At 64.1% G+C, this 57,671-nt stretch carries 52 protein-coding genes and 2 tRNA genes (1 of these 54 running past the window's edge); 40 read left to right on the top strand and 14 right to left on the bottom strand.

What is annotated here, in order from left to right; all coding sequences use genetic code 11:
• The 23 genes from SB786_RS06800 to SB786_RS06690 all read left to right on the top strand — a co-directional run.
• Positions 1-325, top strand: the end of a protein-coding gene (locus tag SB786_RS06800; RefSeq protein WP_410726856.1) for a phage portal protein. 872 nt of this gene lie to the left of the window's left edge; 325 of the gene's 1,197 nt are visible here — the last part of the coding sequence; its start codon lies beyond the left edge, outside the window; its stop codon occupies positions 323-325.
• A complete protein-coding gene (locus SB786_RS06795; RefSeq protein ID WP_410726855.1) occupies positions 322-1,179 on the top strand; it encodes a head maturation protease, ClpP-related in 858 nt (285 codons plus the stop codon). Before SB786_RS06800 ends, SB786_RS06795 begins: the two co-directional genes overlap by 4 nt.
• 7 nt (positions 1,180-1,186) lie before the next feature.
• On the top strand, positions 1,187-2,455 hold the full coding sequence (locus tag SB786_RS06790) for a phage major capsid protein (protein ID WP_410726854.1): 1,269 nt from the start codon (positions 1,187-1,189) through the stop codon (positions 2,453-2,455).
• A gap of 70 nt (positions 2,456-2,525) precedes the next feature.
• Positions 2,526-2,699, top strand: a complete 174-nt coding sequence (locus SB786_RS06785; protein ID WP_410726853.1) for a hypothetical protein — start codon at positions 2,526-2,528, stop codon at positions 2,697-2,699.
• Positions 2,696-3,040 carry a head-tail connector protein gene (locus tag SB786_RS06780; protein ID WP_410726852.1) on the top strand — a complete coding sequence of 115 codons (345 nt, stop codon included), beginning with the start codon at positions 2,696-2,698 and terminating at the stop codon, positions 3,038-3,040. Before SB786_RS06785 ends, SB786_RS06780 begins: the two co-directional genes overlap by 4 nt.
• A 43-nt stretch (positions 3,041-3,083) precedes the next feature.
• On the top strand, positions 3,084-3,407 hold the full coding sequence (locus tag SB786_RS06775; protein ID WP_410726851.1) for a phage head closure protein: 324 nt from the start codon (positions 3,084-3,086) through the stop codon (positions 3,405-3,407).
• Entirely contained in the window at positions 3,394-3,744 is a 351-nt protein-coding gene (locus SB786_RS06770; RefSeq protein ID WP_410726850.1) for a DUF3168 domain-containing protein, read from the top strand. Before SB786_RS06775 ends, SB786_RS06770 begins: the two co-directional genes overlap by 14 nt.
• Positions 3,716-4,228, top strand: coding sequence for a phage tail tube protein (locus tag SB786_RS06765; RefSeq protein ID WP_410726849.1), 513 nt, complete (start codon positions 3,716-3,718; stop codon positions 4,226-4,228). The genes SB786_RS06770 and SB786_RS06765 overlap by 29 nt, the downstream gene beginning before the upstream one ends.
• Before the next feature lie 90 nt (positions 4,229-4,318).
• Positions 4,319-4,678, top strand: coding sequence for a hypothetical protein (locus SB786_RS06760; protein WP_410726848.1), 360 nt, complete (start codon positions 4,319-4,321; stop codon positions 4,676-4,678).
• A 29-nt stretch (positions 4,679-4,707) separates the two neighbouring features.
• Positions 4,708-5,043 (top strand): hypothetical protein, encoded by a 336-nt coding sequence (locus tag SB786_RS06755; RefSeq protein WP_059856697.1) that lies wholly within the window; start codon positions 4,708-4,710, stop codon positions 5,041-5,043.
• On the top strand, positions 5,015-5,440 hold the full coding sequence (locus SB786_RS06750) for an HK97-gp10 family putative phage morphogenesis protein (protein ID WP_410726847.1): 426 nt from the start codon (positions 5,015-5,017) through the stop codon (positions 5,438-5,440). The genes SB786_RS06755 and SB786_RS06750 overlap by 29 nt, the downstream gene beginning before the upstream one ends.
• Entirely contained in the window at positions 5,430-8,753 is a 3,324-nt protein-coding gene (locus tag SB786_RS06745; RefSeq protein WP_410726846.1) for a phage tail tape measure protein, read from the top strand. The genes SB786_RS06750 and SB786_RS06745 overlap by 11 nt, the downstream gene beginning before the upstream one ends.
• 3 nt (positions 8,754-8,756) lie before the next feature.
• Entirely contained in the window at positions 8,757-9,101 is a 345-nt protein-coding gene (locus tag SB786_RS06740; RefSeq protein WP_410726845.1) for a phage tail protein, read from the top strand.
• Between the two features lie 5 nt (positions 9,102-9,106).
• Positions 9,107-12,334, top strand: coding sequence for a hypothetical protein (locus tag SB786_RS06735; protein WP_410726844.1), 3,228 nt, complete (start codon positions 9,107-9,109; stop codon positions 12,332-12,334).
• Positions 12,335-12,388: 54 nt separating this feature from the next.
• Complete coding sequence (locus SB786_RS06730; protein WP_410726843.1) at positions 12,389-12,862, top strand: phage tail assembly chaperone; 474 nt, start codon at positions 12,389-12,391, stop codon at positions 12,860-12,862.
• Positions 12,859-13,542: a phage minor tail protein L gene (locus SB786_RS06725; protein WP_410726842.1), complete on the top strand. Its 684-nt coding sequence runs from the start codon at positions 12,859-12,861 to the stop codon at positions 13,540-13,542. Before SB786_RS06730 ends, SB786_RS06725 begins: the two co-directional genes overlap by 4 nt.
• A complete protein-coding gene (locus SB786_RS06720; RefSeq protein ID WP_410726841.1) occupies positions 13,539-14,309 on the top strand; it encodes a C40 family peptidase in 771 nt (256 codons plus the stop codon). The genes SB786_RS06725 and SB786_RS06720 overlap by 4 nt, the downstream gene beginning before the upstream one ends.
• On the top strand, positions 14,309-14,881 hold the full coding sequence (locus tag SB786_RS06715) for a tail assembly protein (protein ID WP_410726840.1): 573 nt from the start codon (positions 14,309-14,311) through the stop codon (positions 14,879-14,881). The genes SB786_RS06720 and SB786_RS06715 overlap by 1 nt, the downstream gene beginning before the upstream one ends.
• A complete protein-coding gene (locus SB786_RS06710; RefSeq protein ID WP_410726839.1) occupies positions 14,878-19,266 on the top strand; it encodes a phage tail protein in 4,389 nt (1,462 codons plus the stop codon). The genes SB786_RS06715 and SB786_RS06710 overlap by 4 nt, the downstream gene beginning before the upstream one ends.
• A gap of 263 nt (positions 19,267-19,529) precedes the next feature.
• Complete coding sequence (locus SB786_RS06705; protein ID WP_410726838.1) at positions 19,530-20,354, top strand: hypothetical protein; 825 nt, start codon at positions 19,530-19,532, stop codon at positions 20,352-20,354.
• Positions 20,355-20,520: 166 nt separating this feature from the next.
• Positions 20,521-20,736, top strand: coding sequence for a hypothetical protein (locus tag SB786_RS06700; protein ID WP_410726837.1), 216 nt, complete (start codon positions 20,521-20,523; stop codon positions 20,734-20,736).
• Between the two features lie 85 nt (positions 20,737-20,821).
• A complete protein-coding gene (locus SB786_RS06695; RefSeq protein ID WP_410726836.1) occupies positions 20,822-21,262 on the top strand; it encodes a glycoside hydrolase family protein in 441 nt (146 codons plus the stop codon).
• Position 21,263: 1 nt separating this feature from the next.
• Entirely contained in the window at positions 21,264-21,731 is a 468-nt protein-coding gene (locus tag SB786_RS06690) for a DUF2514 family protein (RefSeq protein WP_410726835.1), read from the top strand.
• 217 nt (positions 21,732-21,948) lie between these two features.
• Here the strand turns inward: SB786_RS06690 and SB786_RS06685 are convergent, their stop codons facing one another.
• The 4 genes from SB786_RS06685 to SB786_RS06670 form a co-directional block, all read right to left on the bottom strand.
• Positions 21,949-22,305: a hypothetical protein gene (locus tag SB786_RS06685; RefSeq protein ID WP_410726834.1), complete on the bottom strand. Its 357-nt coding sequence runs from the start codon at positions 22,303-22,305 to the stop codon at positions 21,949-21,951.
• A 76-nt stretch (positions 22,306-22,381) separates the two neighbouring features.
• Positions 22,382-23,527: an FRG domain-containing protein gene (locus tag SB786_RS06680; RefSeq protein WP_410726833.1), complete on the bottom strand. Its 1,146-nt coding sequence runs from the start codon at positions 23,525-23,527 to the stop codon at positions 22,382-22,384.
• A 313-nt stretch (positions 23,528-23,840) separates the two neighbouring features.
• Positions 23,841-24,269: a hypothetical protein gene (locus tag SB786_RS06675; RefSeq protein WP_410726832.1), complete on the bottom strand. Its 429-nt coding sequence runs from the start codon at positions 24,267-24,269 to the stop codon at positions 23,841-23,843.
• A gap of 169 nt (positions 24,270-24,438) precedes the next feature.
• Positions 24,439-25,173 (bottom strand): transcription elongation protein SprT, encoded by a 735-nt coding sequence (locus SB786_RS06670; protein WP_410726831.1) that lies wholly within the window; start codon positions 25,171-25,173, stop codon positions 24,439-24,441.
• A gap of 527 nt (positions 25,174-25,700) precedes the next feature.
• Between SB786_RS06670 and SB786_RS06665 the strand changes: the two genes are divergently transcribed.
• From SB786_RS06665 to SB786_RS06645, 5 genes are all read left to right on the top strand, one after another.
• A complete protein-coding gene (locus SB786_RS06665; protein WP_410726830.1) occupies positions 25,701-26,132 on the top strand; it encodes a PAAR domain-containing protein in 432 nt (143 codons plus the stop codon).
• A 6-nt stretch (positions 26,133-26,138) separates the two neighbouring features.
• Positions 26,139-26,636 carry a DUF4123 domain-containing protein gene (locus SB786_RS06660; RefSeq protein ID WP_410726829.1) on the top strand — a complete coding sequence of 166 codons (498 nt, stop codon included), beginning with the start codon at positions 26,139-26,141 and terminating at the stop codon, positions 26,634-26,636.
• 347 nt (positions 26,637-26,983) lie between these two features.
• Positions 26,984-27,595, top strand: coding sequence for a Tox-REase-5 domain-containing protein (locus SB786_RS06655; protein ID WP_410726828.1), 612 nt, complete (start codon positions 26,984-26,986; stop codon positions 27,593-27,595).
• Between the two features lie 9 nt (positions 27,596-27,604).
• Entirely contained in the window at positions 27,605-28,321 is a 717-nt protein-coding gene (locus SB786_RS06650) for an Imm52 family immunity protein (RefSeq protein ID WP_410726827.1), read from the top strand.
• Positions 28,322-28,668: 347 nt separating this feature from the next.
• Positions 28,669-28,962 (top strand): hypothetical protein, encoded by a 294-nt coding sequence (locus SB786_RS06645; RefSeq protein ID WP_410726826.1) that lies wholly within the window; start codon positions 28,669-28,671, stop codon positions 28,960-28,962.
• A 100-nt stretch (positions 28,963-29,062) separates the two neighbouring features.
• Here SB786_RS06645 and SB786_RS06640 read toward each other — a convergent pair whose 3' ends face one another.
• The 4 genes from SB786_RS06640 to SB786_RS06625 all read right to left on the bottom strand — a co-directional run bounded on the left by SB786_RS06640 (position 29,063) and on the right by SB786_RS06625 (position 32,803).
• Complete coding sequence (locus tag SB786_RS06640) at positions 29,063-29,293, bottom strand: hypothetical protein (protein WP_410726825.1); 231 nt, start codon at positions 29,291-29,293, stop codon at positions 29,063-29,065.
• 101 nt (positions 29,294-29,394) lie between these two features.
• Positions 29,395-30,504 (bottom strand): class II histone deacetylase, encoded by a 1,110-nt coding sequence (locus tag SB786_RS06635; protein WP_410726824.1) that lies wholly within the window; start codon positions 30,502-30,504, stop codon positions 29,395-29,397.
• A 39-nt stretch (positions 30,505-30,543) separates the two neighbouring features.
• Positions 30,544-31,734 (bottom strand): MFS transporter, encoded by a 1,191-nt coding sequence (locus tag SB786_RS06630; RefSeq protein ID WP_410726823.1) that lies wholly within the window; start codon positions 31,732-31,734, stop codon positions 30,544-30,546.
• A gap of 22 nt (positions 31,735-31,756) precedes the next feature.
• Positions 31,757-32,803: a porin gene (locus tag SB786_RS06625; RefSeq protein ID WP_410726822.1), complete on the bottom strand. Its 1,047-nt coding sequence runs from the start codon at positions 32,801-32,803 to the stop codon at positions 31,757-31,759.
• A gap of 302 nt (positions 32,804-33,105) precedes the next feature.
• Here SB786_RS06625 and SB786_RS06620 point away from each other — a divergent pair, with 302 nt between their 5' ends.
• A complete protein-coding gene (locus SB786_RS06620; RefSeq protein WP_410726821.1) occupies positions 33,106-34,251 on the top strand; it encodes a response regulator transcription factor in 1,146 nt (381 codons plus the stop codon).
• Between the two features lie 100 nt (positions 34,252-34,351).
• Positions 34,352-35,350, top strand: a complete 999-nt coding sequence (locus tag SB786_RS06615) for a 2-dehydropantoate 2-reductase (protein ID WP_410726820.1) — start codon at positions 34,352-34,354, stop codon at positions 35,348-35,350.
• Positions 35,351-35,619: 269 nt separating this feature from the next.
• On the opposite strand, the gene SB786_RS06610 is transcribed toward SB786_RS06615, so the two are convergent.
• Both SB786_RS06610 and SB786_RS06605 read right to left on the bottom strand, forming a co-directional pair.
• Positions 35,620-36,069 carry a MarR family winged helix-turn-helix transcriptional regulator gene (locus tag SB786_RS06610; RefSeq protein ID WP_006760946.1) on the bottom strand — a complete coding sequence of 150 codons (450 nt, stop codon included), beginning with the start codon at positions 36,067-36,069 and terminating at the stop codon, positions 35,620-35,622.
• A 62-nt stretch (positions 36,070-36,131) separates the two neighbouring features.
• A complete protein-coding gene (locus SB786_RS06605) occupies positions 36,132-37,277 on the bottom strand; it encodes a glycerate kinase (RefSeq protein WP_410726819.1) in 1,146 nt (381 codons plus the stop codon).
• 384 nt (positions 37,278-37,661) lie between these two features.
• Here SB786_RS06605 and tig point away from each other — a divergent pair, with 384 nt between their 5' ends.
• From tig to SB786_RS06570, 7 genes are all read left to right on the top strand, one after another.
• Positions 37,662-39,008, top strand: coding sequence for a trigger factor (tig, locus tag SB786_RS06600; RefSeq protein ID WP_410726818.1), 1,347 nt, complete (start codon positions 37,662-37,664; stop codon positions 39,006-39,008).
• A 140-nt stretch (positions 39,009-39,148) separates the two neighbouring features.
• Positions 39,149-39,802, top strand: a complete 654-nt coding sequence (clpP, locus tag SB786_RS06595) for an ATP-dependent Clp endopeptidase proteolytic subunit ClpP (protein ID WP_006496351.1) — start codon at positions 39,149-39,151, stop codon at positions 39,800-39,802.
• A gap of 165 nt (positions 39,803-39,967) precedes the next feature.
• Complete coding sequence (gene clpX / locus SB786_RS06590; RefSeq protein WP_006754177.1) at positions 39,968-41,239, top strand: ATP-dependent Clp protease ATP-binding subunit ClpX; 1,272 nt, start codon at positions 39,968-39,970, stop codon at positions 41,237-41,239.
• Positions 41,240-41,436: 197 nt separating this feature from the next.
• Positions 41,437-43,860 carry an endopeptidase La gene (gene lon / locus SB786_RS06585; protein ID WP_006760949.1) on the top strand — a complete coding sequence of 808 codons (2,424 nt, stop codon included), beginning with the start codon at positions 41,437-41,439 and terminating at the stop codon, positions 43,858-43,860.
• 216 nt (positions 43,861-44,076) lie between these two features.
• Positions 44,077-44,152, top strand: a tRNA-Val gene (locus SB786_RS06580).
• Between the two features lie 23 nt (positions 44,153-44,175).
• A tRNA-Asp gene (locus tag SB786_RS06575) sits at positions 44,176-44,252 on the top strand.
• A gap of 137 nt (positions 44,253-44,389) precedes the next feature.
• Complete coding sequence (locus SB786_RS06570) at positions 44,390-46,324, top strand: SurA N-terminal domain-containing protein (protein WP_410726817.1); 1,935 nt, start codon at positions 44,390-44,392, stop codon at positions 46,322-46,324.
• A gap of 90 nt (positions 46,325-46,414) precedes the next feature.
• Here SB786_RS06570 and SB786_RS06565 read toward each other — a convergent pair whose 3' ends face one another.
• On the bottom strand, positions 46,415-47,092 hold the full coding sequence (locus tag SB786_RS06565) for an arylesterase (RefSeq protein ID WP_410726816.1): 678 nt from the start codon (positions 47,090-47,092) through the stop codon (positions 46,415-46,417).
• Between SB786_RS06565 and SB786_RS06560 the strand changes: the two genes are divergently transcribed.
• On the top strand, positions 47,091-47,792 hold the full coding sequence (locus SB786_RS06560) for an ABC transporter ATP-binding protein (protein ID WP_410726815.1): 702 nt from the start codon (positions 47,091-47,093) through the stop codon (positions 47,790-47,792). The genes SB786_RS06565 and SB786_RS06560 overlap by 2 nt on opposite strands.
• A gap of 75 nt (positions 47,793-47,867) precedes the next feature.
• Here the strand turns inward: SB786_RS06560 and pgi are convergent, their stop codons facing one another.
• The 3 genes from pgi to SB786_RS06545 form a co-directional block, all read right to left on the bottom strand.
• On the bottom strand, positions 47,868-49,490 hold the full coding sequence (gene pgi / locus SB786_RS06555) for a glucose-6-phosphate isomerase (protein ID WP_410726814.1): 1,623 nt from the start codon (positions 49,488-49,490) through the stop codon (positions 47,868-47,870).
• 111 nt (positions 49,491-49,601) lie between these two features.
• Complete coding sequence (locus SB786_RS06550; RefSeq protein ID WP_410726813.1) at positions 49,602-51,140, bottom strand: NAD(P)H-hydrate dehydratase; 1,539 nt, start codon at positions 51,138-51,140, stop codon at positions 49,602-49,604.
• Between the two features lie 52 nt (positions 51,141-51,192).
• Positions 51,193-52,497, bottom strand: coding sequence for an FAD-dependent oxidoreductase (locus SB786_RS06545; RefSeq protein ID WP_410726812.1), 1,305 nt, complete (start codon positions 52,495-52,497; stop codon positions 51,193-51,195).
• Between the two features lie 329 nt (positions 52,498-52,826).
• Between SB786_RS06545 and purL the strand changes: the two genes are divergently transcribed.
• The gene (purL, locus tag SB786_RS06540; protein WP_410726811.1) at positions 52,827-56,891 is read left to right on the top strand and encodes a phosphoribosylformylglycinamidine synthase; all 4,065 of its coding nucleotides are present in this window, start codon (positions 52,827-52,829) and stop codon (positions 56,889-56,891) included.
• A complete protein-coding gene (locus SB786_RS06535; RefSeq protein ID WP_410726810.1) occupies positions 56,891-57,433 on the top strand; it encodes a GNAT family N-acetyltransferase in 543 nt (180 codons plus the stop codon). Before purL ends, SB786_RS06535 begins: the two co-directional genes overlap by 1 nt.
• Positions 57,434-57,671 lie beyond the last annotated feature (238 nt).

The raw sequence follows: 57,671 nt of genomic DNA, 5'->3' as shown, positions 1-57,671 counted from the left end.
TGTCGAGCAGTTGGCGCTGTTCTTCATTCAATACGGCCTGTCGCATTGGTTCGTACAGTGGGAGCAGGCGCTCGCCCGCTGCTTTCTGACCGACAAAGAGCTTGGCGCATATGCGTTCAAGTTCAACGAGGCGGCGCTACTGCGCGGCACGCTCAACGATCAGGCTGCATTCTTCAGCAAGGCGCTTGGTGCGGGCGGCTCGTCGCCGTGGATGACGCAGAACGAGGTGCGCGACACCCTCGACATGCCGCGCAATAATGACGCAGTGGCCGATCAGCTACGCAATCCGATGACGCAAAAATCGAAGGGGGATGCTAAACAATGAGTCTTTTGAGCCTGCCGGAAATCAAGGCGGCTTCGTGCCTGAAGGGCGGCGAGCAGATCGCGCGCCCGGACGTGCTGGCGCGCTGGCAACCGGAGATCAAGGCGACCGCCGGTGACGATGTTGGCGGCATCACGATCAACGGTGCTATCGGTGAGACGTGGGACGGCACGGGCGTTACGTCTAACCGAATCGCAGCGGCACTGCGCAGCATTGGCGCAGGTGTCCCGGTGGTCGTCAACCTCAACTCGCCGGGCGGCGATTTTTTCGAGGGCGTCGCAATCTACAACCTGCTGCGCCAGCACGACGCGGAAGTGACCGTGAACGTCATGGGGCTGGCGGCGAGCGCGGCGTCTGTCATTGCAATGGCCGGGGACAAAATCCTCATGGGCGACGGCGCGTTCCTGATGATCCATAACGCGTGGTCGGTCGCGGTCGGGAACCGTCATGACTTCATTACGGCGGCTGAAACGCTCGCGCCGTTCGATGACGCAATGGCGAGCCTGTACGCGAAGCGCTCGGGCATGAGCAAGGCCGACGCCGCTGTGTTGATGGACAAAGAAACGTGGATCAGCGCGGATCAAGCCGTGAAGAACGGCATGGCAACCGGCTTGCTGGACGACGCGGCAACGTCGAAAGGCGACACCAAGGCGGCGGAGCAGCGACGCATTCTCGCGACTGTAGATTCGGCGCTTGCAGGCTCTGGAATGAGCCGCGTACAGCGCGCGGAGGTGTTGGCTAGAATGCGCCCGGAAGTGAAGTCACGGACTACGAAAAATTGCGACGTGGCAGAAATGGAAGCTTCGCTGCGGAGCATCATGAGCAACGCCACCTCTATCAACTCCATCAAGGAATAAGGCATATATGGCAAAAGGCAAGCTGGCATCGGTGGTTCTTGCGGCACTGGCGGGTATTAACCCGCGCGGCATCCAGTCGGTGCGCGCCGACGTTGACCTGTCGACCGTGAAGGCACTTATCGAGGGCGTGAATGTTGCATTCGCCTCGTACAAGGCCGAAAACGACCGCGCGCTGGCAGAGCTGAAGGCAAGCGGTCACACGTCGAGCGACACGCTCGCGAAGGTCGACCGCATCGACGGTGATGTGTCGGAAATCCAAGCGGCAATCGACAAGATCGCGATTCAGATGGCGGGCGCACAGATGGGCGCGGGCGCGCAGGTCAAGGACAAGGAGTATTCCAACGCCTTCCATGCTCACTTCCAGAAGGGCGAAATCCGCGCGTCGCTCAACAAGGGCGAGTCGGAGCAGGGTGGCTATCTCGCGCCGGTCGAGTGGGATCGCACGATCACGAGTAAGCTGGTTCTCGTTTCGCCCATGCGCCAAATCTGCCGCGTGCAACCGACCGGCAAGGCGGCCTACTCGAAGCTGTTCAACATGCGCGGCACTGAGTCGGGTTGGGTTGGCGAGGAAGATAATCGCCCGCCGACCAACGGGCCGGCGTTCAAGTCGCTCGCGTACACGACCGGCGAAATCTACGCGAATCCGGCGGCAACGCAACAGATGCTGGACGACGCGGAAATCGACCTCGAAGCGTGGCTCGCGGCAGAGGTTCAACTCGAATTCGCGAAGCAAGAGGGCATCGGCTTCCTGACGGGTACGGGCGACAAGATGCCGACCGGTCTGCTGACGTACATCAAGGGCGGTGCGAACGCGTCGAAGCATCCACTCGGCGCAATCCAGACCGTCAACAGCGGCGACGCGAACGCGATCACGGCCGACGCTATTTTCGACCTCATCTATGACCTGCCGTCCATCTACACGCTCAATGCGCGTTTCACGATGAACCGGACGACGCAAGGCAAGGTGCGCAAGCTCAAGGACAACACGGGCAACTACCTGTGGCAACCGTCGCTTGTCGCGGGTCAGCCTTCGACGCTCGCGGGCTATGCCCTCACGGAACTGCCGGATATGCCGGACGTTGCGGCCGGTGGTACCCCTGTCATGTTCGGGGACTTCGCGCAAGGCTACCTCATCAATGACCGTGTTGGCGTCCGCGTCCTGCGTGACCCGTACACCAACAAGCCGAACGTGCAGTTCTACACGACCAAGCGCGTCGGCGGCGGTCTGCTGACGCCGGAATGCCTGCGCGCAATGAAGGTCGGCGCGACGGCGTAAGCGGCCCGTAGCACGTGGGGGCGGGCGCATGAGGGCGTGCCGCCCCCTTTTTTCGCATGGAGGGTGATAGATGGCAGTGTTTTCGAAGGCATGGCGAGGCGTTCCCGATGGCGAGATTTACCCGGTCACGTATGAGCCGGGCGACGAGTGCCCGCCGGAACTGGAATCCGCGGCCGGCTCTGCTGACGCGCTGGAAGGTGGCAAGCCGAAGGCATCGGCGCGAGGCAAGGCGGCGACCGAATGAGCGTGATTCCGCTTTCATTGGCGCTGTCGTTCGTGCGGCAGGATGAGGGCGTCGAAGATGACGTATGCGCGGTGTTGCTCGACGGTGCAGAGGCGTCGGCGTTCGCGTACCTGAATCGTGACGTGTACCCGGATCAAGATGCGCTCGATGCCGCGAGCAAGGCCGGCACGGCAGGCCCGTTCGCGATGGTGATAAACGGGGCAATTAAGGCGGCAATCCTCAAGATGTTCGCGGAGCAACACACGAACCGGGAGGATTCGGCGGGCGGGCAAGCGGTCGCGGAATTGCCGTTCAACTCGCGCGCACTGCTGCGGCCGTGGCGCGTCATTCCGGGGGTGTGAAGTGTCGGGGACAACAACCAAGGCAGGAAGGTATAACCGCCGCGTGCGAATTGAAGCGCTGGACCCTGACGCGCAGGACGCCTACGGCCAGCCGAAGGAAGCGTGGGTGAAGGTGTGCGAGGTATGGGCCGACATCATGGGTAAATCGGGCTCACAGGTGATTCGCTCGGATCAGCCGGTGGGCGAGGTCAAAACATCGATTCGTGTGCGCTACAGGGAGGGGCTGCACGAGGGCATGGTGGCGGTGTTGCTCGGCGCACGCGGCGCGAAATCGCAACAGTTCAACATCGACGCTGTTTCGCCCGACTTCGCGGGTCGCGAGCACGTCGACCTCATTTGTACGGCGGTGGACAATGGCCGACGCTGATTCGCTGACGGCTGCTGCGCTGCGCTCGGTCGCTGGAATGAAAGTCTATCCTGACCAAGCGCCGACCGGAGCAAAGCCGCCATACGCCGTTTATCAAGCCGTAGGCGGGGTCAGCATAGCCGACCTCGACAACAACCCGGACGACCTGCAAAACGCGCGTATGCAGGTCGCAATCTGGTCGCCGGATAAAGGGGAATCCGTCCGGTGCATGCAAGAAGCACGCCGCGCTATGATGCGCGCCGGTGCTGTTCCCATTGGCGCGCCGACGAGCGCATACGAGACGGATACGAAGCTGTACGGCCGCCGTCTTGATTTTTCAATCTGGTTCAAGGAGTGATATGAGCAGCACGGCAATCAACGCGCAGGGCTCGCGGTTCTACATCAACACGGGCAAGCCGGCGGACGCGAAACCGACGTGGACGAAAGTGAACAACGTAAAATCTTTCAGCGGATTTGATGGCAGTGCGAATGAAATCGACGTGACCGACCTCGACAGCAAGGCGAAGGAAAAGCAACCGGGCCTTATGGACAATGGCGCATTTTCGCTGGAAATCAACCGGAACCTGAAAGGCGCAGGTCAGGCGGCCATGCTCGCGGCGCAGAAATCGCAGGCTACGACGGACTACCAACTCGTCTACCCGGACGGCACGGCCGACCAGTTCCGCGCATTCGTGAAGTCGTTTCCGATCGCTGGCGGCGTGGATGCCGTCATGACCTCGACCGTCAGCCTGACGATCACGGGTGAAGTCGTTCCGGTTGCGCCGGGTGACGTTGCGACGGGCGGCGCGCCGGACGACCCCGCGCCGTCGAGCGGCGCATAATCTCAACGCGGTGGCGCGCACGAGTGTGCCGCCGAGTAGGAAAATTCTCGATAGATTCACCGATAAACGAATTAGGAGTACGAAAAACTAATGGCACTCAATCGCGATCAGATTCTCGGCGCGCTGGACCTCAAGTCCGAACCCGTCGAAGTTCCCGAATGGGGCGGTGAAGTTCTCGTGAGCGTGATGAGTGGTGCAGCGCGCGACGCACTGATGGAAACGCTGGCGACGCCGCAAAGCTCGTCGCGTTTCCAAGCAATCATGATCGCGTCGACCATCGTTGACGAGGCGAGCAAGCCGGTTTTCTCGACGGACGACGTTGAAGCGCTGACCGGCAAGAATCCGGACGTGATGGCGCGCGTCGTCAGCGTCGCTATGCGCCTGAATGGCATCGGCCAGAAGGCGGTCGCAGAAGCTGAAAAAAACTCCGACGCCGCCCCGAGCGCCTAAGCTGGTTTCGGCTGGCCCGCGAGCTAGGAATGTCGGTGCGGCGCTGTCAACAGGAGGTCGACAGCGCCGAGTTTGCCGAATGGCTCGCGTACGGAAACATTGAGCGGTTCGGGCCGGCTATGGACGATTTGCGCATGGGCGGAATCGCGGCGGCAATCTACAACGTAAACCGGGACACGAAGCAACGGCCGGAGCCATTCGGGCCGGCCGATGTGTTTGGATGGATGGAGGCGGGGAAGGCGGCAAATGAGCCGGTGCTACTGGCGGATGCGTCGGAGCAAACGGCGTTGATGAAGGCCAAGCTATTCGGGAACCGGCGACGTAATGGCGCTAAAAATGGAGGTTCAGAACCCGAACGGATTTAGTGAACTGCTGCAAAAGATGGGAGCCGCACTAGGCGAGTCTGCGTTACGCAAGGCTGCTGCTAGTGCGGCTTCTGTCGTTTTGAGGGAGGCAAAGGTACGCGCGCCCGTCGGGCCGCTGCCGCACCATCAAGGCAGCAAGCAATTTCCGGTCGGGTTCGGCCGTGATTCGTTGCTCGTGACCTTCAAACCGGAAATGTCGGTGGAAGGGAAGATGGCGACGTACACGGTCACATGGAGCAAGGACGCCTACTACCTGGCGTTCTACGAGTACGGCACGTCAAAGATGGCTGCGCGCCCGTTCTTTCGACCTGCTATCGACGCGACGAAAGACGAGCAGTTGCAGGCAATTCGCGATTCGCTGTCGCAATCAATGAGGGAGGCGGGTCTTGTCCAGTAACACCCAATACAACCTGACCGTCAACGCAGACGGCGTGCATGCCGCGCTTGAGCGCGCGCAAACGAGCTTTCAGAAGTTCGGCGTAACAGTCGACCTCACGGCGCAGAAAGCGGCGGCATCACAGCAGGCGTTCGAGGAATCCGTCAAGAACACGTCGGACGCCTCGGTGCGCGCACAGCGGCAGGTCAAGCGCTACATGGATTCGCTCGTACAGCAGGCACAAACGGCCGGCCAAACAAGCGAGGACATGCTACGACTGCGGGCCGCACAACTCGGCGTGTCGCAGGCGGCAGAGCAGCACATCGCCAAGATTGAGCAGGTCAAAGCAGCCATGTCGCAACAGGCGCAGATTGCGCGCGACGTGGCGATGGCAGAGCGCGAGGCAGCAGCGGCGGCCCGTGATGAAGTGGCGAACCAGACGGCCGCGCAAAATCTCGCAAACGCAGCGCAGGTCGCCAACAAGAAGCAGGCCGACCAGTTGCGGGCAGCCAGTGCGGACGCGACGGCGCAAGCGCAGATCGCGTCAGAACGGCGCGTAGCGTCCGAGTCGCAGCTTGCTTATCTGAAGGCGCAGGCAGCGGCAAGCAAGGCCAACGCGGCGGCTGTAGCGGACGCCAAGGCAGCGGAGGCAGCCAAGACGGCAGCAGCGAATGCAGGCGCGGCAGATCGGTTCAAGGCGTGGAATACGGCATCGCAAGCCGCCGTGCAGGCTTCCAAGTCGCAGGCGGCGGCTGTGCAGGCTCAAAGCACGATGACCGCGAGCAAGCAGATTGCGGACGCGAATGCAGCGAAGGTCGCGCAGATCGATGCGGCAAAGCAGGCAGCAGCAGCGCAAACGGCGGCGCTTCAGAACGTCGCGGCGAAGTCGGGCGGCGGCGGTCACGGCGGCGGACACGCTGGTATCTCTCGCGAACTGATGGTGTTGAGCCATGAGGCGGCGATGGGGTCGTGGAAAAACTTCGGCGGCTCCATGATGGTGCTGGCCGAACAGATCAATGTCCTGAGGTATGCGCTTACGCCGGTCGGCGGCGCATTCATCGCTGTTGGCGCGGCGGCGGCGCTCGCCTATATCAGCATCCACAACATCACGAAAGAGCAAAAAGAGCTACAGGGAGCGATGGCGCTCACGGCGAATTTTGCAGACCTGACGCAAGGGCGCTTGCTCGTGCTGTCGGATGCCATTCACAGCAGCCTTGGCGCGTCCGTTGGCGATGCGAAAACGGCGCTCAAGGAACTGGCGAAATCCGGTGTCGTGGTGGGCGCTGACCTTCAGGGCGTGGCTGAAGGTGTCGTTGCCTATTCGAAGTTGAGCGGCCAGTCGGCAGACGATACCGCCAAGATGTTCATTCAGTCCTACGGGTCGGCCGGCGAGGCCGCGCAAAAGTGGGCCGAAACGCATCACGACCTGTCGAAAGCGCAGATCGAGTTGATTAAGAAAATGGAGGAATCGGGCGACAAGGCTGGCGCTTGGTCTGCCTTCGTTCAGTCGGCTACGGACGCGGCCCGCGTCAAGGTCAAGGCCGATTTGAAGGAGATGGGCGGCGACATTGAGACGCTTGGTCAGCAGTGGGCGCGATTCTGGCGCGGTATCAGCGGCAGCGGCGACGAACTGACAAAGCGCCTCGACAACGTGCGCCGCCTGCGTGCGCAAAAGAACGATTCCGATTACAACCCGATGGGTGTCAACTCGGCCGAGTTCGATCGACAGATCGCGGCCGAGCAACAGGAAATCGACAAGCTGAACAAAGCGACGCGCGAGCAAGATGAGCACACGAAGGCTGTCGATCGTGCGCGCGCGATGGACGAGCAGCACGCCGAAGCCATGAAAAAGACGTGGACATGGCAGCAGAAACTTGCTGACGCCAACACGAAGTCGCGCGCTGGTATGAACGCGCGCATTGCGGCAGCGAAGGCAGCGAACAGCTACACGACGGAATACGCTGCGCAGCAAGCGAAAGACCTGCAAGCCGAGCTTGCGGCGAACGCCCGTGAATTCCACGGCCAGAAGCAGGCCAAGACCGCGGCCCCTGCTGTACACGATACGTTGCTCGAAGGCATCACGAAGCAAAACGAGGCGCTGTCGCTTCAGCTTTCGACGCGTGAGAAGCTGACTGCGGCAGCCCGTGTTCAGCTTGACGCGCAGTTGCGCATCACGGCTATCGAGAAGATCGCGGCGAACAAGCGCACGGCAGAGGATAAGCGAATCCTCGCTGACAAACAGGCGATTCTCGATGCGGCGGCCAAGGGCGTCGAGATGCAAAAGCAGGTCGACGCGCAAGAGGAATTGAACAAGCTGAAAGAGCGCGGGAAGCAGATCGACGCCGACATTCTGAACTATCAGCAATCGCAATCGGAGCAATACGAGGCCCAGCTACAGGCTATCGGGCTCGGCCGCAAGGAGCAGCAGCGCGTCGCGTCTGAGCGCTCGATTCGTCAAAAGTACCTGCACGAACAAGCCAAGCTCGACCGCGAGACACCGGAGGCATTGCGGGGCAGCGACGACTATCTGGCGGCGCAGCAGCGTATCGCGCAAGGGCGTGAAAAGTCATTGGAGGACAACCGACGCTATTACGCCGACATGGACGCCATGCAGGCGGATTGGATGACAGGCGTAACGCAGGGATGGCACGACTACACGGACGCAGCAGCCAGCAATATGGCGCTCGCGCAAACGGCTTTTGTCGACACGACGAACACACTACAGCAGACGTTCGACACGTTCGTTAGGACCGGAAAGCTCAACTTCGCGGACATGACGCGCAGCATTCTGTCCGACCTTGCCAAGATCGCGGCGCAGAAAGCGATTGTCGGGCTGGTCAACATGGGAGTTTCGGCCGTGTCCGGCTTCATGGGCGGTGGCGCGGACATTCCGGCGGACACGGCAAGCACGACGACCGGGCTCAATCAGTATGGTTTCCACCTCGCGACGGGCGGCGCAGTGTCGGGGCCGGGGTCGAGTACGAGCGACAGCATTCCCGCGTGGCTGTCCGATGGCGAATACGTCGTGAAAGCGGCGGCCGTCGACCGCATTGGTGTGCATACGCTTGACGCGCTGAATGCGGGTCATTCGCTTGGCGCTGTCGCTAGGTTTTCGTCCGGCGGTGCGGTAGGCTCGGTGGCCCGCGCGACACGTCCGGAACGCGGAAATACGACGCTCGTCGACGTGACGGTGAATGCGGACGGGGGCGGTCTGGATGCGTCGGATATTCCGGGGTTGAAGGCCGACATTCAGGCGCTTATCGACGCTCGCATCGCGCAGAAAATGAAGGGGCAGGGCGGGTATGCGTGGCAAATGGCAAACGGGAGTGTTTAAACAGTGCTGACGTTCGGATGGACTCCGACCGTCGCGAACTTCGGCGGTACGGCTACTCCGGTAGTTCGTAGCGCGAAGTTTGGCGACGGATACGAGCAGAGAGCGGCCGACGGGCTCAACAACGTAGCGTCGGCGTTCTCTTTGCAGTTCAACGGGAGCGAGGACAAGATTAAAGCCATTCTGGCATTTCTCCGGGCTGCTGGCGGGGCTGATGCCTTCTGGTGGACTCCACCCCTTTGGGACTCGCCGGGAGCGTTTTACAGCCCGTCATGGACGGAGGCAACAAAGGACGGGAACGTGTACACGATGACCGCGCAGTTTCAGCAGACATTCAGCGTAGAGGGATAGAGCACATGGAAGGATTGCAGAGGCTTGATTTTGGCAAGCAGCCGACCGGCGAGGGTGGGGATACCTACCGAAAGGCTGCGATCAAGATTCAGGCCAACTTTGATGCGATCAGCGCAGCGGTTGATACGAAGGCGAACGCAGGCGATTCCGCCGAATCGCTGGCCGACGAGATTGCGGCGCGCATCAAGGGCGATGCAGACACTACGGCAGCAGCCAACGCCCGAATGGATGCAGGTGACGCTACCGTGACCGACAACGCGAACAAATACGCGGAACAGGTCGGCGCGGCTCGCCTTGCCGATGCCAAGGCATACGCGGACGCGCAGGACGGGAAGGTGACGACCGCCGCAAACAGCCGTATGGATGCCGGCGATGCGAACGTGACCAAAGCCGCCAATACGCGTATGGATAGCGGCGACGCGGCTACGCTCGCATCGGCCAACGCTCGCGCCGATACGGGCGACGCGAACACGCTCGCGAGCGCAAAGAGCTACGCCGATTCGCAGGACGCGAAGGCAGCAACCATCGCTAACACGCGTATGGACATGGGCGACGCGAACGCGCTCGCATCCGCAAAGACGTATGCGGATGGCGTCGGCACGGCACGCTTGACCGATGCCAAGGCGTACACGGACACGGCCAAGGCTGACGCGATCGGTCAATCGAAGGCGTACACGGACACCAAGTCGGCGGCAACGCAGTCGGCGGCCGTGGCAAGCGCAAAGACGTACACGGATGGTCAAATCTCGGCGCTCGTTGGCGGCGCGCCGGAAACCATGAACACGCTAAAGGAACTGGCCGACGCGCTCAACGACGATAAGAACTTTGCGGCGACGACGGCTGCACAGATCGCACTCAAAGCCGATATCACGTCCGTTGATTCGAAGGATGCGGCGACGCTCGCGGCGGCGAAGGCATACACGGATGCCGCTCCGGCGGCAGGCGTGCAGAGGTCTTATGTCGACACGGGCGACGCGAACGCGCTGGCGTCGGCAAAGAGCTACACGGACACGGTTGCAGCGGGTGTGCTGAAGCCTGCTGCTATCGCTTCGCGTGGCGTCATCACGGGCACGAGCACGACGGGCGCGCTCGTGGCGTCGAATGGCGGCGGCACGGCTCAAACGTCGGTCATGCTCACACGCGAAGGCGCGGTTGCCGACCAAAAGCGATGGGAAATCATCCATGATGGTGTCGGAAAGCTGACGTTACGCACGGTCAACGACGGCTATTCGGCAGCAAACGAAGCGTTCAGCATCGCGCGTGCTGCTACGGGTGTTGGTCTGACATACATGGGGCTGATGCAGAACGGTGGGCGCGTGCTCGTAGGTGCGGGAGGGGATGATGGCGGGAACCTGCTGCAAGTGGCGGGAAACATGCGCGCTGCCAATTACTTCATTGCGGATCAGGGCGCGGGTCAGTCTGGATTGATCGGCATGAACACGGGCGCGAACGGGCCGAATATCGCTTTCTACGGTGCGAACACGGCCGGCTCCGGCGCAATCACGTTCTCGGCTGGCGGTAACGAAAGAATGCGCCTGACGGCTGGCGGCTCGCTGCTGGTTGGCACGAGCGCCCCGGCTGCTGGACCTAGCGCGCTCGTTGTGGGCGGTGCGGCTACGGTGTACTCCGCTACCAACGACACCGTTGCGTCGATCAGCGCCGGTGCATACAGCGGCGGCCTATCTATCGAGGCATTCGACGGCGCAAACAAGACGAAGAAGAATATCGTGCTTGCCGGATGGGGCGGTCGCGTGTTGGTCGGCAACAGCGTTGCGGATGATGGCTCGGCAGCGCTTCAGGTGCAGGGAGACAGCCGCGTATCTGGCAACCTGACCGTAAGCAAGTCGGGCGGCGGCGCGCGCGTAGACGATCCTGTCGGCACCAGTCATTCGAACTATTACCTTTACAAGCAAGGCGGTGTCGCATGGGGTATCCGTGGCGCGTGGAACGACAGCGACAAATTCCAGATTAACGCATATGACGTCACGACGGGCCTTGTGGCCCCCGCGTTCTCTGTTGCGCGTGCAACGCAGACTGTATCGGCATTGAAACGCCTTACGGTCGGCACGCAATCCGACGATGGAAGTTCGGCATTGCAGGTCAACGGTACGTCGACATTTAATAGCACGCTTTACGTCACGGCCGCGCAGTCCGGTATTGAATTGGGTTCGCAGTCGGCTGTTGGTAGTGGCTTCATTGATTTCCACACGGCGGGCGCGGTAGCGGACTACGACGCGCGGATTATCGCGTCGGGCGGTGACGCAGGCAAGGTGAATGCACAGCTTCAGCACATCGCAGGCAAGCACTTGTTCCAAGTGACCGGGAAGGGTACGGCGCTGATGGTCAACGAAGCCGGGCGAACGCAGGTCGGCGCAGTGATCGGCGATAACGGATCGCAATTGCAGGTGAAGGGCGACGCGAGTGTGGCCGGCACGCTGCGCGCTGACGCTGCCTACATCACGACGCTTTTCGGTAACGAAGCGGTCGGTATGGTCGGCACCGGCAACGTCGGGATGCTCATGAACAATACCAAAGCGGGCGTCCAGTTCAATGTGTACACCGGCCCGGGCGGAAACTTCAATGTCATCAAGGAAGGGTCCGGCACGGCAGCAATTCAGGTAACGGGAAGCGGGCAGCGAACGTTGATCGGCGGCGCGTCGGATGATGGTGGGTCGGCGTTTCAGGTGCAGGGGCAATCGTCTATGCGCGGCCGGGTGTACCTGACCGATGGCGCCGGAGTTAACGGCCATGCGGGCGAAATCGCTTTCAAGCGCAATGGCGACGACCTCTGCTTTTATCAGCGGGCATGGCCGGACACTGGCAACGCAGGCGTGCAGTGGGTGAACGCTGCGTATAACGCTGTCGTGGCAAGCATCGATAACGGTGGAACGTTGTGGCTCGGTGGCAAGCTCACGTTCCAAAACGGTTCTACGCTTAACGGCGACGGCAACCTTTTCATGACGTGGCGGCAACGTTGGCTGTCTGACGACATGGGGAAGCTAGACGACGCATGGAGCAAGGCGAACGACGCGCAGGTAAATCGCGCCGACCGCGGGGCACAGTGTCATCAGGTCGATAGGATCGAATGGGATTACGTTGGCTCGGTCAACAGCGCTATTCACAGCGTAGTTGACGTAGGCGATCCGTGGGTTGTGACAGGACTGCGGGTCAACGCGAGCACGTCGGGCATCACGGCGATTTGGCAACGTACTTCGTGGCTCCGTAACAACTAAGAACGCGGCGCGGTGCCTTGCTGGTGCCACGCCTCAACAGGAGGGAATGCATTGATGGATTTTTCGAAGTACACGCACGATCACATGGTGATTGCGCTGCAAATGATGTACCCGGAACTGGTGCCCGGCCGCGATTACCGCTGCTGCGTTCCCATCGGTGACGACGGCAATCAAAGCGGCGATCCGCGCATTGGTATCTGGCGCGCCGAAATCGAGCAGCCGTCCGACGATGACGTGCACACGTTCTTTGCTGAGAATGAGGAAGCGATCCGCGAAAAGCACGTTCGCATTTTCCGCAACCTCGACCTCGCCGCAACGGACGGCAAGGCAAATGCTCCGGTCGACGCGCCGGAGAGCGTGCAAGCGCTCCATACGGGTTGGGCCGAGTATCGCCAAGCGCTGCGCGATGTGCCGCAACAGGAAGCGTTTCCGTTTTCCGTCGAATGGCCGGTAAGCCCGCACGCAGCAACAATGACCAGTGGTGACGTTGGTGCCGCAATCGGCGGCGTGGAGGGTCAGGCGGCATGACGATCACGGGCGACATTCAGCAGTTGTCGCCCGGTCGCATTGTGGAACTGTTCGAAGTTGATGCAACCAACATCGGCGGCGACATGATGCGATTCCACGGGCATCTACAGAGCCAGCCAATCTGGTGGCAAGGGCAAGAGTTTCGCCCGTGGCCGATTCAAGCTACGGGGTTCAAGAAAACGACCGATGCGCAGCAGCCGACGCCGATCCTCAACGTTGGTGATTTGGGTGCGACGATCAGCGCGCTGTGTGTTGTTCTCGATGACTTCGTGGGCGCGACAGTGAAGCGACGGCGCACGCTCGTGAAGTATCTGGATGCGCGCAACTTCCCGAGCGGCAACCCGGCGGCCGACCCTACGGCAGAAATGGCGGTGGAAATCTGGCGTGTTGAACAGAAGGCGGCAGAGGAAAGCGGCGTTTCGGTGAGCTTTACACTCGCGTCGCCGCTGGACTTCGGCGGTCAGCAGATCCCGGCGCGCCAGATGGTCAATATGTGTCAGTCGCAGTATCGCGGGCCGGACTGCGGTTATACGGGGATCAGGTTCTTCGACCGCAACGACAAGCCGGTAGACGACCCGGCACTTGACCGATGCAGTATGAGGTTGAGCGGGTGCGAGTGCCGCTTCGGTGAGAATAGCGAATTGCCCTTTGGGGGCTTTCTCACGGACGTTTTGTCATGATCGAAATATCGGATTTGCCTGACGACGTGCGCGCCGCAATCGAGGCACACGCTATCGAGGCTTACCCGAATGAGGCGTGCGGGCTCGTCGCCTTGCCGGGCGGCGGCGGGCCGCTCGCTTACCTGCGTTGCGCCAATACGGCTGATGATCCGCTGAAAAATTTTCGAATCTGCGGTGAGGACTACATATCGGCTGAATCGGTCGGAGCAATTGAGGCTGTTGTGCACTCGCATCCGGGCGGACGCGCAGTGCCATCGAAGGCAGATCGCACGATGGCGGAAGCGGTGGGTGTAAACCTCTGGATCATCGTATCGGTGGGCGTGCAGGTCGACGGCTCGATTGGTGTCGAGGCGTGGGGCTCGTTCTCGCCTGACGGCTACATGGCCCCGCTGATTGGTCGCGAATTCGTGCATGGCGTTCACGACTGTTACTCGATTGTGCGCGATTGGTACAAGGTGGAGCGCGGTGTGACGTTGCCGGACTTCCCGCGTACTGATGGATGGTGGAACGACGGCAAATCCTCGCTGTACCTCGACAACTACCGCGCGGCAGGGTTTGCCAACGTCGGCAAGGATGCGACGCTCATTCCGGGCGACGTGATGTTGATGACGGTTCTAAGCCAAAACGACGAGCCGAACCATGCGGGTGTCTACGTGGGTGACGGCCGGATGATTCATCACATGGCCGGCCGCCTGTCGACCAAAGTGCTATTCGGCGGCATGTGGCAGGCGAGCCACTACACCACACTTCGATACAGGGGGAATTGATGCGGCAAGAGCTTACGACGATCCGTCTCTATGGCGTTGCCGGCGTCCGGTTCGGCCGGGTGCACCGGCTCGCCGTGGGATCGGCGCACGAAGCCGTTAGGGCGCTTTGCGCAGTGGTGCCCGGATTCCGGAAGTTCCTCGCCCGCTCGCGAGACATGGGGCTCACGTTCGCCGTGTTCCTCGACAAAACCAACATCGGCCGGGACGAGCTGGAATTCCCCGCGTCGCGTTCGGAGATTCGCATTGCGCCGATGATCGCGGGTTCGAAGCGCGGCGGCCTGTTCCAAACCATCCTCGGCGCGGCGCTTGTGGTGGTTGGCGCACTCACGTCGTGGTCGGGTGGAACGGCGCTCATGATGATGGGCGCGAGCATGATGCTCGGTGGCGTGGTGCAGATGTTATCGCCTCAGACCGGCGGCCTGTCCGGCGTAACGGACAACGGAACGTCGTACTACTTCAACGGCCCGGTGAATTCGTCCGCGCAAGGCGAGCCGGTGCCGATTGTGTACGGCGAAATCATGACGGGCAGCAAGGTCGCGTCGAGTGGCATCTACACGGAGGATCAGGCTTGAGGTTGGAAATTGTAGGCGCGGGTGGCGGCGGCGGTGGTGGCGGCGGTTCCGGTACGGAGTCGCGCGATTCGCTGCACTCGACTGCAACGGCGAAGATTCTCGACGTTATCAGCGAAGGCCCGATTGTAGGGCTCGTGAACGGGTTGCAGTCTGTCTTTCTCGACGGGACGCCGGTGCAGAACCCGGACGGCTCGAGTAACTTCTCGAACTACAACATCGACACACGACCGGGCACGGTCGATCAGGCATACATGGCGGGGTTCCCGTCAGTCGAGAATGAAATCCCCGTAAGCCGGCCGCTCGACAGCGCAAACCCGGCTTACGTGCGCCAGATCGAAAATACGCAGTTGACGGCGGTTCGCGTTCGCTTCGGTGTGCCGATGCTTCAGTCGACAAACAAAGACACTGGCGATATTGGCGGCCATCGCGTCGACTACGCTATTGACCTCGCGGAGATTGGCGGCGCGTACACGACCGTCGTGCAGGGCGCTTTCGACGGGAAAACGACGACCCTGTATGAGCGCTCGTGTCGCGTCGACCTGCCGAAATCATCGGTTGGTTGGCTGCTGCGTGTGCGTCGCATTACGCCGACTTCCAACACGCAATTCATTCAGGATCAAGTCAACGTCGAAGCGATTACGGAGATTATCGACCGGAAATTGCGATATCCGAATAGCGCGTTGATCGGCATGCAGTTCGACGCCAAGTCGTTCGCGAGCGTACCCACTCGGGGCTACCACGTGCGCGGTCGGATTATTGACGTGCCGAGCAACTACAACCCGACGACGCGCACCTACAGCGGCGTGTGGGACGGAACGTTTAAACAGGCTTACACGAACAACCCGGCATGGGTGTTCAACGACCTCGCGAAGCATCCGCGCTATGGTGGCGGGCGCTACATCGACGCGTCCGCGCTCGATAAATGGACGCTGTACGAAATCGCGCAGTATTGCGACGTGATGGTGCCGGACGGCAAGGGTGGCACGGAGCCCCGCTTTACCTGTAACTGCGTGATTCAGGCCGACGCCGACGCATTCAAGGTGTTGCAGGACATTGCCGGCATCTTTCGCGGTCAAGCGTATTGGGGCGCGGGCGGCGTCATCGCTACGGCGGACATGCCGAGCGATGCGGTGTACGTCTACACGAACGCGAACGTAGTAGGCGCGAAGTTCACCTACACGGGCACGGAACGCAAGAGCCGCTACACGTTCGCGCAAGTTGGCTGGAATGATCCGGCGAACCAGTACAAGGCAGCCGTAGAGCCCGTACAAGACGACGAAGGCGTGGCCCGCTATGGCGTCGTCAAAGCGAGCATTACAGCGTTCGGCACGACCTCGCAGGGGCAGGCGCATCGGCTCGGCTTGTGGACGCTCGTTTCGTCGCGCGTCGAGACGCAGGCGGTGTCTTTCAAGGTCGGTCTAGACGGCACGCTGTCCATGCCGGGCGACGTGATTGCGGTTGCGGACAACAAGAAGGCCGGCCGACGCATGGGCGGCCGTATCCGGTCTATGACGGATACCGTCGTGAATCTCGACAAGCCGGTAAAGGCGAAGCCGGGTGACACGCTCACCGTCATTATGCCGAACGGCGTAGCGCAGAAACGCACGGTCGACAGCGCGGTTGGCGGCGCGGTGACGGTGACGAAGCACTATGACGCGGTGGGCGTGAAGGGTGCCGTTTGGATGCTCGAATCCGATGATCTTGTGGCGCAGTTGTTCCGCGTTACCGGTGTCGAGGAAAACGACGAAAACGGGCAGATCACTTACACGATCAGCGGCGTGCAGCACGAGCCGAGCAAATACGACTACATCGACACTGGCGCGCAGCTTTCGAAGCGCCCGACTACGGTTGTTCCGCCGAAGGTGCAGGCCGCGCCGGCGAGCGTGCGCGTGTCGGTGCATTACGTTGTCGATCAGGGCATTTCCCGGCCTACGATGACGATTGCTTGGGAACAAGCGGCCAACGCTGTCGACTACACGGTTGAATGGAAGAAAGACAGCGGCGAGTGGATTCCAGCCGGTACGGTCGGCGGCCAGTCGACGGACGTTCAGGGCATCTATCGTGGCGTGTATCAGGCCCGCGTGCGCGCCCGCAACTCGATGGGCGTCTACTCCCTTCCGACATTGAGCGAACCTACGGCGCTCGAAGGTAAGACCGGTGCACCGCCGGTCGTGGTATCCCTGAATGCGTCGAAAGAACAAATCGGCCAGATTGAGGTCGATTGGGCCTTTCCGGCCGATCACAGCGCAGACGATACGCAGCGCACGGAGGTCTGGTACAGCAAGAATCCGACACGCGACGGCAGCGAATCCAAGCAGGGCGATTACGCCTATCCGACCTCGCGCGCTACGTTGCTCGGTCTGACGAACGGCGTCTCGATGTTCTTCTGGGTGCGGCTGGTTGACCGCTCGGGCAACGTAGGCGCGTTCTACCCGGACGGCGTAGGTGTCAACGGGCAGTCGAGCGCTAACGCTAACCTGATTCTCGACCTGCTGACGGACAAGCTCACGCGCGAGCAGTTCGGCCAAGACTTGCTGTCGGAGATTGACGCACTGCCGGATATCGCGAAGCAGGCGCAGGACGCGGCGAACAAGGCGCACGACGCGGCGCAGCAGGCGAACGATGCGGCGGCGCAGGTCGGCGGAATGGCCGACCAGATCACGGCCAACGCGGCGGCGATCAGTGCGGAAACCATTGCGCGGGGCAAGGCTATCGACACGCTTGACAGGAAGCTGGTGGACCTGTCGTCGGAGGTCGACGGCAACACGGCGCGTCTGGACGAAGAGGCCACGATCCGCGCTGACGCTGACAAGTCGCTCGCGAAGGGGCTGCGCGTGCTGACTGCGCAGCTTCGCCCGCAAATGATCGGGGACGATAACGACCCGTTTGCCGGCGATGAAATGTATGCGGGCGTGTACAGCGAGCAGGAGGCACGTGTCGACGGCGACGAAGCGCTGGCGACAGACATTCAAGGTGTGGCTGTCGAGGTCGAGAAGAACGACAAGAAGCTGTCCGCGATGGTGCAGGACGAAATGAAGGCCCGTGCGGACGGCGATAGCGCGCTGGCGGATCGGCTCGTGACGCTCGAATCGAACGTGAACGGCAACATTTCCGCGCAGATCAAGCAAGAGCAGCAGACGCGCGCTGATGAGGACGCGGCGCTCGCAAAGTCGATCACTACGATGGGGGCGACCGTTGATGCCAACAAGGCGTCATTTAATTCTCAGGTCGAAGCGCTGGCGGCAGCGGATAAGGCGCAGGTCGATTCTATCGCCGGGTTGAAGGTACAGACGGGCAAGGACATTGCTGCGGCGGTGACGACCGAATCGAAGGCACGGGCTGATGCTGTCGGTGCGTTGTCGACTCGTATCGATTCGGTCAATGCGACGGTCGGTGCGAACAAGGCATCCGTAGACGCGCAGGTGCAGGCGCTCGCGGACGACGACAAGGCGCAGGTCGCGTCTATCGATGCCCTGAAGGTTCAGACCGGCAAGGACATTGCCGCCGCTGTATCGAGCGAGGCATCGGCTCGCACGTCCGCGGTCGACGCGCTGTCGTCGCGCGTCGACTCGCTCACTGTGCAAACCGGAAAGGATATTTCTGCGGCTGTCGCTGGCGAGGCGTCAGCACGGGCAGATGCGGTTAGTGCGGTGTCGAAGCGTGTTGACACGCTGACGGCGACAGCGGGCGACAACAACGCCGCACTGCAAAGCTCGCTCACGGCACTGGCGAACACTGACAAGGCGCAGGCGTCGCAGATCAGCGCGCTACAAGCGTCGGTCGGCACGGGCGGCGACGTGGATACGCGCATCAATGCGGCGATCAAGGCGCAAGCGACCGTGCAGGCGACGACGGACGCGGCGCAGTCGAAGCGCATTGACGACGTGCAGGCGCAAGCGGGCGCGAACGCGGCGGCTATTCAGGTCAACGCGAACGCATATGCTGACCTGAAGGGGCAAGTAAACGCGACGTACTCGGTTCGTGTGCAGGCGCTGTCGAATGGTCGGAAGGTGATGGCCGGATGGACGCTCAATGCTGACGGGTCGGGCGACTCGTCTATGGTTGTCGCGGCGTCCAATTTCATGGTCGTTGATCCGAACGGTAGCGGACTTATGTCGCCGTTTGCGATCAGCGGCGGGCAGGTTGTCATGAGCGACGCAATCGTGAATAACCTACGTGTAGACCTTGCGCTCGTGCATGGACGCCTACAGTCGACGGCCATCGGAAGTAACGGACGGCCGTGCGTTATCATCGACATGCAGTCAGGAGAACTACAGTTCAATGGAATCAATAACGGCTCGGGCTGGACTGAAATCCGGCCGGGTCAGATCGTGGTCTATGACGGCGCGGGTCGCCCACGCTGCGCATTCGGGGTGAATATCTAAATGGCTACAGGGCTTCGCATTTGGGGGCCGGACGGTCGACTCGTGGTCGACGTAACGCACCGGCTCGGGAAGCCCGTCGCAGTCGTCGGAATCCCGGCTCAGTTCAATGGGTCTGGTTCCTACACTGACGGCACGCTACAGAATCTCGTGAATCAGGGGCAGCGGTTGTTCGCCGCGTTCCAGCGCGAACACACGTTCGGATGGAAAACGAATAGCTGGAACGTGTGCCCGCCCCGCATCACGATCAACGGGGCGACTGTATCGTGGCAATTCGGCGGCAAGCAGGATGGACAAGCGGAAGTGACGGGAGGGCTTTTAGTGATTGGGGTTTTCTGATGGATGCGGGTTTCTGGTGCAGGACGGACGACAACGCGACGTATCAAATCGACGGCTATACGCCGACATTCGGGCTCAAGGAACACCTGTGGTTGACGTTCCAAAACCAGTCCATTCCGCTCGCGGGTGGCGCGGTGAGCATGCAATACGTGACGGTTCCGTATGCCGCATTTTCGTTCTCGGCCAATCAGCCCGTCGTGGCTTTCCGGTCGGAGTCGTGCCCCGCGCAGATGCTCGCATGTCGCAATACCGGCGGTAGCGGGTGGTTTGCTGAATTCTGGGGGCTCAACAACGGTGCGTCGTTCGAAATGTTCGTGTTCGACCGGCTGTCGAGTTTCACGGGTGGTTCGTCATTCGGCATGAAGGTATGGAACCCGGCGGGCGAACTGGTTGCGGATGCGGTGACGCCTCAGATGCTTCCGGTCGGGTTCCTCAACAGCAATATGTGCGCGGACGTGGGCGGCGGGATGCCGAGTTACGGGTGGCAGCAAGGCATGCGCAATCCGGGCAACGGGTGGTCGACCGCGTATGACTTCCCGACCGGCTCGGTCGCTTCGGCGGCAGTGCAAGCAGCATCCGCGATCAGCGGCGGCGCATGGATCGACGGTTGGCAACACAACGGGGGCCGAGCGACTCATTCGTGGTGGCGCTTGCCGTGGGATGGCGGCGGCGCGGCGGGCACGCTGATGGAATACGGATGCCGGCTTGACTGGTCGAGCGTCTTTCTGGACGTCGCCGGATTCCGTTTCTAAGAGGCCGAATCAGGCCGTATCGGACGACGTTCTGTTAATCCGGTGATTGGCTATGATCCCTGCGGGCGTCGCGTCAAGACGTCCAAATTAAACATGGGAGCATATGCAGATCAGTCCGACAGAGGCGGCGGCATACGCGGGATCGGGGGTTGGCGTAGGCGCATCGTTGACTCTGACGGACATTGGCGTAATCGCCGGTGTGACGACGGCGATTCTCACGTTCGCGCTCAACGCCTATTTTTCGTGGAAGAAAAGCAAGCTCGATGCGAAGGTGGCAGAGGCGCGCATCCGGGAAGCTGAAGCAGTCTACGAGCGCGCGCAGGCAGGCGGTGTAATGGTGGCCCGTGAGGTTGACGGGGTGGAGGTTAATGAGCATAACTAATCGGTACGGCGGCGCGGGGTTGGTCGGGATCATCGGGGCAACGGCGGCGGCGGCCGTGATCTCGCTTACGGGTGGATCGGAGGGCGTGAGCCTGACACCCTATAACGACAAGCTGGCCGGGACGCTGGCGACGGTCTGTTACGGGGAAACGAACGTTCCCATGCGGCGGTACACATTGGCCGAATGTAAGGGCATGTTGTCGAATTCGCTGGCGGGATACGCGGTCGGTGTACGAAAGACGGTGCCGGGTTTCGACGGACTGACGGACGGGCAAAAGGTCGCGGCAATCGACTATGCGTATAACCGGGGGCTTGGTTCGTGGGCGCGAGCCAGCCGGCCGGGTGAGCCGCCGTCGATCATGGCGGCATACAGGAGGCGTGACTTCCCGGCCGCGTGTGAGCTTTATCCGGAATGGGCGCTACTGCGACGCGATGGCAAGTGGATCGACTGTAGTGTGCGCGCGAATGGCTGCTACGGCATTTATACGCGGCGCATGAAGGAGCGCGCCGCATGCTTGGGGGAATAGCGTGAAGTGGATCAAAGAGGCCGGGGCGATTTTTCTGGTGGGGCTGTTGATCGGTGGCGGGGTGGTGTACGTCGAGAAGGATCGGCAGGTCGCCGCGATGAAGCTGGACAGTGCGAACGCGTTGACGGTTGCCGTAACGGCGGCGCGGAAAGAGGAACAGCGGCGAGTCGATCAACAAACGGAGAATGCCAACAATGCAAAGACTCAACGCGACGCGGCTCTGGCTGCTGAGTTTGCCGCTCGCGCTACTGCTGCAAGCCTGCGCGGTACGGTCGATTCCCTCGTCGCCCGCGCGCGTTCCGCTGCTACCGGCGACGGCGCGGCAGGAACCGACGCTATCGTTTTGCTTGCCGACGTGTTCGGGGAATCTGTCGAGCGAAATGAAGCGTTGGCAAGCGCGCTTGACCGGGCAAGAATCGCCGGAAACGAGTGCGCAGCAGATTACGACGCGCTGACCGCCAGTCAATGAAGCGAAGCCCGCCTAGAGCGGGCTTTTTTGCGGTTCATCGTACATTTCCGGGGAACGCGGGGAAGGCCGTCGGTGTTCGGCCAGGAACGGTCAGTCGACATACGCCCTTGCATCGTTGACAATCGCTATCCGAAGCGAGGGCGGCCGCTGGCTAACTTACGGATTGAAGGCCGTGGTGTGTCTCAAAATCGCCTCCGATTTGCGCCCTATCTACGAGCTAGAAGTAGGCCCTCCAGAAGTCAGTTCGCGGCTTAGCGCGCGTGACCGCATTGATCCAGTCAGCAAGCGCCTGCAGCTCCGCTTCTGCCTGTGCGGTGTCTATCTCACCACCTCGCCAAGCCATCCAAACCCTCTGGAACATTCTCTGCGCGACGGCAGGCGGGTGAATGCTGTCATTCCCCATCATGCCCTCAACGGTCCATCCGCTCCATGTAGGGTCCGCGTTGTCCTGCCAATCAGCGCGGGCGGTGTTCGCTCCCCTAGTGATCTCCATGTGATCCCGGTCGAGTTCGATCTCGTACGTGTCGTCATGGCCCCAACGCGGGCTGAAAATCTGCAACTCAATTGTCGGCATGCTCATCTCTCGTATGGCTGTTGTACTGCCTAATTCGCGTGGCGGTTGTTCGGCTGTTGCCCTGATCGTTTCCAATTTACGTAGGAAACAATCGCTCGCGCAACTCCTCGCAACTACCGTCAAGTCCAGGAAACAACGCACCGGCAGTTATGCCCATCAAGGCCAATTCTCGCATCACGGTCTCTCGTTCCTTTGCCGGGATGTCGATAGCGGTCAGGTATCGCCTAGCGTGAAGCTTCTCGACAAAGTCAATGAACGACTCTACATCATCGACATTGGTGAGCGCGGAGAGCGCTTGCTGAGGAATGAGCCGTTCGTTTTCGATCGCTAGGAACTCCATTAGAGAAAAGTGTGGGAGGGCGGGGGCGGAAATTGAGATCGGAACTACGCTATCGCGCCACTGTGCCTGGTCAAATAAAAATATTCTTACATTGCCAGCCTTGCGCTTCTTCGAGTCACTGATGGTTATTTTTCTAAAGGCGAAGAACGCAGCAACGAATGGGGAGTAGGTCCAGTCAATTAAGGGGGTAGGAAAGCCATGGTGTTGGGCGAGATGCAGGAAAGCACCGTTCTCGTCGCTAATCTGCCTGTTGAAGATGTGGCGCGTGCGTGCGCTTAAATGGCGGTGTAGCGTCGGAAGATCGTCGAAGGTGTAACGCAATAGATCCGATCGACCAGTTCGATGGAAGTGAGACCGCAAACGCCAGGATTTTTGTTGACCACGGAAGACGTACTTTCGTGGGGGCAGCCCAGTAACATGGGTCTTAAAGTCGGCCCAATTCATCGTTCGAGTAGGCAACTCAGACGGTCGAGTTGGATCGTTTCGGGTGAGCGCAGCGTTGCCTTGTCGGTTGATGTCGGAATGCCAATGCACTTCCATCTTCGAGTCTGTCCAAGTCAGTACGGCCTGTGCCTTCTTGGCGATTTCCATGTTAGGAAATACTTGGGGTATCTGCTCCCACATCACCAAGTTTTGAAATTGAGGATTCACTGGATTAAGGGAGATTGCGGCAAATGCCCGATCGGGTGCCGCGTAGATGGACCATATTTTGCCGACCATCACTGGTGTACCGGTCTTGGGAAACATCATGACGCTGCCCACTGTCTGGCCGGACAGTTCCTCAAGATCGATTACTAGCGTTCCTTCAATTTCGGTTGCTTGAAAGCTGCCGGTCCATTGCCCCACTAGGGACGGCATTTTGGGTGTTTTTGCTTTTTTCAATTTCGATCCCAGATGTGTCAGCTTGCCTTCCTCGCGGAGCCACGTTCGACGGGCCCTGCGTCTGTAGATCCTTCCCGTCGCAGCAGTCTACGATGAATCGTGCCCAGTTCTCCATCGCTTACTCCCCTAGTCAACTGGCCCTCTATTATCACCCCGGAGCGCTATACAACTTTATTTTGTCTCAACATGCAGACGGTGATGCGCCATTTGAACGGCCGCTGCTGGGCGAGTCGAGGGTCTCCTATGGGTCGATCACGGCCATCACACCAGACGCAGGATGAAGTTCGGCTCGGATCATTGGGGCGTTTCCATTCTAGAATTTACGAGCCGAAAGCTTTACCTTTTCGCACGTTCCGGTCGCGTCGGTAGATATGCCGCCCTCCTTGGACCTGTAAAAATTGAAGTCACCGGTATTCCTGTCGATCACCACCTGAGTGGTCCAAAAAGAGGACCGGTCCGGGGAGGCCGTCTTGTTTGTGATATCCCATTTTCCCGAATCACTGCCGTCCTGAAGGTCAACGATTGACCCGACCTTGATGTTTCCCACTGCGATACTAAGGTCACCGCCAGTCCCGCTGATCATCGTGGCCCCGTTCTCAGTCTCGATCTGCAAAACGATCCTGCCGCTATGCTTGTCCTCGCTCCCGGACGGGAAACTTACTACTTCATTGAAGTGGCATGCGAGCTTGATGGTTTCCGCAAAGGCGGCATTAGACAGCGCGCAAGCGGCAAGGCTGATCACGATAGCTCTTGACATAGATATCCCCGGCATTGTTTGACCGTAGTATAAATCGGTCATAGCGAACGGCCCTTGCGCCCCGGGACCTGCCGTTCGCGGTGGGGTGCAACGAGCGTCTCAGAAGGGTTGGCAAGCGACATCCTCGGGAATCCACGAAGAACCTTTTTTTGCGTCAGTCGCCTGTACTCTCAACCGCGCCCACATCGTACTCCATTGGGCCGTGTCCGGCCGGGCACAGGGGCGCGCCGACCTTCAACCATTTGGCCGACACGCGGGCCGTGTATCCACACTCGGTGCACTCGGTCTTGTGCATGCGCGTCGACTGGCGCGGCGGCTTGTTGTTCAGCGGCTCGGCCTTGCCGGTGCCTTCGTCGTCGCCGTCGTCGTCCCCGTCCCCGTCCTCGACAGGCTTCGTGTCGCCGAAGAGCGCAGAAAGGTCGATCGGCGCGCGCGGCCTGTCCGGCATGATCGCGGCATGGGGCAGTGCCCCTACCTTGTCGATCATGGGCTGAATCCACGCCTGAAGGGCCGGCGGCTGTTGCGCATGGGTGAGCCTACCCGTGAAGCCAAGAGCCCGCGCAACGCGTGCAAACTCGCCCTTGTGCCCCTCCGCGAGCCCGACCGCCGCATGCGTCAGTTCGTGAGCGAGCGTGCAAGCAACGGCCATGCTGTCGGAGCGGCGCGGCGTCAAAAAAATCTCGAAATGCTCATCCTCGCTCACGCGGGGCGACCAACATTCGCCGGTCGCATTGTCGTTCTTCCCGCCGCTCGTCCAGCCGATCGTTACGCGAAACTTCGGCAATGGCTTCCCGAGTGCAGCGAAGCGCGGAGCCATGAGCGCCGCCATGCTGTTGAGCCATGTCTCGCGGTTGAGCTTCACGGTTTCGGATTGTGCCGGCGACACCATTTTGTAGTCCTATTGAGTGTGTTTAAACAGGCTGAATTCTGACGTAGACATGCTCGTAGGTCGCTCCGGCTTTGCCTACTGTTTTTGCCGCCCGGCTATCTGCTGCGTCGACTTGTCGCCTAAACTTCCGTTGTCATGTCGGAGGTCATATGGACAAGCCTGAGGTCGACTGGAAGAGAGCGCCTAAGAGTGCGCGTTGGTGGGCGATGGATGCCGACGGGCGTGCACATTGGTTCGTCGCCCCCAATGTCGTGCCTCGGACTGATTTCTGGTTTTCTGAGCCGATTCCGGCTCCGCAATTTGGTTACACCGGGGATTGGAGGGTGAGTCTCACCGAACGGCCGGCTTGATAATCTCGCGTCTGTTCCCCGCCCAACTGTCCCATGTCGCCGCCGAATGCCCTGTCAATTCTGCGGGGCTTGCGGCGTTAACTGTCATATTTGGTCAAGTTACGCTCCTCCAACTATCGACAGCCGGTTCTCCCTCAGGTATTAGTTGGAACATTAGATACCGAGAGGGCCTATCAATTGAAGCGGAACTATCTTCGCGTAGGCGATCATTCGACAAGCGGCGGTGTTGCGCAAGACGCGATTCCGACAATGACATGCGAAGGCCGCGGGCTTACGCATGTCGGCGCGAAAGTAATCTGTCCGGCGTGTAAGCAGGTCGGCGTTATCGTCGCCAAGGGGCCGCGCTGGCCGGGTGATTTGATGGGGTTTGAAGCAGCCCTAGAGGGCGATGAGGTCGCGTGCGGTTGCAGCCCGCGCCCGACGATGATTGCATCGCAGGACGCCATGTATCAAAGCTTCGAATCGCATGAATTGCTTGGTATGGGTTTCGCCAGCGACGGCGGGCGCGTGGTACTGGATGCGGGGACGCCGCAACCGTCGCAAGGCTTCTGCCTGTCCTGCATGTTGGCTGCGGCCAAGAATGCCGCAGCGATGGTCGTTCGTGGGTAATGAGCCGTGAGCATTCAAGTCATTTTTGCTTCATGGCAGGAGCGGGCGAGCCTCCCACTTCGTCTATTCGCGCTCGCGGATGGTCTGCTGTATTCAGAATTGAGCGGGTCGGCACCAGTACGCTCGGGCGAAACTGCGATGGCGCTGCTTGACGGAACCTCGGACGCCTCGCTTGCCGAGGCCGGCCCATGGTTCTTTGATTACGAGCGGGCAGACAGCGCAACGCGCGACGTATTGGGGCGCTTGGCTCAAGGCGAATATGGGGTGAGTTGGATCATCAGCGCCTATCAACCGCGCCAGCTTGCGGGCGAGCTTCGCGAACGGCTCGATGCGACATTGCCGGACGGTCGGACGGCAATGCTGCGCTATTACGACGCGCGCGTAATGCGTCACTTTGCCCCGGCGCTCACGTCAGCCGAGCGGACGATATTCTTTTCCCCGGCCTTCGATTGGTTGATCGAGATCGACGGACAGCTTTTCAGGGCGCACCCTCATGCCGCTTAATCTCACACAAGCACACTTAGCGGCACTCGCAGAGGGTGAGGCCCGCAACTTCGTCGACGGTGTGCGTCGCGATTTGATCAAGGCCGATACTGCGTTAGCGCAGGAGATCGACCTTCACGGCCGCCTGTGGGGCGCGTATCAGGCTGCGCGCTCGCTCGGCATCAAGAACAGTGAGCATCTCGTTCAATTCCTGAAGGTCGAGGCTTATTCGCCAGGCTTCTACGCGAAGCCGGCGGCGCGGGCTTGGCTAACGAAACCCGGCCGCAGCGCCGATGAGCGCTTCCATGTCTACGTCCAAGAGGTTACTTGGCGATCACAACATCCAGATAGTTTGAAAGGAGTTCCGCATGGCAGCAGCGTTATTTCCTCTACTGACGGCAGCGGCAGCGGAGGTGGGCCCGGCATTGTCGGCTATTGGAGGCGCATTACTGGGCGGCGCGGCGGTAGCGGGGATCGGTAGCATGCGGGGTGATGTTAGCAAGATCGATGAGCAGGCGAAAACGAAAGCGGAATCGCGGACTACGGCTGACTCTACCGAGCCTTGCAAGAAGTGCCCGCCAGAGCAGACGGGCGTGCTCGTGCGAAACAATCACGGCGTCAACTGGCCGGCGTATCGCTATCAAGCCCGCGTGACCGGCTTTGCGTTTGACTCCGAAAATTGTCGATGGAGTGACGAATGGGAGTGGTTAGGAATCGAGTTCGACGGGTTCAGGCAAAATGAGTGCCTGTTACAAGAGGCCAAGGGGAACTACGATCAGTTCCTTGATGGGTCGATTCCGAAGGCCGACGAATTTTTTAAGGGGCTGGATCGGATGGGGGATCAGGCGCGCAAGCGTGCGCGCATAGTGAAGCCGAATCCGCCAACCCGGCTAAGGTATTATTTTCAGGGTCCACTGACGTATCGAAAGATGTCGAAGTTGCTCAGGTTGATGTCAATCGAGTCAGAATATCTTCCGTAAGATACTGCTATGAAATTCGAAGCCATTATCAGGAGTGGAGGGGTTGCTGCAACGGACTTCGCTCAAATTTTGACCAAGACAGGTGCAATCATTGACGTGATGGCGGCAGGCGAACCAGCGCTTGCGCGGCCAAACTGGCGGATGAAAGGGGATTCGCTAGAAGAGGCTCGACGTAGTGAGGTTTATCAGGCGGACGGTCATCCGAGTAACACGGCGCTAGAGGCGCTGGAAAGTGAGTATCGTGGCGAAACCGGATCGACTGTTGGGATATGGGACGGCGGTGCGGTCGATGATGTTGGGGCATCGATCACGGTCTTTGCGTGCGGTGGGGATTTTCCTGACACGGTAACGGTTGGCGCACGAGGTGCTTTCGCCGAGAACAAAGAGCACGTCGCTGCCGTCGTGAAACAGATTGTGCTGGAGTTCTCACCCGCTGTTGTTACGGCCGCGCCTGCCGGGTACGAGGAACGGCAGGCGTTCGATGATCGGCCCGGCGTCGGTTGGATGCTGTATCTTCCTGTCGAGCTTACCGTCCAGCAAGTCCCGGAAGCGCAGGAACTAATCCCGGTCTTCTCTGCTGATGGCAAGAGGCGGCTCGGCACTATCGTTGTCAGCATCAAGGATGAGCCGTTCTCCGTCGACAACGAAGAGCATTTGGTTGTCGCGCACAACATCGAGGTGCGACTGATTTCGTTGGATTTGTTGCCGCTTCTTAGCGAGATTTGAGTGCAGCCGGGACCGGGGTGGTCACGCCGTTGGGACATGGCGCGTGTCGGTTCGAGTCCCGCAGTAGCCGACTTAGCTCCCCAAAAACCCCCCACGATGCTGTAGAAGCCGCTATCTAGGCTGGCGTTCGAGTCCGGCCTCACGCACCACGAAGTCGAACGTGCCCCGCCAAGGGCTGTTCCTAAAAAGCGCTGCCGGTCGGCTGACCCGCGGCGCTTTTTTCTTGAGGCCGGTGTTTTTCTCCGGTGCGGACGACCCGTCCACGCGCGCGCCGAAAATCGTGCCGGGCGAGTGTAATATCGTGCTCACTGAACCTATAAGAAGCACAACGACACCGAAGACAATCGATGAAGACCACCGTGTACGCGCCGATTTCCGTTCTGGCTCTGATGCTCGCCGCACCGGCATATGCATCAACGCCCGCCGACAACATTGCATGGAGTGCCAGACCGGAGCAAACGGTTGCCTCGTCGTCGGCGTGCTCTGCCTATTCGGGGCGCGTGATGTCGAGCGGTGACCGGATCACGACGGAAACCGTGCTGAAAGCGGTCGGCAGGGTGCTGGCCGGCACAGCGCCCCCCCTCGTCATTGGCGCGCACCAGGGCGCAGCCCCCGATCCGTGCGCGCGGCCCGGCTTGTGATCGGCGCGCAAGCGAACCGCGCTTCATCTGAATCAAAAACCCGATAACAAGCGCCGCGCGTCGCCCGACCGCAGCGCTTTGTCGTTTTGAGTGGCGCGTCCTAATCCCAGAAACTCCGCACCGCGACCGCCACGATCACCGGCACCGAAAACACCAGCGGAATCGCGAAATACTGCGCTTCGCGATCGACGATCCAGCTATAGATCAACCACGCCACGCCGATCGCGAACGTGATGAGGCCGACCAGCACGGCGGCGATATTGAGAGCCAGCTTCGAAGGCTGGCGGCGCGCTTTGTCGTGGGTGTCGGGTTCGCGCGGAGACGATTTCATCTGACGAGGGGCCTGGCAGGGGTAAAAGCACAGGAAACCCCATCCGCACCGATCGCGCAAGCGCCGGCGCATGCCGGCCCCGTATCTTGGGTAAGCGCGCGTTACAACCCGAACGACGTCGCCAGTTCGTCGAGCAGCTCGCGCTGGAACGCGACGAACCGCTCGCCCGGCTGTTGCGCGATCGCGAGCTCGAGCATCGGATCGGCGACCTCGGTACGCATGCCGGCCAGTTCCTCGACGATCGCGAGCCCGCAGAACGGCACGTAGGCCTCCGAATAGCCGCCTTCATGGACGATCACGAGCCGCCCGCCGCAGTGGCGCTGTGCCGCGTCCTTTACCGCCCGCGTCATGAACCGGTAGCTGTCGGTATGCAGCAGCATGCGCGCGAGCGGATCGACCGCGCTTGCATCGAGGCCGCTCGCGACGACGATCAGTTCCGGCCGGAACCGTTCCAGCGCCGGCACCACGATCCGCTCGAACGCATACCGATACGCGTCATCGCCGCTGCCTGCGAGCAACGGCACGTTCAGGTTCGCCCCGACCCCCGCGCCTTCGCCGCGCTCGCCGTCGCCACTGTAGCCGGGCGGAAAGCAGCGGTCCTGATGCAGCGAGATCGTCAGCGTGTCCGGATCGTCGTAGTAGATCGACTGCGTGCCGTTGCCGTGATGCACGTCCCAGTCGATCACCGCGACGCGGCCGATGCCGTGCTTCGCGCGCGCGGCCTCGATCGCGATCGGAATGTTCGCGAGCAGGCAGAAGCCCATCGGGCGATCGCGCAGGCAGTGATGGCCGGGCGGCCGCGACAGCGAGAACGCGTTGACCGCATGCTCGGCGACGACGGTGTCGATCGCCGCGATAGCGAGGCCCGCGGACAGCGCGGCGATCTCGTAGCTGCCCTTGCCGAACGGCGCGAGATCGCCGAGGTCGCCGCCGTGCGCATCGCTGAGCGCGCGGAACGCGTCGAGATAGCTCGCCGGATGGATGGGCAGCAGATCGCCGCGGGTGGCGGGCGCGGCGCCGCGCATGTCGAGGTGAGCGGCAAGGCCCGACGCCTGCACGAGCGACAGGAAGCGGCGCTTCGAATCGGGAGACTCCGCGTAGCCGGCGCTCGATGGCGGCTGGACCCAGCCGCCGACCGGGAAGAACAGCGCGTGCGTGCCGCCGGTGTGCCAGAAGGTGCGTTCGTCGGTGAAGAAGGCAGTGCGATTCATGGATGAGCTTGGCCTGTTACGGTTGGGAAGAAACGGAAGTCATGGGCGTGCGCGGCGATCGATATGGCGCAGCGCGGCGAACGACGCGATCGCGCCGGCGGTGGCGGCCGCGAACAGCGCATGCATCGTGCCGCCGGCATCGAGCAACAGCCCGGCGAGCAGCGGGCCGGCCGCGAGGCCCGCACCGATCACGAAATTGAGCGTCGCGACGAGGCGCCCCGACGTATCGATCTGCGCGACGGTCGCGAGCATGAACGGCAGCACGAACGTCCACGCGAACTTGAACGCGAAGATCGCGGCGCTGTAGCCGCTCGCATGCGGCAGCGCGGCGAGTGCGACGAGCGATGCCGCGAGCAGCGCGTAGCCGGCGGCCAGCATCGCGCGCCGTGCAAGCCGCCCGCCCGCGCACGATGCGAGCGCCGCGCCGGCAATTCCCATCACGCTCGCGATCGCGAGCACGTTGCCGGTCGACTGCGGATCGAGTCCGGCCTGCGCCGCCGCGCGGCTCGCGAACGTCCACACGCTGCCGATCGCGAGATAGAACGTCAGCACCGCGCCGATCGCGAGCGCGATGAAACGTCGTGACGCATCCGCCGTGGCGCCGCGCGCGGCCTGCGCCGCCGCGGTCCGGGCACCGAGCGTTGCCGGAAAGCCGCGCGACAGCGGCGCTGCGAGCAACGCGAGCACGGCCAGCGCGACATACAGCGCGCGCAGCCCGAACGCGGCGAACACGTGAGGCAGCACGAACAGGCCGATCGCGCCGGCGGTCAACTGGCCGACGACCCACAGCCCATACACGCGATCGCTGTTCTCGCTCGTGGCCGCGCTGGTCATGCAGAGCACCATCAGCGAGCCGCCGCCGAGCGCGGTGACGGCACGCAGCGCGAGCAGCGCGCTGAAGCCGGGCATCCACAGCGCGGTCAGCAGGTTGCCCATACCGAACAGGGCGATCGCGCACGCAGCGACGCGGCGCGCATCGACGCGGCCGAGCCACAGGTACGACGGTACGGTCGCGAGGCTGAATGCGCCGAGTTCGACGAAGAAGTAGGTGCCGATCTGCGACGCGGACAGCCCGAGCTGCGTCGCCAACTGCGCGGCGACGGCTGGCGCGACGAGCAGCAGCAGCGGCGTGATGGCCGCGAACACGACGAGTGCGACGAGTGTCGAGCGCGCGAAACTCGCCGTGCGGCTGTCGGACGGCCGTGCGGCATCGGAGCAAAGGGTTTTCATGGCGGGATCTCGCTGGACGGAATCAGAACAGGTGGTACATGCCGACCATCGCGCCGAACTGCGACGCGCCGGCAAGCGATGTCGGGTCGTATTCGTAGACGGTCTGCGAACTCTGGCCGCTGTTGCGCGCGTAGCCGAGGTTCACGTACGCGACGGTGCGTTTCGACAGCGCGTAGGTGGTGCTCGCGATGAACAGCGTCGGGTGGCCGATCGCCGGCGTGTGCGAATCGGTGTGGTAGACGCCCGCGTTCAGTCCGACTCCGCTCGAGGTCAGGTAGCGCGCGCCGCCCCAGACGATCGTGCGAGCCGCATCGAGGTCGCCGCTCAGGCGTTCGACGCCCGCATAGACGGTGAGCGGCAGTGACGCGAATGCATAACGTGCGGCGAGCGTGCCGAGGTCGCGGCGGCGTGCGGACGCGTCGTCGGCGGCGGATGCGTCGCCGTGCGCCTGATGCAGCACCGCACTGACCGACAACCCGTTGCTCGTGTACTGGCCGCCGAGTTCGAGCACGCGCCCGGCGTGCGTATTGCCCGCGACGCCGGCCGTCGCCGCGAGGGCCTCGACATCGAAGCCCGCGAACGTCGGAGACTGGTACTTGATCGAGTGGTCGATGAAGTTCGCCGTCATCGGCACGATCACGCCCTGGCCGCTGTACGACGCGTACCACAGCGGGTCGTAGAACAGCGTCTTGTCGAACAGCACGCTGAATTGCCGGCCCAGCGTGACGGTGCCGACCGGGCCCGCGACACCCACGTACGCGCCGCGGAAGAACGCATAGCCGGGGGCGGTAGCGGTGCCATCGTTGAGGTTGAGGCCCTGTTCGAGCTTGAACAGCGCGCGCCAGCCGCCGCCGAGATCCTCGTTGCCCTTCAGCCCGACCTGCGAAGGCAGGATCCCGTAGTTCTGCACCTGCACGGCCGCGTGCCGTCCGTCGGCATGCGTCAGGTACTGCACGCCGGCGTCGAGCGCGCCGTACAGCGTGAGGGTCGACTGCGCATGCGTGGCAACGCTGCACGCGGCGAGCGCCGCGGCGGCCGTGGCCGTGCGGATGAAGCGGGGTGTCATCACGTGGGGTTCTCCATACCGTCCTGCATCGGGTGTCGCCGGTGTTGTCGCGATGCAGTGTCCGCAGCGGGAAAGCGGGCGAACAGTCGTGCAGATGAACGGGGTGGAAAACCCGCGGTGCCCGGCGTGGACGTGCCGCGACGCCGCGATGCGGCGTGCTGCGCGGCAGCAGCGGGTGGCGTACCGTTCAAATGGATGGGGCTGCCGCGTGTTCCGGCAGTGACGCCCGCCAAAAATGCCGGTCGCTATAATCGGCCGGTCTGCGTTGCACGCATCAGCGGCCCGGTCGGGCAGGGGAGCGGAAAGTGAGGATCACGACGGATATCGGGCAGGATCTCGACGCGCTGCGCGACGTGCCGGCCGCGATCGTGCTCGACGAATCCGCATGGCCGCCGTCGCCGTCACGGCGGGCCGATTTCGACGGCGTGACGCGCGGCGATGCAGCGCAGCGCGAACTCGGCCTGATGCTGCTCGACCTGTACGCGCTCGCCGCGCAGTCGGGCATCGGCGAATTCGAGTGCCGCTTCTTTTCGCTGCTGCAGGCGCTCATCCCCTTCGACGCCGCGTGGACCGGCGTCGCTACGCACGTGCCGACCGGCCCCGTGATGCACAACAGCTTCCTGTATCGCCTTCCGCACGCGTTCTTCAGCGACTGGAAGCGCGTGCGCGACTGCGATCCGCTCGCGCAACGCACGCTGCTCGGCGCCCACGGTCGAGCGGTGCGCCTGTCGGTCGTCGAACCGGGGTTCGACGCGCGGTTTCGCGACTGGTGCGTGAAGTACGGGCTGGCGCAGTTGATGTGCGTGTGCACGCTCGACCGCCGCTTCGGGTTGACGACCTTCATGTCGATCTACCGCCAGGGCCTGAATCGTCCGTTCAGCGACGACGACGCGAGCCGCTTCGAGGAAGTGATCCCGCATCTGGCGGCCGCGCTGACGATCAACCGCGCGGCGCAGCTCACGCGCGAGCGCAACGACGCGGTTGCGCCGGCGGCACGCGCGCTGTGCGACAACTTCGGCGTGCTGCATCACGCCGATCACGGCTTCGACGACGTGCTGCGCACCGAATGGCCCGCGTGGACCGGCCCGCGCGTCCCGGAGCCGCTGGTCGCGCATGGGCGGCGCCAGTCGGGCCAGCCGTTCATCGGCGATGCGTTGCGCATTCAGTGCGTGCCCGTCGCGGGGCTGTTCCAGATCGAGGCACGGCCGCGCTCGCTGCTCGACCGGCTGAGTCCGCGCGAACTGGCGGCGATCCGCTTCTATGGCACCGGACGCTCGCACAAGGAGGTCGCCCAACAGATGGCGATTTCGCCGACGACCGTGCGTCACTACCTGCGCTGCGCGTACCGCAAGCTCGGCATGCACGACAAGAGCCAGATCGCCGGCGTGCTCGGCGCGGCCGGCGGCCAGAGCGTCGACGAGCCGGCGGAGGCGGGCGGCGCGGCGCGCTGAATCGCTCGTGCGAAACCATGCTGCGCGCGCTTGCGTAAATGGTTGTTCCCGCAACCATTGAGCGTTATGCTCGTCAGCTTCCAGCAGACGGAATTCCATGATGAACGACACGAATTCAGGGTCGGTGCGCGCCGCGGTGGTCGGTGTCGGTGCGATCGGCGGATTGCTCGCGGCTGCGCTGTCGCGCGCCGGCATGACGGTGAGCGCCTACGCGCGCGGCGCCACGCTCGACGCGCTGAACGCGCACGGCGTGCGCGTGACCGACGAGGCGGGCGCGGTGTCGTCGGTCCCCGTGCATGCGAGCGACGACGCGGCCGCGCTCGGCGTGCAGGACTACGTGGTGATCGCGCTGAAGGCGCAGGCCTTGCCGGCGCTGGCCGCGCGCATCGCGCCGCTGGTCGGCTCCGGCACGGTGATCGTCGCCGCGATGAACGGGCTGCCCTGGTGGTTCACGCACGGGCTCGCGGGCGCGCTCGACGGCGTGCCGCTCGACGCGGTCGACCCGGCCGGTGCGGTCTCGGCGGCGCTCCCGCCCGAGCAGGCGATCGGCTGCGTCGTGCACCTGTCGTCGAGTACCGATGCACCGGGTGTCGTGCGCCGCGGCCGGGGTAACCGCCTGATCATCGGCTCGCCCGATGCGCGGCTCGACGCGCCGACCGCGAGATTCGCGGCGGCGCTCGCCGCGGGCGGCTTCGACGTCGAATCGACGCCGGCGATCCGCACCGAGATCTGGGCGAAGCTGTGGGGCAACATGAACATGAATCCGTTGAGCGCCCTCACGGGTTCGACCGCGGAGCAACTGCTCGACGATCCGTTCACGCGGGATCTCGCATTGCGGATGATGGAGGAGGCGGCCGAGATCGGCGCGAAGCTCGGTCTCGATGCGGGGATGGGCGGGCCGGAGCGGATTGCCGTGACGCGCAAGCTCGGTGCGTTCAAGACGTCGATGCTGCAGGATTTCGAGGCCGGGCGACCGCTCGAGACCGGACCGATCCTCGGCGTGTTTCCGGAACTTGGGCGCAAGCTCGACGTGCCGACGCCGTATTGCGACGCGGTGCTGGGGTTGCTGCGTCAGCGCGCGGCGAACAGCGGGCTATAGCGCAAGGGGATCGCTGCGGCGATGGCGTGGCCTGATGAAGAACGATGCGCAGTCGTTCGGTACGTGCCCGGCACGGACAACCGGGCCGCCGCCCGTGCGCTCGCGCGATTCACGCGAGTGGGGCGATCTGCAGGATTCGTCTGAATAAAGCGGCGGGCGCTGGATCGCTCGTGATGCATCCGCGCGGCCGGCATACAGCGTGGCGATTCCGGTGCATGTGCCACACATTCGCAACGCGCACAGGGCACGGATCGCCCCGGCCGCGCGCCTCACTCGTCGCGTTCGACCGCGTGCGCGACCACCTTGTCGAGCAGCCGCTCGAACGTCTGGCGCTCGCTGTCGGACAGGCATGCGAGCAAGCCTTCATTCCACTTGCGCACGATCGGCATGATCCGGCGATGCAGCGCGCGACCGTCGGCCGTCAGCGCGATCAGCACGATCCGGCCGTCGTCCTCGCTCGCGCTGCGCTCGAGCAGCCCCTGGCGCAGCAGCGCTTCCGCCGCGCGGCTCGCCTGGCTCTTGTCGAGATTGGTGTGGCGTGCGAGATCCATGATCGAAAACGGACCGAACGCGCCGACGGCGGCGATCACGCGCGCCTCGGGCAGCGAGATGTCGAGCTTGTGCCGGTACACGTCGGCGATCCCGCGGTCGGATCGTTTCGCGAGCGCATGGAGGCGATAGGTCAGAAACTGATCGAGCCCGGCTTGACGGCCTTTCATGTCGAATCCTGAAGAAAAAGGGCGGGCCCGATTGTTCCTGTATCGCGCGCTCGGGTCAACGGTCAGTGTGCGCCGTACTTCAGCCGTGTCAACTGCTCCGCTTCGTTCGCGAGCAGATTCGCCGCGTCGCGGATCGCGACGTCGAGCGTGATCGGCCCCGGTGCCGGCGAGAAGCAGCCGGCGAAGTGTTCGGACAGGCGCGGCAGCGCGGCCGGGTCGACGGCGCCCGACAGCAGCGACGCGGGCACGCCCGCGGCCTGCGCGTGACGGCAGGCGATGAACGGCGCCTTGCCGTGCAGCGTCTGCACGTCGGAGCGGCCTTCGCCGGTGATCAGCCAGTCGGCGCCGGCGAGCGCCGCGTCGAGCCCGACCTGGCGCGCGACGACTTCCGCGCCGGCTTCGAACCGCGCGCCCAGCATGTGCAGCGCAAAACCGAGGCCGCCCGCGGCGCCGGCACCGGCCAGGTCGCGGCCGCGCCGGTCGAGCGCCGCCTCGAGCAGGTCGGCGAAGTGGCCGAGCGCGGCATCGAGGGTCGCGACTTGCGCGGGCGCCACGCCCTTTTGCGGGCCGAACACCGCGGTCGCGCCATGCGCGCCCGTCAGCGGATTGTCGACGTCGGACATGCCGATGAATTCCGCTTCCTTCAGGCGCGGATCGAGCCCCGACGCGTCGATCCGCGCGATGTCGGCGAGCCGCGCGGGGACGGGCTCGACTGGCTGGCCGGCCGCGTCGAAGCATTGCAGGCCGAGGCCCGCGAGCAACCCTGCGCCCGCGTCGTTGGTGCTGCTGCCGCCGAGCGCGACGAAGAAGCGGCGCACGCCTTCGTCGAGCAGCGTGCGGATCGCTTCACCCATTCCGCGCGTGCTGCGCGCGTCGACCGGCACGCTCATGCCGACCGCGTCGGTGATGCCGACGATCTCGGCCGTCTCGACGATCGCGGTGCGCGCGTCGATCACGCCGAGCGCCGCGTCGCGTGCCGCGAGCGACGCGCCGGCCACCCGCAGCGTACGCCGCGTGCCGCCGCCTGCCAGCATCGCATCGAGCGTGCCTTCGCCGCCGTCGGCCATCGGGCAGCAGCGCACGACCGTGTCGGGCCGGGCGCGGCGGATGCCGGTGGCGATCGCGTCCGCGACCTGCTCGGCGGAAAGCGAGCCTTTGAACGAATCGGGCGCGATGACGACGACAGGCGCGGACGGGTGGTGCGGCATGGTGTCTCCGGAAGGCGTAATTGGTGTGAAAAATAGGGGCGCGACGGTGGCGCACCCTCAATCGGAGCTTACAGGATGGTGGGCGCGCCGAGGATACGTCGTTCGGCATAGCGACCATCCGCGCGCATTGCGCGCACGGGCGCGGGCGGCACGCGGGTGCGCCCCCCTGTCATGCGGATCTGACGGTACGAGGAAAATTGTTTGCTAGAATAGTCGATTCTTCCGGCCAAAGCCGTGCTCCGAGCCGCTTGCGCTAGCCATTCGGCGCGTGCAGGGATGGCGTGGCGCTCCGGCGCGGCGTGTGCATGTGATGCACCTCTCGCCGCAGGCAGGCACGGCAAGGAAAACCCGATTCGCTCGAATAATTTTAGGACGATTGAAGCCATGGCTAACGTTGTTGAGAACCTCGGCAAGCTTGAACGCCGCGTGACGATTTCCCTGCCGAAAGACACCGTGCAGAAGGAAATCGACGCCCGTATCCAGAAACTCGCGAAGAACGTTCGCATGCCGGGTTTCCGCCCGGGCAAGGTGCCGCTGAAGATGGTCGCCCAGCAGTACGCGGGTCAGGTCGAGGCGGAAGTGCTGAGCGACAAGATCGGCCAGGAATTCTTCACGATCAGCCGCGCGGAAAACCTGCGCGTGGCCGGCCAGCCGAGCTTCGAGCCGAAGCAGGAGCAAGCCGAGGATGCATACGCGTTCGACGCGACGTTCGAGGTCTACCCGGAAGTGAAGATCGGCGACCTGGCGACGGCTGAAGTCGAGCGCTCGACCACGTCGATCGGCGACGCCGAAATCGACCGCACGCTGGACATCCTGCGCAAGCAGCGCGTGCACTTCCACGCTCGCGGCGAAGCCGGCGAGCACGGCGACGGCGGCGCGGACACCGCGGCGAAGGACGGCGACCGCGTGACGGTCGACTTCGTCGGCAAGATCGACGACGTCGCGTTCCAGGGCGGCACGGCCGAAGACTTCCCGTTCGTGCTCGGCGAAGGCCGCATGCTGCCGGAATTCGAAACGGCGGCGCTCGGCCTGAAGGTTGGCGAAGCGCGTACGTTCGACCTGAAGTTCCCGGACGACTACCACGGCAAGGACGTGGCGGGCAAGACGGCGCAATTCACGGTCACGATGAAGAAGATCGAGTGGCCGCACCTGCCGGAAATCGACGCCGAATTCGCGAAGTCGCTCGGCATCGAAGACGGCGACCTGACGAAGATGCGCGCCGAGATCAAGGAAAACCTCGAGCGCGAAGCGAAGCGCCGCACGCAGTCGATCGTCAAGAACCAGGTGATGGACGCGCTGCTGAAGATTTCCGAACTCGACGTGCCGAAGGCGCTGATCGAGCAGGATCAGCAACGCCTCGTCGAAATGGCTCGCCAGGATCTGGCGCAGCGCGGCGTGCCGAACGCGAAGGACGCACCGATCCCGGCCGAGATGTTCGCCGAGCAGGCGGAGCGTCGCGTGAAGCTGGGCCTCGTGCTGGCCGAGCTCGTGAAGTCGAACGGCCTCGAAGCGAAGCCGGAACAGATCCGCGCGGAAGTCGACGAGTTCGCGAAGAGCTACGAAGACCCGAAGGAAGTGGTCCGCTGGTATTATTCCAACCAGCAGCGCCTCGCCGAGATGGAAGCGTTCGTCGTTGAAAGCAACGTCGTCGACTTCGTGCTGGGCAAGGCAAAGGTGACGGACAAGGAAGTGAGCTTCGAGGCACTCGCGAGCGCATCGGCGCAAGCGTAAGTGTCGCTCTAGCGGCGTGCCGGCTGTCGGAGCGACGGCCTGCACGCCGTTTTTACGTCAAGCGCACGGTTGCCATTAATATGGCGATTGAGCGGGCGGCTTCCTTCCGTTCAATTTTCCATTCGAACAAGGTTCATTGAATGATCACTCGCGCTGAATTGCTGGACATGCTTGCTTCGAACGCGCCGCAGGGTTTCGAGGCGCAAGCGCTGGGGCTGGTGCCGATCGTCGTCGAAACGAGCGGCCGCGGCGAGCGTTCGTATGATATTTATTCGCGTCTCCTGAAGGAGCGCCTGGTGTTCATGGTCGGCGAAGTGAACGACCAGACCGCCAACCTCGTGGTCGCGCAATTGCTGTTCCTCGAGAGCGAGAATCCCGACAAGGACATCAGCCTCTACATCAACAGCCCGGGCGGCTCGGTGTCGGCCGGCATGGCGATCTACGACACGATGCAGTTCATCAAGCCGGACGTGTCGACCCTCTGCATGGGCCTCGCGGCCAGCATGGGCGCATTCCTGCTCGCGTCGGGCGCGAAGGGCAAGCGTTTTGCGCTGCCGAACTCGCGCGTGATGATTCACCAGCCGCTCGGCGGCGCACGCGGCCAGGCGTCCGACATCGAGATCCAGGCACGCGAAATCCTCTACCTGAAGGAACGGCTGAACAACCTGCTCGCGCAACATACGGGCCAGGACGTCGAGCGCATCGCGCGCGACACCGACCGTGATAACTTCATGTCGAGCGAGGACGCGAAGGCGTACGGGCTGATCGACCAGGTGCTGCTGAAGCGTCCCTGAATTTAAGTGGGGTGCCGCCCCGATTCGGGCGGCGCCCTCTGCTACGTCCCGAGTGCCTTGAGCATCTGCGGCAAGCGCATCCAGCCGGCTCCGGTCGCGCCCTAGGCGCGGCGTTCGGAGCATTCGGCGTATCATGTCATTTACCTGTCCGGAGGCTCTACATTCATGGCGGACAAAAAAGGTTCGAACAGCGAGAAGCTGTTGTATTGCTCGTTCTGCGGAAAGAGTCAGCATGAGGTGAAGAAACTCATTGCCGGCCCGTCGGTATTCATCTGCGATGAATGCATCGACCTCTGCAATGAGATCATTCGCGACGAGGCGGCTGCCGCCGGCGTCGAGGCCAGCCTGTCCCGGTCGGATCTGCCGAGCCCGCAGGAAATTCGCGACATCCTTGATCAATACGTGATCGGGCAGGAGCGCGCGAAGAAGATCCTCGCGGTGGCGGTGTACAACCACTACAAGCGTCTGAAGCATCTCGACAAAAAGGACGACGTCGAGCTGTCGAAGAGCAACATCCTGCTGATCGGCCCGACGGGCTCCGGCAAGACGCTGCTCGCGCAGACGCTCGCGCGGTTGCTGAACGTGCCGTTCGTGATCGCCGATGCGACGACGCTGACCGAAGCCGGCTACGTCGGCGAGGACGTCGAGAACATCATCCAGAAGCTGTTGCAGAACTGCAACTACGAGGTCGACAAGGCCCAGCGCGGGATCGTCTACATCGACGAAATCGACAAGATCAGCCGCAAGTCGGATAACCCGTCGATCACGCGCGACGTGTCGGGCGAGGGCGTCCAGCAGGCGCTGCTGAAGCTCGTCGAAGGCACGATGGCGTCGGTGCCGCCGCAGGGTGGCCGCAAGCATCCGAACCAGGATTTCATCCAGGTCGACACGACCAACATCCTGTTCATCTGCGGCGGCGCGTTCGACGGTCTCGAGAAGGTGATCACCGACCGCACCGAAAAGACCGGCATCGGCTTCGGCGCGACGGTGAAGAGCAAGCAGGAACGCGACGCGGGCGAAGTGCTGCGCGAGACGGAACCGGAAGACCTGATCAAATTCGGTCTGATCCCCGAATTGATCGGCCGCCTGCCGGTGGTCGCGACGCTCGGCAAGCTCGACGAAGCCGCACTGATGAAGATCCTCGTCGAGCCGAAGAACGCGCTCGTCAAGCAGTATCACAAGCTGTTCGCGATGGAGCGCGTCGAGCTGGAAATCCGGCCGGGCGCGTTGCAGGCAGTTGCCCGCAAGGCGATCCGCCGCAAGACCGGCGCGCGCGGATTGCGTTCGATCATCGAACAGGCATTGCTCGACGTGATGTACGAGTTGCCGGCGATGAAAGGGGTCAGCAAGGTCATCATCGACGAGAACGTGATCGATGGCGACGGCAAACCCCTGCTGATCTATGAGGACACGCCGAAAGTGGCGGGTTCGAACTGACCGGCTTGCCGACGATGTTCTGCGAAAAAGGCCGTTCATGAGTCCGTGGGCGGCTTTTTTTCGTTTATCTTGTGGGTAACTCTGACTCGACACGCGGTGGTTACTTTCTTACCGAATATTTCCCGCACTTGAAGGCTTGCAATTCGTTGTGGCGGCCTCAATTACCGAACAATTGATTCCACTCATGGGGAAATGAAATGTCAGGCACCCAACTTCTCCCGCCGGAACGCATCACGCTCCCGCTGCTGCCGCTGCGGGACGTCGTCGTTTTCCCGCACATGGTGATTCCGCTCTTCGTGGGCCGGCCGAAATCGATCAAGGCCCTCGAAGCAGCGATGGAAGGCGGCAAGCACATCATGCTCGTCGCCCAGAAAACCGCGGCCAAGGACGAACCGACCGAAAAGGACATGTACGAGGTCGGTTGTATCGCCAACATCCTGCAGATGCTGAAGCTGCCGGACGGCACCGTCAAGGTGCTGGTCGAGGGCCTGCAGCGTGCGAAGGCGTTGTCGATCGAAGAACAGGAGACGCAGTTCTCCTGCGAAGTGATGCCGCTCGAGCCCGATCACGCCGACAGCGCGGAAACCGAAGCGCTGCGCCGCGCGATCGTGTCGCAGTTCGACCAGTACGTGAAGCTGAACAAGAAGATCCCGCCGGAGATTCTCACGTCGCTGTCGGGCATCGATGAAGCCGGTCGCCTCGCGGACATGATCGCCGAGCGTCTGCCGCTGAAGCTCGACCAGAAGCAGCACATCCTCGAGATGTTCCCGGTCATCGAGCGCCTCGAGCACCTGCTCGCGCAACTCGAAGCCGAGATCGACATCCTGCAGGTCGAAAAGCGCATCCGCGGGCGCGTGAAGCGCCAGATGGAAAAGAGCCAGCGCGAGTACTACCTGAACGAACAGGTCAAGGCGATCCAGAAGGAACTGGGCGAAGGCGAGGAGGGCGCGGATCTCGAGGAACTCGAGAAGCGCATCAACGCCGCGCGCATGCCGAAGGAAGCGAAGAAGAAGGCCGACGCCGAGCTCAAGAAGCTGAAGCTGATGTCGCCGATGTCGGCGGAAGCCACCGTCGTACGCAACTACATCGACACGCTGATCGGCCTGCCGTGGCGCAAGAAGAGCAAGGTCAACAACGATCTGTCGAACGCCGAGCAGGTGCTCGACGAGGATCACTTCGGCCTCGAGAAGGTGAAGGAACGCATCCTCGAGTATCTCGCGGTGCAACAGCGCGTGGACAAGGTCAAGGCGCCGATCCTGTGCCTCGTCGGGCCTCCGGGCGTCGGCAAGACCTCGCTCGGCCAGTCGATCGCGCGTGCGACGAACCGCAAGTTCGTACGGATGGCGCTCGGCGGCGTGCGTGACGAAGCCGAGATCCGCGGTCACCGCCGCACGTATATCGGCTCGATGCCGGGCAAGATCCTGCAAAGCCTCGCGAAGGTCGGCGTGCGCAATCCGCTTTTCCTGCTCGACGAAGTCGACAAGATGGGCATGGATTTCCGCGGCGATCCGTCGTCGGCGCTGCTCGAAGTGCTCGATCCGGAACAGAACCACACGTTCGCCGATCACTACATCGAAGTCGACTTCGACCTGTCGGACGTGATGTTCGTCGCGACGTCGAACTCGCTGAACATCCCGCCGCCGCTGCTCGACCGGATGGAAGTGATCCGTCTGTCGGGCTACACGGAAGACGAGAAGGTCAGCATCGCGCAGCGTTACCTGCTGCCGAAGCAGAAGAAGAACAACGGGTTGAAGGACGGCGAGGTCGACGTCACCGAACAGGCGATCCGCGACATCATCCGCTACTACACGCGCGAAGCCGGTGTGCGTTCGCTCGAGCGGGAAGTGTCGAAGATCTGCCGCAAGGTCGTGAAGATGCTGCTGTTGAAGAAGGCATCGGGCGCGATCAAGGTCGACGGCGAGAACCTCGATACGTTCCTCGGCGTGCGCAAGTACGACTTCGGCCTCGCGGCGAAGGAAAACCAGGTCGGTCAGGTGACGGGCCTCGCGTGGACGGAAGTCGGCGGCGACCTGCTGACGATCGAAGCCGCGGTGATGCCGGGCAAGGGCAACGTGATTCGCACGGGCTCGCTCGGCGACGTGATGAAGGAGTCGGTCGAGGCCGCGCGTTCGGTCGTGCGCTCGCGTTCGCGGCGTCTGGGCATCAAGGACGAAGCGTTCGAGAAGCAGGACATCCACATCCACGTGCCGGAAGGTGCGACGCCGAAGGACGGTCCGTCGGCCGGCGGTGCGATGACGACCGCGCTGGTGTCGGTGCTGACGGGGATTCCCGTGCGTGCCGATGTCGCGATGACGGGCGAGATCACGCTGCGTGGCGAAGTGCTGCCGATCGGCGGGCTGAAGGAAAAGCTGCTGGCTGCGCATCGCGGCGGCATCAAGCTCGTGCTGATTCCGGAAGAGAACGTGAAGGATCTCGCGGACATTCCGGACAACGTGAAGAACGCGATCGAGATCGTGCCGGTCCGCTGGATCGACAAGGTGCTCGAGCTCGCGCTCGAACGTACGCCGACCCCGCTACCGCCGGAAGAAGAGGCGAAGGCTGCGGCACCGGTCGGCGAGGCGGCGAAGGATGCCGGCTCGACGGAAGTCGTCAAGCACTGAGAAGCCGAACGCCGTCCTTGACGGTTGTTCACGAAACCCGCGGCGTGTCCGCGGGTTTTTTTATGCGCGTCGGCATCGCGTGCGTAAGCGTTGAACAATGAGCGTTGAAAAAAATTCACGTGCGGGCTTGGCAAAATGATCGGGGATGAATTACACTTGCGGGCTCGCTGGTTGTTGATGCCGAAACGCAGATCGCAGCCAGAACGAATCGGAAACGGGTGCTTAGCTCAGCTGGTAGAGCGGCGCCCTTACAAGGCGTAGGTCGGGGGTTCGAACCCCTCAGCACCCACCAGTTTCCCGATTCAGCCAGACCAAGGAGCGGTAGTTCAGTCGGTTAGAATACCGGCCTGTCACGCCGGGGGTCGCGGGTTCGAGTCCCGTCCGCTCCGCCAGAAAATGAAGAAGCCCGCCTCGTGCGGGCTTTTTCATTTGCATCGCCGGTCGCCCCCGTTCGTTGCGCACCTGCTTTTCTCCCGTGCCACCCCGTATGTTGTAATATCGGACGTTTTGTCCAATTTTCCCGTCACGCATGCTCGATTTCTTCCGTAATCACCAGCGCCTGATGATGGCGCTCCTGCTCCTGATCGTGTTACCGGGGCTGGGTTTCGTCGGAATCCAAGGTTTCCGCGGCTTCTTCGACGACAGCGCGAATGTCGCGGCGATCAACGGGCACAAGATCACGCGGGTCGAATTCGACGGCGCGTTCCGCCAGCAGATCGACCAGGCGCGCCAGGCGCTCGGTGGCCAGTTCGACATCAAGGCATTCGACACGCCGGAACATCGCAAGCAGGTGCTGGACGGCCTGATCCAGCAACGCGTGCTGGCCGACGAGACGCAACGCCTGCATCTGACCGCATCCGACAACGCCGTGCGCGACGCGCTGATGAACGAGCCGATGATCGCGTCGCTGAAGAAACCCGACGGTTCGATCGACGTCGAGCGCTATGCGCAGCTGCTGTCGTTCCAGGGGATGACGCCCGAGCAGTACCAGGAGCGCGTACGCTACAGCCTCGCGCTGCAGCAGATTCCGGCCAGCATCGTGGCGAGCGCATTCACCCCGAAGGGCCCGGCGCAACGCCTGTCCGAGCTGGCCGCGCAGCAGCGCGAGGTGCAGGCGCTCGTGCTGAAGACGAGCGACTACGCGGCGAAGGTGCAGCCGACCGACGCGCAGCTCACCGCGTACTATGACGCGCACAAGCAGAGCTTCGCGACGCCCGAAACCGCGACGATCCAGTATCTCGTCTATTCGCCGGCCGCAGCCGCCGCGAGCGCACAGCCGACCGATGCGGACATCAAGAAGTTCTACGACGACAACCCGACGCACTTCCGCTCGGAAGCGCAGGTACGCGTGAGCCACATCTTCATCGCCGCGGCGAGCGACGCGAGCGCCGCCGACAAGGCAGCCGCGAAGGCGAAGGCCGAGCAATTGCTGGCCGACGTGAAGGCGCATCCGGACCAGTTCGCGCAGATCGCGCAGAAGAATTCGCAGGATGCGCCGTCGGCAGCGAAGGGCGGCGACCTCGGCTTCGTCACGCGCGGCTCGACGGCGGGCGGCAAGGCGTTCGACGATGCCGCGTTCGCGCTGAAGCAGGGCGACGTGAGCGGTGTCGTGCAGTCGGATCTCGGCTTCCACATCCTGAAGGCGACGGAAGTGAAGCCGTCGGTGGTCAAGCCGTTCGCCGACGTGAAGGACCAGATTGCGGTGCAGCTGAAGCAGCAGTATGCGGCGAAGGCGTTCACGGACAACGCGGAAGGCTTCACGTCGACCGTGTATGAAAAGGCGAAGACGCTGCAGCCGGCCGCTGACAAGTACAAGCTGACGATCCAGACGGCTAACGTCATGCCGACGCCGAATCCGCAGCTGCCGCCGACGAGCCCGCTGAACAATCCGAAGTTCCTTGCTGCCGTGTTCGCGAGCGACTCGGTGAAGAGCCGCAACAACACGCAAGCAATCGACGTGGGGAACAACACGCTGATCTCGGCGCGCGTGACCGACTACAAGCCGGCTGCCGTGCCGGCGCTCGACACGATCAAGGACGCGGTGCGTCAGAAGGTCGTCGCCGAGCAAGCTGCGGAACTCGCGAAGAAGGACGGCGCGGCGAAGCTGGCCGAGCTGCGGAAGTCCAAATCGGCCGATGGCTTCACGCCCGTGCAGAAGGTGTCGCGCATGCAATCGCAAGGCCTGACGCCGGCGGCGCTGAGCGCCGTCTACAAGGTCGATGCGAAGACGCTGCCGGCCTACGTCGGTGTCGATCTCGGTGCGGACGGTTACGCGATCTATCGCGTGAACGCGGTGATCCCGGGCACGGCCGTCGATCCGCAGCAACTCGCGGCCGCGCAGCAGCAGATGGCGCAGGTCGAAGCGCAAAGCGAAGGCGAGGCGTATCTCGCCGCGCTGCGCGACCGCTCGAAGGTGAAGCTGTACGGCACCACGCCGGGCCAGTCGCAGGACAGCGGCAACTGAGCGAAGCGCCGTTCACGGTTTCGTACGCAACAACAGAAAGCCCCGCTTCGAGCGGGGCTTTCCGTTTTCCGGCAACGGCGAATCGCGAGGTCAGCCGCGCGGTTTGCCGAGCAGCGGTTTCAGCGCGGGCCAGACGTTGTCGAGGAGGGTGCCCTGCGCCTGTTGAGCGGGGTGCATCTGGTCCGACTGGAACATCTCCGGCTTGTTCTCGATGCCGGCCAGCAGGAACGGCACGAGCGGGACGTCGAGTTCCTTCGACAGCCGCGTATAGACCGCATGGAATTTCTGCGTGTAATCAGGCCCGTAGTTGGGCGGCACGTACATGCCGACCAGCACGACCTTCGCGCGCGCCTGCCGCGCATCGGCGATGATGTCACGCAGGTTCTGCTCGGTCGTCGCGAGCGGCACGCCGCGCAGCGCGTCGTTCGACCCGAGCTCGACGACGACGATCGACGGCTTGAGCCGTTGCAGCACCGCGGGCAGCCGTGCGCGGCCGCCGCTCGTGGTGTCGCCGCTGACGCTTGCGTTCGCGACGCTATAATCGATTCGCTCGGTCGCGAGCCGTTGCCGCAGCAGCGCAACCCAGCCGGTGTCACGCGGCAGCCCGTATTCGGCCGACAGGCTGTCGCCGAGCACGACGAGCGCGGGCCGGCCCTGGCCCGATGTCGGGGCCGCCGTCGCGGCGCGTGCGGGCACGGTTGCCGCGAGCAGCGTACCCAGCAGCGCGGCAAGCGCCGCGCGTCTTTTCCAGTGGAATGTCGTGTCCATGTTCAAGATTACCGATCCGATCATCGAAGTCCAAGACGTATGCAAGCGGGTCGCCGACGCAACGGGCGAGCTGACGATCCTCGACGGCATCACGCTCAGTGTGCGATCCGGCAGCAGCCTCGCGATCGTCGGCGCATCGGGGTCCGGCAAATCGACGCTGCTCGGCCTGCTTGCGGGGTTGGACAGCGCGACGAGCGGCACGGTTCGCCTGCTCGGCCGTGCGCTCGACCAACTCGACGAGGACGAGCGTGCCGCACTGCGCAACGGCGCCGTCGGGTTCGTGTTCCAGTCATTCCAGTTGATGCCGCACCTGACGGCGCTCGAGAACGTGATGCTGCCGCTCGAGCTGAGGGGCGGCATCGGTGCGCGCGATGCCGCCGAGCGGGCCCGCGCGCTGCTCGTGCAGGTCGGTCTCGGCGAGCGCACCGCGCATTATCCGAAGCTGCTGTCCGGTGGCGAACAGCAGCGCGTGGCGCTCGCGCGCGCGTTTGTCACTCACCCGGCGATCCTGTTCGCCGACGAACCCACCGGCAGCCTCGATGCGGCCACGGGCCACGCGGTCATCGACCTGATGTTCGAACTGAATCGCGCGCATGGCGCGACGCTGGTGCTCGTCACGCACGATGCCGAACTCGCGCGGCGCTGCGCGACGATGGTCACCATCGACGCCGGACGTATCGTTGCACCGCAGGCGGCGTAGCACGGCGCTGAGTGCTTGCGCCGGTCGCACACGGTACATTGCCGGTGCGATCGGCATGCGCGTGACGTGGTCGCGTCAGCGCTTGAGCGCCGCACGCGCGCGCTCGATCAGCGCGGTCGTCGACGAATCGTGCTTCGCGGGATCGACCGACTCGGCCGACAGGTCGGCTTCGACGACCTTGCCGAGAATCTTGCCGAGCTCGACGCCCCACTGGTCGAACGGATTGATGTCCCACACCGTCGCCTGTACCAGCACCTTGTGCTCGTAGAGCGCGATCAGCGCGCCGAGCGTGCGCGGCGTGAGCGCCTCCACCAGCAGCGTCGTCGTCGGCCGGTTGCCGGGGAACGTCAGGTGCGGCGCGAGCGCTTCCTTGCCGGGGCCTGCGACCTTGCGCGCTTCGTCGAGCGTGCGGCCGAGCATCAGCGCTTCGCTCTGCGCGAAGCAGTTCGCGAGCAGCTTCGGATGATGGCTCGCGAGCGGATGCTCGGGCGTCAGCACCGCGATGAAGTCGATCGGCACGATCGTCGGGCCCTGGTGCAGCATCTGGAAGAATGCGTGCTGGCCGTTGGTGCCCGGCTCGCCCCACGTGACGGCCGACGTCGGGTAGTCGACGAACGTGCCGTCAAGGCGCGCGGACTTGCCGTTGCTTTCCATCTCGAGCTGCTGCAGGTACGACGGCAGGTAGTGCAGCGCTTCCGAATACGGCGCGACGAGATAGCTCTGCGAGCCGAAGAAGTTGCGGTACCAGATGCCGATCAGGCCGAGCAGCACCGGCAGGTTGCGTTCGAGCGGCGCCTGGCGGAAATGGCGGTCCATGTCGTTCGCGCCGGCGAGCAGTTCGTCGAACTGCTCGGGCCCGATCGCGATCATGATCGACAGGCCGACCGCCGACCACAGTGAATAGCGGCCGCCGACCCAGTCCCACATTTCGAACACGTTGTCCGCGTCGATGCCGAACTTCACGACTTCGGCCGGGTTCGCCGACACGCCGACGAAGTGCTTCGCGAGGGCGGCCTCGGGGCAGCCGCGCGCGACGAACCAGTCGCGCAGCGAGCGTGCGTTCGTCATCGTCTCGAGCGTCGTGAAGGTCTTCGACACGATGATCGCGAGCGTTTCCTCCGGATCGACCTGTTCGAGCACGCGCGCGAGATCGGCGCCGTCGACGTTCGACACGAAGTGGGTCGAGATGTCCGGGCTCGCGACGTGATGCAGCGCATGCGTGACCATCTTCGGTCCGAGATCCGAGCCGCCGATGCCGATGTTGATCACGTGGCGGATGCGCTTGCCGGTGTAGCCGGTCCACGCGCCGCTGCGCACGGCGCGCGCGAAGGTCGCCATCTTCGCGCGCTCGGCACTGATCTGCGCATGGAACGGCGCGTGCGGGTCGGTCGCGCGCAATGCCGTGTGCAGCGCGGCGCGGCCTTCGGTCGGGTTGACGATCTCGCCGGCGAACATCGCGTCGCGGCGCGCTTCGACGCCCGCTTCGCGGGCCAGCTGCACGAGCAGGCGCAGCGTGTCGTCGTTGATGCGGTTCTTCGAGAAGTCGGCCGCAAGGCCGCCGCCCGGGATCGTGAAGCGTTCGGCACGGGTCGGCGCGCGGTCGTTGTCCGGCGCGAACCAGTCGCGCAGCCGCGCATGGCGGATTTGTTCGAAGTGGGATTGAAGGGCAGTCCAGGCGGGGAGCGAATTCAGCGTCATGGCGGTTCGAGTGAAGCGTGAATCGGGAGGAATGCCGCGCCGGCGCGTCAGGATCGGAAGGCCGGCGGACGAGAGGGCCCGCCGTGCGGCGGGGCACTCAGTATAGCGGCGTTATATGTCGGCGCGCGGCGACGGGTAAAAAAGGCGATTGATCAGCGTGCGCACCATCGGCGCGAGTTCGCCCGCGACGAGGCCGGCCGGGCCATTGCCGTTCGCGGTCAGCGTGTCGGCCGCGAGGCCGTGCAGATACACGCCCGCGAGCGCGGCTTCGTACGGCGCGACGCGCTGTGCGAGCAGCGCGCCGATCAGGCCGCCGAGCACGTCGCCGGTGCCGCCGGTCGCGAGCGCGGCATTGCCGGTCGGGTTGACCGTCAGGCGGCCGTCGGGCGCCGCTATCACCGTGCCCGAACCCTTCAGCACGATGATGCTCGCGTAGCGTGCAGCGAGCGCCTGGGCCGCGGCCAGCCGATCGTGCTGCACCGTCGCGGTATCGCTGCCGAGCAGCCGCGCTGCCTCGAGCGGATGCGGCGTCAGCACACACGCGTTGCCGCGCGCGCCGCGGGCGGCAACGGCGGTCGCGAGCTCGGCGTGGGTCGCGACGAGGTTCAGCGCGTCGGCGTCGAGCAGCGTCGCGGCGTCGTGCGCGAGCACGTCACGCACGAGGGTCGCCGCGGCCTCGCGCGTGCCGAGCCCGCAGCCTGCCGCGATCGCGGACATCGCATCGAGATCGAGGCCGTCCGCCGGATGCAGCATCAGCTCGGGAAACGGTGGGTCGTACGGCGGCGCGCCGGCGCCGAGGAAGCCGACATGCACCTTGCCGGCCCCCGCGAACAGCGCGGCACGCGCGGCGAGGATCGGCGCGCCGCACGTGCCGGTGTCGCCGCCGAGCACCGCCAGGCTGCCGAACGTGCCCTTGTGCGATGCAAACGCGCGGGCGGGCAGCGCGGCGGCGAACCGGGCAGGCGCATTCAGCACGACGGCCGGCGCGGCGGGCGGTGCGACGTCGAGCGACGCGATGTGAATCTCGCCGGCGAGATCGCGGCCGTCGCCCGTGTAGAGGCCCGGCTTCGCGCCGATGAAGGTGAGCGTATGTGTCGCGGCGACGGCGTCGCCCGCGCCGACGATCCGGCCGGTGTCGCTGTCCAGTCCGCTCGGCACGTCGAGGGCGAGCACGCGGCCGCCGTTTCGTGTGTGTGCGGCGATGCGCGCGGCCTGGGCGGCGAACGGGCCGTCGAGCGCGCGGCCGATGCCGAACAGTCCGTCGACGACCCACGCGTAATCGTCCAGCGATGCGGGTGGTTCGGTCGACAGCGGCACGCCGGCCGCGCGCGCGAGGCCGAGCGCCCATTGCGCATCGTCCGGCTTGACCGCCACCGGCATCCACGCCTGCGTGGCGACGCCGAGCTGCTGCAACTGCGCGGCGGCCACCAGCGCGTCCCCGCCGTTGTTGCCGGGGCCGACCGCGAACCAGACCGGGCGTTCGTCGCCGGCGACTCGCTCGGACAGCCAGCGCGCGGCGGCGGCGCCCGCGCGGCCCATCAGCGTGTGCGGCGGCAGTTCCGCGGTTGCGGCGGCCTCGGCCGCACGCAGGTCGGCGACGCGCAGCAGCGCGAGCGGGGCGGAGTCGGGAAGCGGGCGGGTATTCGTCATCGCGGGGTCGTGGCGGCGGGAAGGGAGCCGCCCCGGGGCGAGCCCGCGGCGGTCAGGTCGTGAAGCGCGCGGCGCTCAGCGCGGCGAGCGTGTCGGCCGGCCACTGCTGCGCGTCGCCGCCCACGCAGTCGGTCACCACTTTAGCAGACCCGCACGCGAGGCCCCAGCCGGCCGGGCCGTGGCCGAAATTGACGAACACGCGCGGATGCGGGGTCGGACCGACGACCGGCAGGCCGTCCGGCGACAGCAGCTGCGTGCCTTGCCACGACAGCGCGGCGGAAATCTTCGCGGCGCCCGGCACCCAGTCGTGGACGGCCTGGCCGAGCAGCGCGAGCGCGGCCTCGGACAACGGCTCGGGAAGCGGCTTCGCGGTGTCGGCGACGCTCTGCAGCACGGCGCCGCCGCCGACGCGCAACCGCTGGTGGGTGCGCGTGATCGAGATCCGCTTGATCGAATCGACGACGCTCAGGTGCGGCGCATGTTCTTCGTACGCGACCGGCGCGGTCAGCGTATGGGCGCGAACCGGATGCAGCGGCAGCGGCCAGCCCAGCCGCTCCAGCAGCGGCAGGCTGCCGGCGCCGGCGGCCACCACGATCGCGTCTGCCGAAATCACGTCGACTTCGTGCGCGTTCGCCGCGTGTCGGCGGCCGGGCGGCGGTGCGAGCTCGACCGCGGCGCGGCCGGTGTCGATGCGGATCGCGGCGACGTGCGCGCCGAAGCGAAACTGCACGCCGTGCTCGTCGAGCGTCTGCTTGACCAGCTTCGCGAACAGCGGGCAGTTGCCGGTGCGCTCCGCCTCGAGCAGCACGCCGCCGGCGAAGCCGGGCTCGGCCGGCACCGACGGCTCGAGTGCCGCGCATTCGTCGGCGGTGAGCACCCGGTACGGCTGGTCGAGCGTGCGCAGCAGGTCGAGCGCCGGCTGCAGCGCTTCCCAGTCGCGCGCGTCGCGCACGACGTGCAGGATCCCGGGTTTCTGCTCGAATTCGAGCTGGAAGCGCGCCTCGATGTCGGCGAGTGACTCGCGCGACGCGTCGATCAGCGGGCGCAGCCGCGCGTATTGCGCGACGAATGCGTCCGGCTCGCGCAGCGCCGCGAGCTGCTTGACGAAGCGGCGCACGCCGCCGTTCAAGCCCGGCTTGTACACGATGCCGGTGTCGCGCGGCTGGCGTTGGCGCATGAAGGTCGGACCGAACCAGACGTCGAGCGGGCTCGGCAGCAGCGAGCCGCCGTCGCCGTAGGTCGCGCCCTGCGCGACGGTCGCGTGGCGCTCGACCACGCACACCCGATGGCCGGCCGCACGCAGCTGGTAGGCGGTGGCGACGCCGCTGAGTCCGCCGCCGATGACGATGACATCCATTGGATTGCTTCGATGACGGGCGGCACGCACGCCGCCCGGTGAGAATTCGCTGACGGGCCCCGGCCCGGTGAACCGGGAATGATAGCGCCAAAATCGCGCGAACCGACGCCATGCGAACCCATCCGATTCCGCCATCGTGCGTCCGCAGGCTGCCGCGGCCGGGCACACCGGCCCGGCGGGCGGCTGCGCGCGGCGGGCGCGGCGCACCGTCGCGGTGCGCGACGGGTCCCGATCGGCCGGTCTGGGACGACCGAGTTCCGGGTATAATTACGGCCTTCCTTTCGCCCCACGTCGCCACCTCGCGCGACTCATCGACGTCAGTCCAGCCCATGGCTCACTTCTCGTGTTTTCCCGGCGCTTCGGCCCTCTCCGATTTCCGTCAAACCCGTCTGCTCGACACGCTCAGGCAAATCGACGCCAACATCGTCGCGGTGCGCGGCCAGTTCCTGCACTTCGTCAATGCGGCCGAGCCGCTGTCGGCCGACGACAGCGCCCGCATCGACGCGCTGATGCACTACGGCGCGCCGTTCGAGCCGGCGGCCGAGAAGGGCGCGACCGAGACCTTCGTCGTGCTGCCGCGCTTCGGCACGGTTTCGCCGTGGGCCAGCAAGGCGACCGACATCGCGCAGCACTGCGGCCTCACGCAGGTGCGTCGCATCGAGCGCGGCGTCGAATTCACGGTCACGCTGAAGTCGGGCCTGCTGGGTGGCAAGAAGGCGCTGTCCGACGACGCGCGCGCGGCGGTCGCGGCCGCGCTGCATGACCGGATGACCGAAAGCGTGGTCGCCGCGCGCGACGACGCGAAGCACCTGTTCGACGAACTGCCGGCCAAGCCGCTCGCGACCGTCGACGTGCTGGGCGTCGGCCGCGGCGCGCTCGAGCGCGCGAACGTCGAGCTGGGCCTCGCGCTCGCCGATGACGAAATCGACTACCTGGTCGACGCGTTCCGCAAGCTCGAACGCAACCCGACCGACGTCGAGCTGATGATGTTCGCGCAGGCGAACAGCGAGCACTGCCGCCACAAGATCTTCAACGCGCAGTGGACGATCGACGGCGAGCCGCAGGACATGTCGCTGTTCGCGATGATCCGCAACACCGAGAAGCTGAGCCCGCAGGGCACGATCGTCGCGTATTCGGACAACTCGTCGATCATGGTCGGCGCCGAAGCCGAGCGCTGGTTCCCGCGCAACGCGGGCGCGGCCGGCGAGCCGGGCGAGCGCTACGGGCGCCACACCGAACTCACGCACACGCTGATGAAGGTCGAGACGCACAACCACCCGACGGCGATCTCGCCGTTCCCGGGCGCGGCGACCGGCGCGGGCGGCGAGATCCGCGACGAAGGCGCGACGGGCCGCGGTGCGCGTCCGAAGGCCGGCCTCACCGGTTTCACGGTGTCGAACCTCGACCTGCCCGGCGCGCGCCAGTCGTGGGAAAACGCACGCGACGCGGCGCAGCCGCTCGGCGAGCGCAACCCGAACGACGCGCACGGCCCGTACGGCCGTCCGGACCGCATCGCATCGCCGCTGCAGATCATGATCGACGGCCCGCTCGGCGGCGCCGCGTTCAACAACGAATTCGGCCGTCCGAACCTCGGCGGCTACTTCCGCGTGTACGAGCAGAACGTCGGCGGCACGGTGCACGGCTATCACAAGCCGATCATGATCGCGGGCGGCCTCGGCAACATCGCGGATCAGCATACGCACAAGCACGATGTGCCGGCCGGCTCCCTGCTGATCCAGATCGGCGGCCCCGGCATGCGGATCGGCATGGGCGGCGGCGCGGCGAGCTCGATGGCGACCGGCGCGAACACGGCCGAACTCGACTTCGACTCGGTGCAGCGCGGCAACCCGGAAATCGAGCGGCGCGCGCAGGAAGTGATCAACGGCTGCTGGCAGCTCGGCGCGGAAAACCCGATTCTGAGCATCCACGACGTCGGCGCGGGCGGCCTGTCGAACGCGTTCCCCGAGATCGTCGACGGCGCGGGCAAGGGCGCGCGCTTCGAGCTGCGCAAGGTCGCGCTCGAGGAATCGGGCCTGTCGCCGCGCGAAATCTGGTCGAACGAGGCGCAGGAGCGCTACGTGCTGGCGATCGCGTCGGCCGACCTGCCGCGCTTCGAGGCGATCTGCGCACGCGAGCGCTGCCCGTTCGCGGTGGTCGGTGTCGCGACCGACGAACGCCAGCTGAAGCTCGTCGACGACGAAGCGACGGGCGCCGACGAATATCCGGTCGACATGCCGATGGAAGTGCTGCTCGGCAAGCCGCCGCGCATGCACCGCGACGTCGCGCGCGTTGCCACCGAGCGCGCGCCGGTCGACGTGACGGGCATCGCGCTGTCGGAAGTCGCGGTCGACGTGCTGAAGCACCCGACGGTCGGCAGCAAGTCGTTCCTGATCACGATCGGCGACCGTTCGGTCGGCGGCACGTCGGTGCGCGACCAGATGGTCGGCCCGTGGCAGGTGCCGGTGGCCGACTGCGCGGTGACGGCGCTCGACTACGCGGGCTTCAAGGGCGAGGCGATGACGATGGCCGAGCGCACGCCGCTCGCGGTGATCGACGCGCCGGCATCGGGCCGCATGGCCGTCGGCGAGGCGATCACGAACATCGCGAGCGCGCCGATCGCGTCGCTCGACAAGCTGAAGCTGTCGGCGAACTGGATGGCCGCGTGCGGCACGGCCGGCGAGGACGCCGCGCTGTTCGATACGGTCAGGGCGATCGGCATGGAGCTGTGCCCGGCGCTCGGGATCGGCATTCCGGTCGGCAAGGATTCGCTGTCGATGAAGACCAAGTGGGACGAGCAGGGCGTCGCGAAGGAAGTGGTGTCGCCGGTGTCGCTGATCATCTCCGCGTTCGCACCGGTCGAGGACGTGCGCCGCCACCTGACGCCGCAACTGCGCCGCATCGCCGACGCGGGCGACAGCGTGCTGATCGCGATCGATCTCGGCCGCGGCAAGAACCGGATGGGCGGCAGCATCTTCGCGCAGGTCACGCAGCAGGTCGGTGACGCGACGCCGGACGTCGACGATCCGGAAGACCTGAAGCGCTTCTTCAACGCGATCCAGACGCTCAACGCGCAAGACAAGCTGCTCGCGTACCACGACCGCTCGGACGGCGGCCTGTGGGCGACGGTGTGCGAAATGGCGTTCGCGGGTCACGCGGGCGTGTCGCTGAACGTCGACATGCTGACGCTCGACCCGAATCACGAATCCGACTACGGCGACGCGAAGGACTGGGCGAAGCAGACGAGCGGGCGTCGCGACGATCGCACGCTGCGCGCGCTGTTCTCGGAAGAACTCGGCGCCGTCGTGCAGGTGCGCGCGGGCGATCGCGACGCGGTGCTCGGCGCGCTGCGCGAGTTCGGCCTGTCGGCGTGCTCGCACGTGATCGGCACGGTCAACGAGCGCGACGTGATCGAGGTGTACCGCGATGCGAAGAAGATCTTCGACGCGCCGCGCGCCGAACTTCATCGTGCATGGGGCGAAGTGAGCTGGCGCATCGCGCGCCTGCGCGACAACCCGGCTTGCGCGGACGCCGAATACGACGCGCTGCTCGATGCGGCGGACCCGGGCATCTCGCCGGTGCTGACGTTCGATCCGGCCGACGACATCGCCGCGCCGTTCATCGCGACGGGCGCCCGCCCGCGCGTCGCGATCCTGCGCGAGCAGGGCGTGAACTCGCACCTCGAAACGGCGTACGCGTTCGACCGCGCGGGCTTCGACGCGCACGACGTGCACATGAGCGACCTGCTCGCGGGCCGCGCGACGCTCGCCGATTTCGCGGGCGCGGTGGCGTGCGGCGGTTTCTCGTACGGCGATGTGCTGGGCGCCGGCGAAGGCTGGGCGAAGACGATCCGCTTCAACGCGAACCTCGCCGACATGTTCTCGGCGTTCTTCGCGCGCCCCGACACGTTCGCGCTCGGCATCTGCAACGGTTGCCAGATGTTGTCGAGCCTCGCGTCGATGATTCCGGGTGCCGAGGCTTGGCCGAAGTTCACGCGCAACAAGTCCGAGCAGTTCGAGGCGCGCTTCTCGTTCGTCGAAGTCGAGAAGTCGCCGTCGATCTTCTTCGCGGGGATGGAAGGCTCGCGGATTCCGGTGGCGGTCGCGCACGGCGAAGGCTATGCGGACTTCTCGCAGCAGGGCGACATCGATCGCGTCGCGGTCGCGATGCGCTACATCGACCACCGCGGCGAAGCGACCGAGCGCTATCCGTTCAACCCGAACGGGTCGCCGGTCGGCATCACGTCGGTCACGACGGCCGACGGCCGCTTCTCGGTGCTGATGCCGCACATGGAGCGCGTGCACCGCACGGTCACGATGAGCTGGCATCCGGAAGGCTGGGACGAAGCGAGCCCGTGGATGCGCGTGTTCCGTAACGCCCGCCGCTGGATCGGCTGATGTTCGATCCGCACGCACCGGTCGAGATCGTCACGCTGCGCGATGAACGCGCCAGCGACGTCGATGCGATTGGTCGCGTGATCGTGGCCGCGTTCGCGGACGAACCGCAGCATGGGCAGCTCGAGCGGCAGATCGTCGACGCGCTGCGGGCGGATGGCGCGCTCGGCGTGTCGCTCGTCGCGGAGCGCGACGAGCGCGTGATCGGTCACGTCGCGTTCTCGCCGGTCTCGATCGGCGGAGAGCCGGCCGGCAGCCATGCGTGGTACGGGCTCGCACCGCTCGCGGTGCGGCCCGAATGCCGGCGCCAGAGCATCGGTGCGGGGCTCGTGCGCACGGGCCTCGACGCATTGCGTCGGCTCGGTGCGCGCGGCTGTGTCGTGCTCGGCGATCCCGCGTATTACGCGCGTTTCGGCTTCGTGCCGTCAGGCGATCTCGTGTTCGCGGCTGCGCCGCCCGAGCATTTCCTCGCGCTGGCATTCGACGAAGCCGCGCCGCGGCCGTCGGGCGAGGTCCGCTATCACGCTGCGTTCCATCCGGCATAGCGGTTTGCCGCGCTGGCCGTACAGGATCCCGCCGTTCCGAAAAGAAGCCGCCTCGAAGCGGCTTTTTCTATGCGCGGCCGAGCAGCGCAGCGAGCCGTATCCATAGGCATCCGCGCCGCGATGCGCGGGCGCGGCGCGTGCCGCAGCCGCACGCGCGCATGAAAAAGGTTCTTCACGGATTACCGGGATAGGCGGCCTTGATCTTGAGGAAGAAGTAAGCGCTGTCGCGGTAGCCGTA

Source organism: Burkholderia sp. SIMBA_062, from assembly GCF_046534765.1.
GTDB lineage: Bacteria > Pseudomonadota > Gammaproteobacteria > Burkholderiales > Burkholderiaceae > Burkholderia > Burkholderia ambifaria.
This window is presented reverse-complemented; position numbering and strand designations above follow the sequence as displayed.

Excerpts from the sequence above, each read along its gene's own strand:
- SB786_RS06550 (WP_410726813.1), bottom strand. The coding sequence starts at position 51,140 with ATGACGAATACCCGCCCGCTTCCCGACTCCGCCCCGCTCGCGCTGCTG.
- SB786_RS06655 (WP_410726828.1), top strand. The coding sequence starts at position 26,984 with ATGGCAGCAGCGTTATTTCCTCTACTGACGGCAGCGGCAGCGGAGGTG.
- SB786_RS06750 (WP_410726847.1), top strand. The coding sequence starts at position 5,015 with ATGGAGGTTCAGAACCCGAACGGATTTAGTGAACTGCTGCAAAAGATG.
- SB786_RS06630 (WP_410726823.1), bottom strand. The coding sequence starts at position 31,734 with ATGAAAACCCTTTGCTCCGATGCCGCACGGCCGTCCGACAGCCGCACG.
- SB786_RS06610 (WP_006760946.1), bottom strand. The coding sequence starts at position 36,069 with ATGAAAGGCCGTCAAGCCGGGCTCGATCAGTTTCTGACCTATCGCCTC.
- tig (WP_410726818.1), top strand. The coding sequence starts at position 37,662 with ATGGCTAACGTTGTTGAGAACCTCGGCAAGCTTGAACGCCGCGTGACG.
- SB786_RS06615 (WP_410726820.1), top strand. The coding sequence starts at position 34,352 with ATGAACGACACGAATTCAGGGTCGGTGCGCGCCGCGGTGGTCGGTGTC.
- pgi (WP_410726814.1), bottom strand. The coding sequence starts at position 49,490 with ATGACGCTGAATTCGCTCCCCGCCTGGACTGCCCTTCAATCCCACTTC.
- lon (WP_006760949.1), top strand. The coding sequence starts at position 41,437 with ATGTCAGGCACCCAACTTCTCCCGCCGGAACGCATCACGCTCCCGCTG.
- SB786_RS06770 (WP_410726850.1), top strand. The coding sequence starts at position 3,394 with ATGGCCGACGCTGATTCGCTGACGGCTGCTGCGCTGCGCTCGGTCGCT.
- SB786_RS06795 (WP_410726855.1), top strand. The coding sequence starts at position 322 with ATGAGTCTTTTGAGCCTGCCGGAAATCAAGGCGGCTTCGTGCCTGAAG.
- SB786_RS06790 (WP_410726854.1), top strand. The coding sequence starts at position 1,187 with ATGGCAAAAGGCAAGCTGGCATCGGTGGTTCTTGCGGCACTGGCGGGT.
- SB786_RS06640 (WP_410726825.1), bottom strand. The coding sequence starts at position 29,293 with ATGAAATCGTCTCCGCGCGAACCCGACACCCACGACAAAGCGCGCCGC.
- SB786_RS06570 (WP_410726817.1), top strand. The coding sequence starts at position 44,390 with ATGCTCGATTTCTTCCGTAATCACCAGCGCCTGATGATGGCGCTCCTG.
- SB786_RS06605 (WP_410726819.1), bottom strand. The coding sequence starts at position 37,277 with ATGCCGCACCACCCGTCCGCGCCTGTCGTCGTCATCGCGCCCGATTCG.
- SB786_RS06635 (WP_410726824.1), bottom strand. The coding sequence starts at position 30,504 with ATGAATCGCACTGCCTTCTTCACCGACGAACGCACCTTCTGGCACACC.
- SB786_RS06650 (WP_410726827.1), top strand. The coding sequence starts at position 27,605 with ATGAAATTCGAAGCCATTATCAGGAGTGGAGGGGTTGCTGCAACGGAC.
- SB786_RS06560 (WP_410726815.1), top strand. The coding sequence starts at position 47,091 with ATGTTCAAGATTACCGATCCGATCATCGAAGTCCAAGACGTATGCAAG.
- SB786_RS06720 (WP_410726841.1), top strand. The coding sequence starts at position 13,539 with ATGATCGAAATATCGGATTTGCCTGACGACGTGCGCGCCGCAATCGAG.
- SB786_RS06725 (WP_410726842.1), top strand. The coding sequence starts at position 12,859 with ATGACGATCACGGGCGACATTCAGCAGTTGTCGCCCGGTCGCATTGTG.
- clpP (WP_006496351.1), top strand. The coding sequence starts at position 39,149 with ATGATCACTCGCGCTGAATTGCTGGACATGCTTGCTTCGAACGCGCCG.
- SB786_RS06535 (WP_410726810.1), top strand. The coding sequence starts at position 56,891 with ATGTTCGATCCGCACGCACCGGTCGAGATCGTCACGCTGCGCGATGAA.
- SB786_RS06785 (WP_410726853.1), top strand. The coding sequence starts at position 2,526 with ATGGCAGTGTTTTCGAAGGCATGGCGAGGCGTTCCCGATGGCGAGATT.
- SB786_RS06565 (WP_410726816.1), bottom strand. The coding sequence starts at position 47,092 with ATGGACACGACATTCCACTGGAAAAGACGCGCGGCGCTTGCCGCGCTG.
- SB786_RS06715 (WP_410726840.1), top strand. The coding sequence starts at position 14,309 with ATGCGGCAAGAGCTTACGACGATCCGTCTCTATGGCGTTGCCGGCGTC.
- SB786_RS06780 (WP_410726852.1), top strand. The coding sequence starts at position 2,696 with ATGAGCGTGATTCCGCTTTCATTGGCGCTGTCGTTCGTGCGGCAGGAT.
- SB786_RS06755 (WP_059856697.1), top strand. The coding sequence starts at position 4,708 with ATGTCGGTGCGGCGCTGTCAACAGGAGGTCGACAGCGCCGAGTTTGCC.
- SB786_RS06545 (WP_410726812.1), bottom strand. The coding sequence starts at position 52,497 with ATGGATGTCATCGTCATCGGCGGCGGACTCAGCGGCGTCGCCACCGCC.
- purL (WP_410726811.1), top strand. The coding sequence starts at position 52,827 with ATGGCTCACTTCTCGTGTTTTCCCGGCGCTTCGGCCCTCTCCGATTTC.
- SB786_RS06645 (WP_410726826.1), top strand. The coding sequence starts at position 28,669 with ATGAAGACCACCGTGTACGCGCCGATTTCCGTTCTGGCTCTGATGCTC.
- SB786_RS06760 (WP_410726848.1), top strand. The coding sequence starts at position 4,319 with ATGGCACTCAATCGCGATCAGATTCTCGGCGCGCTGGACCTCAAGTCC.
- SB786_RS06730 (WP_410726843.1), top strand. The coding sequence starts at position 12,389 with ATGGATTTTTCGAAGTACACGCACGATCACATGGTGATTGCGCTGCAA.
- SB786_RS06685 (WP_410726834.1), bottom strand. The coding sequence starts at position 22,305 with ATGCCGACAATTGAGTTGCAGATTTTCAGCCCGCGTTGGGGCCATGAC.
- clpX (WP_006754177.1), top strand. The coding sequence starts at position 39,968 with ATGGCGGACAAAAAAGGTTCGAACAGCGAGAAGCTGTTGTATTGCTCG.
- SB786_RS06670 (WP_410726831.1), bottom strand. The coding sequence starts at position 25,173 with ATGGTGTCGCCGGCACAATCCGAAACCGTGAAGCTCAACCGCGAGACA.
- SB786_RS06735 (WP_410726844.1), top strand. The coding sequence starts at position 9,107 with ATGGAAGGATTGCAGAGGCTTGATTTTGGCAAGCAGCCGACCGGCGAG.